Source organism: Pseudomonas ulcerans (assembly GCF_036324125.1).
Classification (GTDB): Bacteria; Pseudomonadota; Gammaproteobacteria; order Pseudomonadales; family Pseudomonadaceae; genus Aquipseudomonas; species Aquipseudomonas ulcerans.
This window is the reverse complement of sequence record NZ_JAZDQN010000018.1, coordinates 56,938-114,073: the sequence shown is the minus strand read 5'-3', so window position 1 is coordinate 114,073 and position 57,136 is coordinate 56,938. Positions and strand designations below refer to the sequence as shown.

51 protein-coding genes (2 of these 51 running past the window's edge) are annotated in these 57,136 nt (G+C 63.5%); 22 read left to right on the top strand and 29 right to left on the bottom strand.

The features are described 5' to 3' along the window. On the bottom strand, nt 1-696 hold the 5' portion of the coding sequence (gene lysA / locus V0R59_RS17520) for a diaminopimelate decarboxylase (protein ID WP_330074670.1). The gene continues 522 nt to the left of window position 1, outside the view; the window shows 696 of its 1,218 coding nt (coding positions 1-696); the start codon lies at nt 694-696; the stop codon falls past the left edge of the window. A gap of 129 nt (nt 697-825) precedes the next feature. On the opposite strand from lysA, the gene V0R59_RS17515 reads away from it, so the two are divergent. The 4 genes from V0R59_RS17515 to V0R59_RS17500 all read left to right on the top strand — a co-directional run bounded on the left by V0R59_RS17515 (nt 826) and on the right by V0R59_RS17500 (nt 5,430). Further along, nucleotides 826-1,740, top strand: coding sequence for a LysR family transcriptional regulator (locus tag V0R59_RS17515; RefSeq protein WP_330074669.1), 915 nt, complete (start codon nt 826-828; stop codon nt 1,738-1,740). 443 nt (nt 1,741-2,183) lie between these two features. Then, complete coding sequence (locus tag V0R59_RS17510) at nt 2,184-2,510, top strand: DUF485 domain-containing protein (protein ID WP_330074668.1); 327 nt, start codon at nt 2,184-2,186, stop codon at nt 2,508-2,510. Then, nucleotides 2,507-4,165, top strand: a complete 1,659-nt coding sequence (locus V0R59_RS17505) for a cation acetate symporter (protein WP_330074667.1) — start codon at nt 2,507-2,509, stop codon at nt 4,163-4,165. The genes V0R59_RS17510 and V0R59_RS17505 overlap by 4 nt, the downstream gene beginning before the upstream one ends. Nucleotides 4,166-4,185: 20 nt before the next feature. Continuing rightward, nucleotides 4,186-5,430: an OprD family porin gene (locus tag V0R59_RS17500; RefSeq protein WP_330074666.1), complete on the top strand. Its 1,245-nt coding sequence runs from the start codon at nt 4,186-4,188 to the stop codon at nt 5,428-5,430. Nucleotides 5,431-5,550: 120 nt separating this feature from the next. On the opposite strand, the gene dctA is transcribed toward V0R59_RS17500, so the two are convergent. After that, nucleotides 5,551-6,852: a C4-dicarboxylate transporter DctA gene (gene dctA, locus V0R59_RS17495; RefSeq protein ID WP_330074665.1), complete on the bottom strand. Its 1,302-nt coding sequence runs from the start codon at nt 6,850-6,852 to the stop codon at nt 5,551-5,553. Between the two features lie 78 nt (nt 6,853-6,930). Next, nucleotides 6,931-8,289 (bottom strand): class-II fumarase/aspartase family protein, encoded by a 1,359-nt coding sequence (locus V0R59_RS17490; RefSeq protein ID WP_330074728.1) that lies wholly within the window; start codon nt 8,287-8,289, stop codon nt 6,931-6,933. Nucleotides 8,290-8,403: 114 nt separating this feature from the next. Here V0R59_RS17490 and V0R59_RS17485 point away from each other — a divergent pair, with 114 nt between their 5' ends. Then, nucleotides 8,404-9,135, top strand: coding sequence for a GntR family transcriptional regulator (locus V0R59_RS17485; RefSeq protein ID WP_330074664.1), 732 nt, complete (start codon nt 8,404-8,406; stop codon nt 9,133-9,135). Nucleotides 9,136-9,246: 111 nt separating this feature from the next. Here the strand turns inward: V0R59_RS17485 and V0R59_RS17480 are convergent, their stop codons facing one another. Next, the gene (locus V0R59_RS17480) at nt 9,247-11,838 is read right to left on the bottom strand and encodes a sensor domain-containing protein (protein WP_330074663.1); all 2,592 of its coding nucleotides are present in this window, start codon (nt 11,836-11,838) and stop codon (nt 9,247-9,249) included. Between the two features lie 305 nt (nt 11,839-12,143). Here V0R59_RS17480 and V0R59_RS17475 point away from each other — a divergent pair, with 305 nt between their 5' ends. Beyond that, the gene (locus tag V0R59_RS17475) at nt 12,144-13,733 is read left to right on the top strand and encodes a sensor domain-containing diguanylate cyclase (protein ID WP_330074662.1); all 1,590 of its coding nucleotides are present in this window, start codon (nt 12,144-12,146) and stop codon (nt 13,731-13,733) included. Between the two features lie 16 nt (nt 13,734-13,749). Here the strand turns inward: V0R59_RS17475 and V0R59_RS17470 are convergent, their stop codons facing one another. After that, nucleotides 13,750-14,700 (bottom strand): DMT family transporter, encoded by a 951-nt coding sequence (locus tag V0R59_RS17470; RefSeq protein ID WP_330074661.1) that lies wholly within the window; start codon nt 14,698-14,700, stop codon nt 13,750-13,752. A 101-nt stretch (nt 14,701-14,801) separates the two neighbouring features. Here V0R59_RS17470 and V0R59_RS17465 point away from each other — a divergent pair, with 101 nt between their 5' ends. Beyond that, nucleotides 14,802-15,689: a LysR substrate-binding domain-containing protein gene (locus V0R59_RS17465; RefSeq protein ID WP_330074660.1), complete on the top strand. Its 888-nt coding sequence runs from the start codon at nt 14,802-14,804 to the stop codon at nt 15,687-15,689. A gap of 97 nt (nt 15,690-15,786) precedes the next feature. Here the strand turns inward: V0R59_RS17465 and V0R59_RS17460 are convergent, their stop codons facing one another. The 8 genes from V0R59_RS17460 to V0R59_RS17425 all read right to left on the bottom strand — a co-directional run bounded on the left by V0R59_RS17460 (nt 15,787) and on the right by V0R59_RS17425 (nt 23,795). Next, on the bottom strand, nt 15,787-16,788 hold the full coding sequence (locus V0R59_RS17460; protein ID WP_330074659.1) for a Fic family protein: 1,002 nt from the start codon (nt 16,786-16,788) through the stop codon (nt 15,787-15,789). A 93-nt stretch (nt 16,789-16,881) separates the two neighbouring features. Continuing rightward, entirely contained in the window at nt 16,882-18,276 is a 1,395-nt protein-coding gene (locus V0R59_RS17455; protein WP_330074658.1) for a TolC family outer membrane protein, read from the bottom strand. Nucleotides 18,277-18,285: 9 nt separating this feature from the next. Further along, on the bottom strand, nt 18,286-20,352 hold the full coding sequence (locus V0R59_RS17450) for a peptidase domain-containing ABC transporter (protein ID WP_330074657.1): 2,067 nt from the start codon (nt 20,350-20,352) through the stop codon (nt 18,286-18,288). A gap of 87 nt (nt 20,353-20,439) precedes the next feature. Continuing rightward, complete coding sequence (locus tag V0R59_RS17445) at nt 20,440-21,594, bottom strand: JmjC domain-containing protein (RefSeq protein WP_330074656.1); 1,155 nt, start codon at nt 21,592-21,594, stop codon at nt 20,440-20,442. Next, nucleotides 21,594-21,773 (bottom strand): hypothetical protein, encoded by a 180-nt coding sequence (locus tag V0R59_RS17440; protein ID WP_330074655.1) that lies wholly within the window; start codon nt 21,771-21,773, stop codon nt 21,594-21,596. Before V0R59_RS17440 ends, V0R59_RS17445 begins: the two co-directional genes overlap by 1 nt. Nucleotides 21,774-21,795: 22 nt before the next feature. Next, nucleotides 21,796-22,101, bottom strand: coding sequence for a hypothetical protein (locus V0R59_RS17435; RefSeq protein WP_330074654.1), 306 nt, complete (start codon nt 22,099-22,101; stop codon nt 21,796-21,798). A gap of 98 nt (nt 22,102-22,199) precedes the next feature. Next, nucleotides 22,200-22,418: a response regulator transcription factor gene (locus tag V0R59_RS17430; RefSeq protein WP_330074653.1), complete on the bottom strand. Its 219-nt coding sequence runs from the start codon at nt 22,416-22,418 to the stop codon at nt 22,200-22,202. Nucleotides 22,419-22,460: 42 nt separating this feature from the next. After that, a complete protein-coding gene (locus V0R59_RS17425) occupies nt 22,461-23,795 on the bottom strand; it encodes an HlyD family secretion protein (RefSeq protein ID WP_330074652.1) in 1,335 nt (444 codons plus the stop codon). A gap of 559 nt (nt 23,796-24,354) precedes the next feature. On the opposite strand from V0R59_RS17425, the gene dusA reads away from it, so the two are divergent. The 3 genes from dusA (at nt 24,355) to V0R59_RS17410 (ending at nt 28,372) form a co-directional block, all read left to right on the top strand. Continuing rightward, on the top strand, nt 24,355-25,353 hold the full coding sequence (gene dusA / locus V0R59_RS17420) for a tRNA dihydrouridine(20/20a) synthase DusA (RefSeq protein ID WP_330074651.1): 999 nt from the start codon (nt 24,355-24,357) through the stop codon (nt 25,351-25,353). A gap of 116 nt (nt 25,354-25,469) precedes the next feature. After that, on the top strand, nt 25,470-26,396 hold the full coding sequence (tal, locus tag V0R59_RS17415; RefSeq protein ID WP_330074650.1) for a transaldolase: 927 nt from the start codon (nt 25,470-25,472) through the stop codon (nt 26,394-26,396). Between the two features lie 83 nt (nt 26,397-26,479). After that, entirely contained in the window at nt 26,480-28,372 is a 1,893-nt protein-coding gene (locus tag V0R59_RS17410) for an alkaline phosphatase D family protein (RefSeq protein WP_330074649.1), read from the top strand. 39 nt (nt 28,373-28,411) lie between these two features. Here the strand turns inward: V0R59_RS17410 and rssC are convergent, their stop codons facing one another. Together rssC and rssB are read right to left on the bottom strand one after the other, a co-directional pair. Then, nucleotides 28,412-28,894, bottom strand: a complete 483-nt coding sequence (gene rssC, locus V0R59_RS17405; protein ID WP_330074648.1) for an anti-sigma factor antagonist RssC — start codon at nt 28,892-28,894, stop codon at nt 28,412-28,414. Further along, nucleotides 28,891-30,075, bottom strand: a complete 1,185-nt coding sequence (rssB, locus tag V0R59_RS17400) for a two-component system response regulator RssB (RefSeq protein ID WP_330074647.1) — start codon at nt 30,073-30,075, stop codon at nt 28,891-28,893. Before rssB ends, rssC begins: the two co-directional genes overlap by 4 nt. A gap of 273 nt (nt 30,076-30,348) precedes the next feature. Here rssB and V0R59_RS17395 point away from each other — a divergent pair, with 273 nt between their 5' ends. After that, nucleotides 30,349-30,648 carry a PilZ domain-containing protein gene (locus V0R59_RS17395; protein ID WP_330074646.1) on the top strand — a complete coding sequence of 100 codons (300 nt, stop codon included), beginning with the start codon at nt 30,349-30,351 and terminating at the stop codon, nt 30,646-30,648. Nucleotides 30,649-30,705: 57 nt separating this feature from the next. On the opposite strand, the gene V0R59_RS17390 is transcribed toward V0R59_RS17395, so the two are convergent. After that, nucleotides 30,706-31,410: an MlaA family lipoprotein gene (locus V0R59_RS17390; protein ID WP_330074645.1), complete on the bottom strand. Its 705-nt coding sequence runs from the start codon at nt 31,408-31,410 to the stop codon at nt 30,706-30,708. 176 nt (nt 31,411-31,586) lie between these two features. Between V0R59_RS17390 and V0R59_RS17385 the strand changes: the two genes are divergently transcribed. Together V0R59_RS17385 and V0R59_RS17380 are read left to right on the top strand one after the other, a co-directional pair. Then, the gene (locus tag V0R59_RS17385) at nt 31,587-32,177 is read left to right on the top strand and encodes a phosphonoacetaldehyde phosphonohydrolase-related protein (protein ID WP_330074644.1); all 591 of its coding nucleotides are present in this window, start codon (nt 31,587-31,589) and stop codon (nt 32,175-32,177) included. A 123-nt stretch (nt 32,178-32,300) separates the two neighbouring features. Then, nucleotides 32,301-32,564 carry a DUF4404 family protein gene (locus V0R59_RS17380; protein ID WP_330074643.1) on the top strand — a complete coding sequence of 88 codons (264 nt, stop codon included), beginning with the start codon at nt 32,301-32,303 and terminating at the stop codon, nt 32,562-32,564. 117 nt (nt 32,565-32,681) lie between these two features. Here the strand turns inward: V0R59_RS17380 and queF are convergent, their stop codons facing one another. Together queF and V0R59_RS17370 are read right to left on the bottom strand one after the other, a co-directional pair. Then, nucleotides 32,682-33,512 carry an NADPH-dependent 7-cyano-7-deazaguanine reductase QueF gene (queF, locus tag V0R59_RS17375; RefSeq protein WP_330074642.1) on the bottom strand — a complete coding sequence of 277 codons (831 nt, stop codon included), beginning with the start codon at nt 33,510-33,512 and terminating at the stop codon, nt 32,682-32,684. 57 nt (nt 33,513-33,569) lie between these two features. After that, entirely contained in the window at nt 33,570-34,067 is a 498-nt protein-coding gene (locus tag V0R59_RS17370) for a cupredoxin domain-containing protein (protein ID WP_330074641.1), read from the bottom strand. A 149-nt stretch (nt 34,068-34,216) separates the two neighbouring features. On the opposite strand from V0R59_RS17370, the gene V0R59_RS17365 reads away from it, so the two are divergent. Further along, complete coding sequence (locus V0R59_RS17365; RefSeq protein WP_330074640.1) at nt 34,217-34,897, top strand: heavy metal response regulator transcription factor; 681 nt, start codon at nt 34,217-34,219, stop codon at nt 34,895-34,897. Continuing rightward, the gene (locus tag V0R59_RS17360; RefSeq protein WP_330074727.1) at nt 34,894-36,249 is read left to right on the top strand and encodes a heavy metal sensor histidine kinase; all 1,356 of its coding nucleotides are present in this window, start codon (nt 34,894-34,896) and stop codon (nt 36,247-36,249) included. Before V0R59_RS17365 ends, V0R59_RS17360 begins: the two co-directional genes overlap by 4 nt. On the opposite strand, the gene V0R59_RS17355 is transcribed toward V0R59_RS17360, so the two are convergent. From V0R59_RS17355 to V0R59_RS17345, 3 genes are all read right to left on the bottom strand, one after another. Further along, complete coding sequence (locus V0R59_RS17355; RefSeq protein ID WP_330074639.1) at nt 36,240-37,484, bottom strand: lipoprotein-releasing ABC transporter permease subunit; 1,245 nt, start codon at nt 37,482-37,484, stop codon at nt 36,240-36,242. The genes V0R59_RS17360 and V0R59_RS17355 overlap by 10 nt on opposite strands. 66 nt (nt 37,485-37,550) lie before the next feature. Further along, entirely contained in the window at nt 37,551-38,234 is a 684-nt protein-coding gene (gene lolD, locus V0R59_RS17350; RefSeq protein WP_330074638.1) for a lipoprotein-releasing ABC transporter ATP-binding protein LolD, read from the bottom strand. Between the two features lie 7 nt (nt 38,235-38,241). After that, complete coding sequence (locus V0R59_RS17345) at nt 38,242-39,492, bottom strand: lipoprotein-releasing ABC transporter permease subunit (protein ID WP_330074637.1); 1,251 nt, start codon at nt 39,490-39,492, stop codon at nt 38,242-38,244. A 94-nt stretch (nt 39,493-39,586) separates the two neighbouring features. Here V0R59_RS17345 and V0R59_RS17340 point away from each other — a divergent pair, with 94 nt between their 5' ends. Both V0R59_RS17340 and V0R59_RS17335 read left to right on the top strand, forming a co-directional pair. Beyond that, a complete protein-coding gene (locus V0R59_RS17340) occupies nt 39,587-40,174 on the top strand; it encodes a PilZ domain-containing protein (RefSeq protein ID WP_330074636.1) in 588 nt (195 codons plus the stop codon). A gap of 34 nt (nt 40,175-40,208) precedes the next feature. Then, nucleotides 40,209-40,931, top strand: coding sequence for a glycerophosphodiester phosphodiesterase (locus V0R59_RS17335; RefSeq protein WP_330074635.1), 723 nt, complete (start codon nt 40,209-40,211; stop codon nt 40,929-40,931). Nucleotides 40,932-40,973: 42 nt separating this feature from the next. Here V0R59_RS17335 and sthA read toward each other — a convergent pair whose 3' ends face one another. The 3 genes from sthA to V0R59_RS17320 all read right to left on the bottom strand — a co-directional run bounded on the left by sthA (nt 40,974) and on the right by V0R59_RS17320 (nt 45,217). Further along, entirely contained in the window at nt 40,974-42,368 is a 1,395-nt protein-coding gene (sthA, locus tag V0R59_RS17330) for a Si-specific NAD(P)(+) transhydrogenase (protein WP_330074634.1), read from the bottom strand. Between the two features lie 169 nt (nt 42,369-42,537). Beyond that, nucleotides 42,538-43,557, bottom strand: a complete 1,020-nt coding sequence (locus V0R59_RS17325) for an FAD:protein FMN transferase (protein WP_330074633.1) — start codon at nt 43,555-43,557, stop codon at nt 42,538-42,540. 196 nt (nt 43,558-43,753) lie between these two features. Then, a complete protein-coding gene (locus tag V0R59_RS17320) occupies nt 43,754-45,217 on the bottom strand; it encodes a glyceraldehyde-3-phosphate dehydrogenase (protein ID WP_330074632.1) in 1,464 nt (487 codons plus the stop codon). 169 nt (nt 45,218-45,386) lie between these two features. Here V0R59_RS17320 and mfd point away from each other — a divergent pair, with 169 nt between their 5' ends. From mfd to V0R59_RS17305, 3 genes are read left to right on the top strand one after another with little or no spacing between them, the layout of a single operon-like run. Continuing rightward, a complete protein-coding gene (mfd, locus tag V0R59_RS17315; RefSeq protein WP_330074631.1) occupies nt 45,387-48,836 on the top strand; it encodes a transcription-repair coupling factor in 3,450 nt (1,149 codons plus the stop codon). 9 nt (nt 48,837-48,845) lie between these two features. After that, the gene (locus V0R59_RS17310; RefSeq protein ID WP_330074630.1) at nt 48,846-49,418 is read left to right on the top strand and encodes a CsiV family protein; all 573 of its coding nucleotides are present in this window, start codon (nt 48,846-48,848) and stop codon (nt 49,416-49,418) included. 2 nt (nt 49,419-49,420) lie between these two features. Next, complete coding sequence (locus tag V0R59_RS17305) at nt 49,421-52,714, top strand: DEAD/DEAH box helicase (protein WP_330074629.1); 3,294 nt, start codon at nt 49,421-49,423, stop codon at nt 52,712-52,714. A 60-nt stretch (nt 52,715-52,774) separates the two neighbouring features. On the opposite strand, the gene nagZ is transcribed toward V0R59_RS17305, so the two are convergent. Genes nagZ through V0R59_RS17290 form a run of 3 tightly spaced genes read right to left on the bottom strand, consistent with a single transcriptional unit; the run spans nt 52,775 to nt 55,079 of the window. Then, nucleotides 52,775-53,773 carry a beta-N-acetylhexosaminidase gene (gene nagZ, locus V0R59_RS17300; RefSeq protein ID WP_330074726.1) on the bottom strand — a complete coding sequence of 333 codons (999 nt, stop codon included), beginning with the start codon at nt 53,771-53,773 and terminating at the stop codon, nt 52,775-52,777. A gap of 22 nt (nt 53,774-53,795) precedes the next feature. Beyond that, nucleotides 53,796-54,320, bottom strand: coding sequence for a L,D-transpeptidase (locus V0R59_RS17295; RefSeq protein WP_330074628.1), 525 nt, complete (start codon nt 54,318-54,320; stop codon nt 53,796-53,798). A gap of 45 nt (nt 54,321-54,365) precedes the next feature. After that, nucleotides 54,366-55,079, bottom strand: a complete 714-nt coding sequence (locus V0R59_RS17290) for a TetR/AcrR family transcriptional regulator (RefSeq protein WP_330074627.1) — start codon at nt 55,077-55,079, stop codon at nt 54,366-54,368. A 197-nt stretch (nt 55,080-55,276) separates the two neighbouring features. On the opposite strand from V0R59_RS17290, the gene lexA reads away from it, so the two are divergent. Then, nucleotides 55,277-55,888, top strand: coding sequence for a transcriptional repressor LexA (gene lexA, locus V0R59_RS17285; RefSeq protein ID WP_330074626.1), 612 nt, complete (start codon nt 55,277-55,279; stop codon nt 55,886-55,888). Between the two features lie 12 nt (nt 55,889-55,900). Then, nucleotides 55,901-56,374: an SOS-induced cell division inhibitor SulA gene (gene sulA, locus V0R59_RS17280; protein WP_330074625.1), complete on the top strand. Its 474-nt coding sequence runs from the start codon at nt 55,901-55,903 to the stop codon at nt 56,372-56,374. A gap of 63 nt (nt 56,375-56,437) precedes the next feature. Here the strand turns inward: sulA and V0R59_RS17275 are convergent, their stop codons facing one another. Then, the gene (locus tag V0R59_RS17275) at nt 56,438-56,674 is read right to left on the bottom strand and encodes a hypothetical protein (RefSeq protein WP_330074624.1); all 237 of its coding nucleotides are present in this window, start codon (nt 56,672-56,674) and stop codon (nt 56,438-56,440) included. Nucleotides 56,675-56,725: 51 nt separating this feature from the next. After that, a protein-coding gene (locus V0R59_RS17270; protein ID WP_330074623.1) for a DUF6586 family protein crosses the window boundary here: on the bottom strand, nt 56,726-57,136 show its 3' portion. 111 nt of this gene lie beyond the right edge of the window; 411 of the gene's 522 nt are visible here — the last part of the coding sequence; its start codon lies off the right edge, out of view; it ends in the stop codon at nt 56,726-56,728.

Genomic DNA, 57,136 nt, shown 5'->3' with positions numbered 1-57,136 from the left:
CTGCACATCCACCGCCACGTCGCCCTCGCGGTATGGCGTGGACAGCCCGCCACCGATGGAGAAGGCTTCGATATCGTGGTCCAACGACTTGATGGTGGCGACCATCGCGCCGCCGACCTGGGCCAGGTGGCCGTAGTCCACGCCCGAACCGATGTGCATGTGGATGCCGACCAGGTGCAGGCCGTGCTGACGGATCACCGCCAGCGCATCACCCACTTCGTCATGCCAGATGCCGTGCTTGCTGTTCTCGCCGCCGGTGTTGGTCTTGCGGCTGTGGCCGTAGCCGAAGCCCGGGTTGATCCGCAGCCACACGCGATGGCCCGGCGAGGATTCGCCCAACTGGCGGAGCATGTCGATGGAACCGCAGTTGACCTCGACCTTGAGCTCCACCACGCGGCGCAGGGTCGGCTTGTCCAGCAGGTCGCAGGTCAGGACTACGCCGGCCGGATCGCCTTCCGGGCTGTAGCCGGCCAGCAGCGCGCGCTCCAGCTCGCCGAGGGAGACTGCGTCGACGCGCACGCCATGCTCGCGCATCAGGCGCAGGACATGCAGGTTGGAGCAGGCTTTCTGGGCGAAGCGCACCACGTCGAAGCAGGCCAGGCGCTGGATGCGCTCGCGGATGATGGCGGCGTCGTAGGTCCAGAACGGCGTCGGGAACTGCTGCGCGGCGGCGGCCAGGGCGGAAGGCGTGGTCATGGCGGGGAACGTCCTGCGGAAAAAGGGAAGAACGCCATGATGCCGAAGGGCGATCATTCAGAAAAATATCTATTCTTTGTCAGTCCATTCAGTTTTGATATGGGCCTTTTTCCAACCTGGTCTGCCGTCATGAGCCTCTCCGTCCGCCATATCGAAGTGTTCCGCGCCATCATGCTGGCCGGCAGCGTTACCGGCGCGGCACGCCTGCTGTTCACCTCGCAGCCGACCCTGAGCCGCGAGCTGGCGCGCCTGGAGAGCCTCACCGGGCTGAAGCTGTTCGATCGCCAGGGCGGCCGCCTGCTGCCCACCGCCCAGGCATTGATGCTGCTGGAGGAAGTCGAGCGCTCCTACGTCGGCCTGGAGCGGATCAACAGCCTGGTGGAGTCGATTCGCCGTTTCGAGCACGGCCAGCTCGACCTGACCTGCCTGCCGCTGTTCTCGCAGACCCTGCTGCCGCGGGTGTGCAAGCGTTTCCAGCACCAGCAGAGCGGCATCGGCCTGTGCATCAGCGCCCAGGAGTCGCCGTTGCTGGAGGAATCACTGAGTGCGCAGCGGCATGACCTGGGGCTGACCGAGGGCGAGCAGGTGCCCCGCGGCACCCGGGGCGAGTCGCTGTTCAGCGCCGACATGCTCTGCGTGCTGCCGGACGGGCATGCATTGCTAGCGCAGGAGCGCCTGGCGGTGGCGGATTTCCAGGGCGTGGCCTTCATCAACCTGGCCGGGCGCGATATCTATCGCCAGCGCCTCGACGAGCACTTCCGCGAGGCCGGAGTGGAACGGCACACGGTGATCGAGACCACCAATGCCGCGTCGGTCTGCGCCATGGTCCGCGAGGGGCTGGGGGTGGCGATCATCAATCCGCTGAGTGCCCTGCAGGAGAACGGGCGCGGGTTGCAGGTGCGGCGGCTGGAGGTGTCGATTCCGTATCGGGTGATGTTGATCCGGCCGGAGTTCCGGGCATCCTCGGTGTTCGTGGAGGCGTTCTGCGGTGCGTTGCATGAGGAGGCGCAGGCGTTGATGGAGCGATTGGCGCAAGTCGCCTGAATCGATCTGGTAACTAATCCATTAAGCAGCATGAAAATGACTATGAACGCTAAAAATCAACTGAATTAATATAGTAAAAATACTATACAAAACAGGTATTACTTCCATAGAAACTCAGGACTGTTATATAAAGCCCCCGGAGCCATCTGCGCCGCCTCCCCTCGACAAGGACGCGGCAAACATCAAGAGCTAACAATCAGCCGCCGGGTGCCAAACATGTCGATACCTGTCCTCACCGCCAGCAGTCCGTCCGCGCGACCGTCCAAGGCTCGCGCCCGCCTCCTCTTCCGAACACCGACCGCCGATCCGTCGCCGCCGCGCGACTGAACCACCGAGCATCCACCTTTTATCCGGTGACGGGCCCCGCCCGCCGCCACGGCGCCCTGCACGCCGAAATCCATGCCGGACCCGAAAACCACAAGAAAAACCAAGGAGCCCCACCCATGAGCGACACCGACCTGTCCCATGCCCAACGCTGCGCGCGAATCCGCGCCAATCCGAAATTCCACGACCTGGTGCGCAGCCGTTCGCGCCTGGCCTGGTCCCTCAGCGCCGCGGTGCTGGGCGCCTATTACCTGTTCATGGCAGTGGTGGCCTTCCAGCCGCACTGGCTGCACGCGCCCCTGGCCGAGGGTCGCCAGCTGACCCTGGGCATCCCGGTGGCGGCGGCGCTGATCGTGCTGTCGTGGCTGCTCACCGGCTGGTACGTCCGCAACGCCAACACCCGCTTCGATGCGCTGAGCGCCGACCTGCTGGAGGAACTGAAATGAGCCGCCGTCTCCCTGGCCTCGCCGCCCTGCTGCTGGCCCCCAGCCTGGCCCTCGCCGCGCCGATCGTGGCGGAAAAGCAACCGGTGAACCTGCATGCCATCGGCATGTTCCTGCTGTTCGTCCTGGCCACCCTGGCAATCACCTGGTGGGCGGCGCGGCAGACCCAGACCACCTCCGACTTCTACACCGCCGGCGGCGGCATCAGCGGGTTCCAGAACGGCCTGGCGATCGCCGGCGACTACATGTCCGCGGCGACCCTGCTGGGCCTGTCCAGCCTGGTCTTCGCCAAGGGCTACGACGGTTTCATCTACACCGTGGCCTTCTTCGTCGGCTGGCCGATCATCACCTTCCTGATGGCCGAGCGCCTGCGCAACCTCGGGCGCTTCACCTTCGCCGACATCGTCTCCTACCGCCTCGACCAGACCCGCATCCGCACCTTCGCCGCCTTCGGTTCGCTGAGCGTGGTGTGCTGTTACCTGGTGGTGCAGATGGTCGGCGCCGGCCAGTTGATCAAGCTGCTGTTCGGCCTCGACTACCGCACTGCGGTGATGGTGGTGGGCGTGTTGATGCTGGTCTACGTGATCTTCGGCGGGATGATCGCCACCACCTGGGTGCAGATCATCAAGGCCGTATTGTTGGAGGTGGGTGGCAGCACCCTGGCGCTGCTGGCCATGGCCGAGTTCGGCTTCAGCTTCGAGACCCTCGCCGCTCGCGCGGTGCAGGCCCATGCCAGCGGCTTCGACATCATGGGCCCCGGCGCCATGCTCGCCGATCCGATCAATGCCGCTTCGCTGTCCCTGGGCCTGGTGTTCGGCATCGCCGGCCTGCCGCATATCCTCATGCGCTTCTTCACCGTGCCGAACGCCAAGGAAGCGCGCAAATCGGTGTTCTACGCCACCGGTTTCATCGGCTTCTTCTTCCTCGTGGTGATGGTGCTGGGCTATGCGGCCATCGTCATCGTCGGCAGCGACCCGCAGTTCTTCGTCGGTGGCGATGTGAAGGCGGCACTCATTGGTGGCGGCAACATGGTCGCCATGCACCTGGCCAAGGCGGTGGGCGGCAACCTGTTCCTCGGTTTCCTCTCGGCGGTGGCCTTCGCCACGATTCTGGCGGTGGTCTCCGGCCTGGCCCTGGCCGGCGCCTCGGCGATCTCCCATGACCTGTACGCCACCGTGCTGAAGAAAGGCACCGCGACCCAGCAGCAGGAAATGCGCGTGACCCGCTTCGCCACCGTCGGCCTGGGCCTGGTGGCGATCTTCCTCGGCTTCCTGTTCGAGCACCAGAACATCGCCTTCCTCGTCGGCCTGACCTTCGGCATCGCCGCCTCGACCAACTTCCCGGTGCTGATCATGGCCATGTACTGGAAAGGCCTGACCACCCGCGGCGCCCTGGCCGGCGGTTTCGCCGGGCTGGTCAGCGCGCTGGTGCTGGTGATCCTGTCGCCGGCGGTGTGGGTGGCGGTGCTCGGCAATGCCAAGGCCCTCTACCCCTACGACCACCCGGCGCTGTTCTCCATGCCGCTGGCGTTCCTGGTCACGGTGGTGGTCTCGCTGCTCGACAACAGCGCCCGCGCCGCCCGTGAGCGCGAGGCCTTCGACGACCAGTTCGTCCGCGCCCAGACCGGCCTCGGCGCCGCTGCTGCCTCCAGTCACTGACAAGAACAAGAGAGTTCATCATGCATCGCACCCTTACCCCGCTTGCCCTCGCCCTGCTCTGCAGCCAGGCCCAGGCCGCCTTCCTCGACGACAGCAAGGCCAGCCTCGAATCGCGCAACTTCTACTTCAACCGCGACTTCCGCCAGGACGGCGCCGCGCAATCGAAGATCGACGAATGGGCGCAGGGCTTCCTGCTGCGCTACGAGTCCGGCTTCACCGAAGGCACCCTCGGCTTCGGCGTGGATGCCATCGGCCTGCTCGGCGTCAAGCTCGACTCCAGCCCCGACCGCGCTGGCAGCGGCCTGCTGCAGCGCGACCGCGAAGCGCCGAAACGCGCGCAGGACAGCTACGGCGACCTCGGCCTGACGGCCAAGGTGCGCGCGTCGAAAAGCGTGCTCAAGGTCGGCACGCTGATTCCCAAGCTGCCGGTACTGATGCCCAACGACTCGCGGCTGCTGCCCCAGGTGTTCGAGGGCGGCCAGTTGAACGTGCAGGAAATCACCAACCTGAGCCTCGACCTCGGCCAGTTGCGCCAGGTCAACCAGCGTGATTCCCAGGACTACGAGGACATCGGCCTGACCACCGGCGCGGCGAAGCAGATCGTCGTGCGCCAGGCCGGCAGCGACCGCTTCGACTTCGGCCACCTCAGCTACAAGTGGAACGACAGCCTGAGCACCAGCTACAGCTACGGTGGCCTGGAGCATTTCTACCGCCAGCACATGCTCGGCCTCGGCCACACCTGGGCACTGGGCGACGGGCAGACGCTGAAGAGCGACCTGCGCCTGGCCCGCTCGCTGGATGATGGCGGCAGCAATGTCGACAACAAGGCACTGGGGGCGATGTTCACCTACGGCATCAAGGGCCACGCCTTCGGCCTCGGCTACCAGCGCATGAGCGGCGACACCGGCTTCGCCTACATCAATGGTGCCGATGCCTGGCTGGTGAACTTCGTGCAGATCGGCGACTTCGCCAACAAGGACGAACGCTCGTGGCAGGCGCGCTACGACTTCAACTTCGCCAGCGTGGGCATCCCCGGGCTGACCTTCATGACCCGCTACCTGCGCGGCGACAACGTCGACCTCGGCGCCGGGCGGCCGGAAGGCAAGGAGTGGGAGCGGGACATGGACATCGGCTATGTGATCCAGGACGGACCGCTGAAGAACCTGGGGGTGAAGTGGCGCAATGCGACGGTGCGTTCGAGCCACTTCGGCAACGACCTGGACGAGAACCGGTTGATCGTGAGTTACACACTGGCTCTCTGGTAATCAACGCGACTTGTGGGAGCGGGTTTACCCGCGATTGCGGTGCTGAATTCACTATTGCAATCGCGGCGGTCCGGCGTCCCGGTGAACCCGCTCCCACAAGGTCCGGGATGTCCGGACTATCTAGAGTGCTGCGGCAGGCCTGCGCCCCAGCACCCGCTCATACTCCTCCTTTGCCGTCTGCTCCGAGAACTCCCCGGCCCACTTCGCCACCACCACGGTGGCGACGCTGTTGCCGATGGTGTTGCAGGTGGCAATCGCCATGGACATGAAGCGGTACACGCCGAACAGCAGCGCCAGGCCTTCCACCGGCAGCACGCCGATGGCGGTGACGGTGGCGGCGAACACCACGAAGCTGCCGCCGGACACCGCCGCCGCACCCTTCGATGTCACCAGCATGATCGCCACCATGCCCAGTTGCTGCTCCCAGGTCAGCGGCACGCCATAGGCGTTGGCGATGAACAACACGCACAGCGACATGTAGATCGAGGTGCCATCGAGGTTGAAGGCGTAGCCGGTAGGCAATACCAGACCGACGCTCTGCTTGGAGCAGCCGAGTTTTTCCAGCTTCAGCAGCAGGCGTGGCAGCGCGCTTTCCGACGAGGCGGTACCGAGAACGATGAAGATCTCGTCCTTGATGTACTTGAGGAAGCGCCACAGGCTGAAGCCCGACAGCCGGCACACCGCACCAAGGACGATGGCGATGAACAGCACCACCGCGACATAGAACATCAGCACCAGGTTGGCCAGCGACATCAGTACCGCAGTGCCGTTGCTGCCCACCGCGTAGGCCACCGAGCCGAAGGCGCCGAGCGGGGCCAACTTCATGATCAGGTTGATGAACTCGAAGAAGCATTCGGAGACGCGGTTCAGGCCGTCCTCGACCACTTCCCGGCGTTCCTGCTTCAGCGCCAGCAGAGCGAAGCCGAACAGCACCGAGATCACCAGCACCTGGAGCAACTGGCCACCGGCGAAGGCGCCGACGAAGTTGTCCGGGAAGATGCCGTAGATGAACTCCATGGTCGAACCTGGCGCATGCCCCTTGGCCAGTGCCGCGGCCGCCGCGCTGGCGGTGGCACTGTTGGGGTGGGCGTCATGCATGCCGGAGCCGATGTCCAGCAGGTTGCCCCAGACCAGGCCGATGGCCAGGGCGATGGTGGACACCACTTCGAAGTACACCAGGGCCCGCCAGCCGACCTTGCCGACGCGCTTGATGTCACCGGCCGAGGCGATGCCGTGGACCACGGTGAAGAACACCAGCGGGGCGACGGCGGTCTTGATCAGCTTGAGGAAGATGTCGCCGAGGATCTTGAAGCTGGCGGCGATCTCCGGGGCGATGAAGCCGAAGGCGATGCCCAGGAGCATGGCAGCCACGACCTGGAAGGTCAGGTCGCGGTACAGCGGTTTTTTCGTGGAAGCAGTCATGTTCGCGATCTCTTATTGTCTTTATCGGTGTGGCGAGACAGACAGGGAGCGCCGCTGCGGCGCCCCCTGCGAACGGGTTCAGCGCTTGACCGCGCCTTCGCGGGCCAGGGCCCGGTCGACCATCTGCGGGGCCAGGCCGAGGTAGTTGGCCGGATCGGTCAGGCGCTCCAGCTCGGCGCGTTCGAGGCGGTCGGTCACTTCAGGGCGGACCAGCAGCGCATCGAGCAGACTGATGCCGTCGTCATTGGCCACGCGGCAGGCGGCGTAGACCACGTCGTGGGCGACCTGGCGGCCGAGGGCCGGGGCCAGGCCCATCATCACCGCCTCGGCGACGATCAGGCCGCGGGTCATGTCGAGGTTCTGGCGCATGCGCTCGGTGCGCACCTCCAGGCCGGCGAGCATGAATTTCGCCTGGCCCAGGGAAGCCGCCGACAGGGCGAAGGCTTCCGGAATCGCCACCCACTCGGCCTGCCACGGACCGGTGGAGCGCTCGAAGTCCTGGATCATCGCGTCGAGCATCAGCCCGGCCTGCTGGCGCACCCCCTTGGCAGCGGCATACATCAGCTCGCAGGAAATCGGGTTGCGCTTCTGCGGCATGGTGCTGCTGGCGCCGCGGCCCTTGACGAAGGGCTCGTACACCTCGCCCAGCTCGCTGGTCATCATCATCATCATCACGTCGAGGGCGACCTTGCCCAGGGAGCCGGTGACCAGGCCGAGGAAGTTGAGGGTTTCCGCCAGGCCGTCACGGGCCACGTGCCAGGTGGCCTGCGGCACGCCCAGGCCGAGTTCGGCCATCAGCGCTTCCTGCACTTCCAGGCCCTTGTCGCCCAGCGACGCCAGGGTGCCGGCGGCACCGGCGAACTGGCCGATCTCGACCCGCGGACGCAGCTCGACCAGGCGCTCGGCGTGGCGGTCGAACATGCTCAGCCAGACCGCGACCTTGTAGCCGAAGGTGATCGGCAACGCGTGCTGCAGGTGGGTACGGCCGGCCATCGGCGTATCCCGGTACTGCGCCGCCAGGCCGGCGAGCAGGCTACGCACCGCCTGGATATCGCGCTCGACGATGGCCAGCGCGGCACGCACCTGGAGGACCACGGCGGTGTCCATGATGTCCTGGGTGGTGGCGCCCCAGTGCACGTAGCGGCCGGCTTCGCCGCACAGCGTCGACAGTTGCTCGACCAGCGGCAGGATCGGGTAGCCGACGATCTCGGTCTCGTGCTGCATGTGGGCCAGGTCGAGGGATTCGAAGCGCGCCAGCTCGGCGATCTGCACGGCAGCCTCGGCAGGGATCACGCCACAGCGTGCTTCGGCCTTGGCCAGGGCGATTTCGACTTCGATATAGCGCTCGATCAGGGCTTTATCGGAGAACACCGCACGCATCTCGGCGGTGCCGAACATATCGCGGAACAGGGCGGAGTCAAAGACAGTGGTAGATATGGCGTGATCCTGAATGGCTTATTATGTACGTACATATTAAAATGTACGGACATATGAATACGCCGAGACTGATACACTGTCAATCCATTCTGTATTTCGGGACTGACGGACGGCATGAACGAGGCTCGCTACGCGCTGGTAGCCAGGGATTTGAAAGACAAGATCGCCAGTGGCGGTTATCCGGTGGGCTCATTGCTGCCCACCGAGCTTGAGCTGTGCGACCTGTACGAGGTCAGCCGGCATACCGTGAGGGCGGCGATCACCCAGTTGCAGAACCTCGGGCTGGTGTCGCGGCGCAAGCGGGTCGGCACGCGGGTAGAAGCATCCACGCCCAGCGGCGGCTACCGCCATTCGCTGGCCTCGGTGGAAGACCTGGTGCACCTGGCGGAGACCCAGGAACGTGCGATCCAGGACGTCCGGCACTTCGTTGCCGATATCGCCGAGGCGGAGCGCCTGGGCCTGCAGCCGGGGGGACACTACTTCTGCATTTCCAGCATCCGCGTGGACGACGAACGCGGGCGGGCGCCGATGTGCTGGACCGATGTCTATGCCGACGAGGCCTATACCGACGTGATCGAGCTGGCCCGGGAGCACCCGGACGCGCTGGTGGCAGCGCTGATCGAACGGCATTTCGGCCGCCGTATCGAGGTGGTCGACCAGCAGGTGCGGGCGGTGCTGCTAAGTGCCGAACTGGCGGCCAGGCTGGACGCCCGCGCCGGTGAGCCGGGGCTGAAGATCATCCGCCACTACCGCGATGAGCAAGGACGGCTGGTGGTGGTATCGGAGACCGTGCACCCCGATGATCGCTTCACGTTGGTGATGCAGATGAAGCGGGAAAAAGGCTGAGAGTTGTACTGACTGTTCCGGCCTTATCGCCGGCAAGCCGGCTCCCACAGGGACCTGCGTGCACCGCCGAACCTTGTGGGAGCTGGCTTGCCAGCGCTGAGGCCATCAGCTTCAACCCGGAACCTCGGCCTCCGCCAGCGCTACCACCCTTTCCTCCAGCCACTGGGCCAGCGCCTCCGGCGCCAGCGGCGGCGAATACAGGTAGCCCTGGGCCACCGGATAGCCCTGCTGCTCCAGCCACACGCTCTGGTTCTCGGTCTCGATCCCCTCCGCCACCACCGTCAGGTGCAGGCTGCGGCCAATCCCCAGGATCGCGTTGCTCAAGGCACGCGCGGCCTCGTCGTGCTCGATGTCGGCGACGAAACTGCGGTCCAGTTTCAACTCCGAAACCGGCAAGCGACGCAGGTAACTCAGGCTTGAATAGCCGGTGCCGAAGTCGTCCATGGACAGGCGCACACCCTGGGCGTGCACTTCGTCGATGGTCTTCATGGTGCTGGGGTTGGTGTCCAGCAGGATATTCTCGGTCAGCTCCAGGGTCAGGTCGGCCGGCTCCAGGTGGTTGTGGCGCAGGGTGTCGGCGATCATCCGCGGCAGGTCGAGGTTGTGGAAACTGGTCGGCGACAGGTTCACCGCCACCGCAGGCACCACCAGGCCACGGGCACGCCATTCGGACAACTGCCGGCACGCCTCGCGCAAGGCCCAGCGACCCAGCTCGGCGATCAGCCCGCACTCCTCCGCCAGCGGAATGAAACGCGCCGGGGAGATCTCGCCCAGTACTGGATGAGTCCAGCGCGCCAGGGCCTCGACGCCGTACAGGCGGCCCGTGCTCATTTCCACCTGCGGCTGGTAGTGCAGCCGCAACTGCTCGTGTTGCAACGCCTCGCGCAGGGCGTTCTCCAGGGCCAGGCGTTCCTGGGCAAGCTTGTTCATCTCGCTGCTGAAGAAACTGAAGCAGCCGCGTCCACTGTTCTTGGCCTGGTACATGGCCATGTCGGCGCGGTGCAGCAGGGTTTCCACGTCGCAGCCGTCGGACGGGTACATGGCCACGCCGACACTGGCGGAAATGGCGAACTGGGTGCTGGCGATGGACATGGGCTCGCTGAGCAGGATCTGGATGCGCTCCACCGCGTCGGCGGCATGGTCGCCATCGCACTGCGGCAGGATCACCACGAACTCGTCGCCGGACAGGCGCCCGGCGATATCCGAAGCGCGCAACTCGCCACGCATCCGCGCCGCCACCTGGCGCAGCAACTCGTCGCCGGCCGGGTGCCCGAGGGAGTCGTTGACCTGCTTGAAGCGGTCGAGGTCGATGAACAGCACCGCCACCTGCTCGTTGTTGCGCGCCGCGCTGGCGATCGCCTGGTCGGCCTTGGCCTGCAGCAGGCTGCGGTTGGGCAGCCCGGTCAGGGCGTCGTAGTACGCCAGCTGGCGAATGCGCTGGCGGGAATTCTCCCGCTCCAGAGCCAGGGCGCAAAGGTGCGCGCAGGCGTCCACCAGGCGCTGGTGGAACAGCGCCGAGGCGACATTGCGTGCCTGGCGGAAATAGAAGGCGAAGGTACCGATGGCCGCGCCCTGGCTGTTGCGAATCGGCGTCGACCAGCAGCTGCGAAAGCCCAGCTGGCTGGCCAGGCCCTGGTAGTCGGCCCACAGCGGGTCGGTGCTGATGTCGTCCACCAGCACCGACTCGTTGCGCCAGGCCGAGGTGCCGCAGGAGCCCACCGTGGGGCCGATGCGCACGCCGTTGAGCTGGCGGCTGTATTCCACCGGCAGGCTCGGGGCGGCCAGCGAATGCAACTGGCCTTCATCGTCGACCCGCAGGATCGAGGCGGCCAGCTCCGGGGCGATACGCTCCACCTCCAGGCAGATCAGCTCCAGCACCTCGGTCAGCGGCTGCTCGCGAGCCATGGCTTCCAGCACACGGTGCTGCAAGGCCTCGTGCATCTTGGCCTGGGTGATGTCGGTGAACAGGGTCACGGTGTGCTGCAACTGGCCGGCGTCGTCGAACACCGGGTTGCTCACCACCTTGGCCCAGTAGCGCTGGCCCTGCTTGCCAGTGACGATGTCTTCCCGTTGCATCGAACCGGCGGCATACATCTGCGCGTAATGCTCGGCGATGCTCTGCTCGTCGGTGTCCGGCGCCAGCAGCGGGATGGGGCTGCGGCCGAGGATTTCCTCGGCGCTCCAGCCGAACATGCGGCTGAAGCCGGCGTTGGTGTAGGCGATGCGGCGCTGGCCGTCGCTGATCATCACCGCGGTGTCGCTGGCGTCGGCCACCAGCGAGAGCACGCGCAGGCGTTGCTGCTGGGCGCTCTCCTGGGCCAGGCGCGCGGTGATGTCGGTGGCGATCTTGAGGATCTGCGTCACCTCGCCCTGTTCGTCGTGCACGGCGGCGTAGGTCGCCTCCAGCCAGCGGCTGCTGCCGTCGCTGTGGATACGCTCGACGGTTCCGGAGCGGGCATTGCCGTCGCGCAGGCGCATCCAGAAGTCGCCGTAGTCGGGACTGTGCACGAAGGCTGCAGGACAGAGGATTCGGTGATGGCGGCCGCGCAGCTGATCCAGCGTGTAGCCCATCAGCACCAGGAAATTTTCGTTCGCCCGCAGCAGGGTGCCATCCGGGGCGAACTCGGCGATGGCCATCACCCGGTCGAGGGCGGCCAGTTGAGCCAGCGACAATTCGATGGAACGGTTGTCCTGAGACGTCATGTTCTACTCAAAAGATTCCGGCTGTGCACGGCCGGGTGGACCTGGAAGCCGGTGCCCCGACACTGCCCGGGATCACCGGACGGGGCCGCCTTGGCACGCGAAATAATGTCAGCGTGATATTAACGCGACCCTTCGAGCAGATCCATGGCCTGGCGAGGCTTGTGGCTATTCGATCAAAGTCTCATTACCCTTGGCGCGACAATGCCCGGCTGCAGGCGCAGTATGTCGGGCTTTCCACACTCGATGCATGGCTATTCACCATCCACGCTGTGCGCCAGTTCAAGATCGAGGCAAGGGGGCTTCGGGTGCCGTTCAAGACTTTCTTCCGCTGGGACCTGCGCAGCCTGATCCTGCTGCTGACCCTGGTCACCGCCCTGGTCACCCTGCTCAACAGCTTCCATGCCAGCTACCGCGTGCAATACCAGCTGCTGATCGACAACGCCCTGGAGGCCAATCACGCCTATGCCTCGAAGCTGGCCTCCAGTACCGAAACCTACCTCCAGGCCTCGCAGCAGCAACTGGCCTATGCGGCCAATCTGCTGGCCGACCGTTTCGACGATATCGACGGACTGCACAAGGAAGCCACGCGCCTGCGCCTGCAGACCAACACCTTCAATTCCATCGTCATCACCGATGCCCGCGGCAAGGTCCTGACCACCTCCCCCGACACCCTGCAGATCATCGGCAAGACCCTGGAATCGGAAGGCGCCCTGGCCGCCCTGCGCGAGCGCAAGCCGATGATCTCCAGCCCCTACATGTCGGCGGCGAACAACCTGATCATCTTCATTTCGCAACCGGTGTTCGACCGCGGCGGCAACTACCTCGGGCTGATTGGCGGGAGCATCTACCTCAAGCACAAGAGCATCCTCAACGAGCTGCTCGGCGAGCACTACTACAAGAACGGTTCCTACCTCTACGTGGTGGATGCCAACCGCCGCCTGCTCTATCACCCGAACGCCGACCGGGTCGGCACCATCGTCGGCGCCAACAGCCTGATCGACAATCTTCCCAGCCGGGACAACGGCACCCAGCGGGTGACCAACAGCGAAGGCCAGGACATGCTCGCCGGCTTCGCCACGGTGCCCTCGGCGCACTGGGGCATCGTTGCCCAGCGCTCCACCGGGTCGACCCTGGAAGGGCTCAACCAGTTGCTGCTCAACGTGATCTTCAAGACCATCCCGCTGGCCATCGCCAGCTTCATCCTGATCTGGTGGTTCTCGCGGATCATCGCCCAGCCGCTCAAGCAACTGGCGGCCGGCGCGCACAAGATCAGCGAGCCGGAAACCAGCGTGCAGATCGAGAAGGTGCGGTCCTGGTACTTCGAATCCTCGGAGCTCAAGCGCGCCTTGCTGATCGGCCTCAACCTGCTGCACGAGCGCCTGGGCAAGCTCAACCACGACATCCAGACCGACCCCCTCACCGGTCTGCGCAACCGCCGCGGCCTGGACCTGGCGGTGACCCTGTGGCAAGCGGAAAAGCGCGCGTTCGCGGTGGTGGCCATCGATATCGACCATTTCAAGCAGGTCAACGATACCCACGGGCATGCGGTCGGCGACGAGGTGCTGCAGGCGCTGGCCGAGCTGATGCGCAGCTGTTCGCGAGACAACGACGTGATCTGCCGGTCCGGCGGCGAGGAGTTCTTCATGCTCCTGCCGGGTGCCAGCCCGACCGCGGCGGCGCGGGTCGCGGAGCGCTTGCGCGCGGTGGTGGAGGACACCCGCTTCGAGACCGTCGGGCACCTGACCGTGTCCATGGGAGTGGCGGCCTGGCCGCTGCATTCGGAGAATGCAGCGAAGGTATTCGAAGTGGCGGATGAGCAGTTGTACCTGGCCAAGCAACAGGGACGGAACCGGGTGAGCGTGGCGCTGGAGGCCGTGACCGAAGCCGGGGCCTGACCAGCACCGGACAACCTCAAGCCGCCACATCCCTCCCCACCACCACCTTCGGCTTCCCCGGCTTGAGCCGGGAAACCCCGAACAGCACCAGCGCCAGGCCGGCAATCTGATACGCGGAAATCTCCTCGCTGAGCAGTGCCCACGAGCCCAGCACTGTCAATACCGGCCCGAGATTGCCCACCGCCGCCGTCTGCGTCGCCCCCAGGCGCTGGATCGCCAGCGACACCCACCAGATCGGCAGCACGGTGGAGAAGATCGCCATCAGCAGTGCATTCAGCCACACCGCCGGCGGCAGTTGTGCGAGCAGGGAAAAATCGCCGGTGAGCAGGTAGTGCCCGAGCACCATGACCGAAGACGCCGTCCCCGCCAGCCCGGCCAGGCGCATGGAACTCATGCTCTTGAGCATCACGCCGGTCCCGGAGTAGTACAGCGCATAGGTCACCGCGCTGGCGAACACCCACAGCGAACCGAGGATCACCTGGTTGCCCATGCCGGAAATGCTCACGTCATGCACGAAGGCGATGCCCAGGCCGAGGTAGCACAGGCCCATGGCCGCCAGCACCCGCGGGGTCGGCCGCTCGCGCAGGGCCACGGCCTGGAAGATCAGGACCAGGGTCGGGTAGGTGAACAGGATCAGCCGTTCCAGCCCGGCACTGATGTACTGCAGGCCATAGAAGTCGAACAGGCTCGCCAGGTAGTAGCCGAACAGCCCCAGCAACAGCACGCGCCCGGCGCTGTTCCAGGTCAGCGGCGCATTGTCGTGATGCCGGCTGGCCCACACCAGCCAGACGAACAGCGGCAGGGCAATGCCCATGCGCAGGGCGAGCAAGGTGATGGCGTCCACCGTGCCGGCGGCGTAGGCCAGCTTGACGAAGATCGCCTTGAAGCTGAAACCGAGGGCGGCAAGCACGGCGTACAGGCTGCCATTGTCGAGGGAGCGCTGGATCGGGGAAGGCAAGGTGATCATGGAGGTCTGCACCAGAATGTGACAGGCTTATTCTGAACAGAACGCCACCGCGCCAGAATCGCTTTTTTCCGAACAGGGCATTCTGAATTGGAGAACCCCTGATGCACTTCGACCTGCCCGACCTGCGCCTGATCGCCGCCATCGCCGAAAGCGGCAGCCTGAGCAAGGCGGCGGCGAGCTTTCCGGTGGCGGTGTCCGCTGCCAGTATGCGCCTGCGCCAGTTCGAGGAACGCAGCGGCCTGGTGCTGTTCACCCGCAAGGCCGACGGCATGCAACTGACCCCGGCCGGGCGCCTGGTGCTGGAGTCGGCACGCGGGGTGCTCGGCGAGGCACGCAAGCTGGACGACATGCTCAAGGAACTGGCCGGGCAGAAGCGCATCATCCTGCACCTGGCGGCCTCCACCGTGAGCAACAGCACCATCCTGCCCAGCGTGCTCGGGCCATTCCTGTTCGACTACCCGGAAATCGACCTGCACCTGGTGGAACACAAGAGCACGGATATCCTGCGCATGGTGCGTGGCGGCGAATGCGAGATTGGCGTGTACGACGGCAACCTGGTCAACGAAGGCGTGGTCTCGGTGCCGTTCCGCAGCGAACGCCTGGCCTTGCTGGTGCCGATCGATCATCCACTGGCGGAGCGCGGCCAGTTGCATCTGCACGACGCCCTCGCCTACCCCTTCGTCTGCCTGCCACCAGAACGAGCCATGCAGCGCTTCGTCGAGGAAAAGGCGATGAACCTGTCCATGCCCCTGAAGATCCGCGTCCGCGCGCCTGGCTTCGAAGCCATTGCGCAGTTGGTGGCGCAACGGGCCGGTATCGCCATGCTCCCCGAGACCACCGCACGGCGTCTGGAGCAGGAGTTGCCGGTGCGCTGCGTGGTCCTGGAGGAACGGTGGGCGGCGCTGGAGTTACGCATCTGCTTCAGGGAATGGGAGGCGTTGAGTTCACATGGGCGGGAGTTGGTGACGTTCCTTTCGGGACAGCGCTGAGAGGCGATAAAGCAATCGCCAGTTCAATGCGACGGAAAGCGCCAAGGGGCTCCCCAGGTACTGAACCTGTCGCCAACGGCGTTTTTCTGCAGAAGGGTCAGGTTCGCAATGGCCTGCGATAGCGTTGCAGCGGGCTACGCGGCGAAGCGGGATCGAGCATCTCGACCACCCCGGCGGCAAGGGCCGGCTTGAGGTAGTTCTTGCTGAAGGTCGGGCGGTGGCTCAAGCCTAATCGCTGCATCAGTTCGCCGGCTTTCAATGCCTCGCCCGATGCCAGCACTCGCAAAAGGCGCGCTACTTGATCGCTTACTTGCTCGTCTACTTGCTCGCTTACTTGTTCGGTGCCCGCACTTTCAATCAGCGCCTGACGTAACGCATTCAGCATGAACTCAACGAACGGCGTCGCTTCCGCAAGCTTGTCGGAAAGCGCCAACGCCTCGTAATACGCATCCTGCTGCTCGCGAATCACACTTTCCACCGGCAGGTACGCCAACACCCCTCGCCACTGACTGAGCAGCAGGGTTTGCCAGAGTCGCCCCATGCGCCCGTTGCCATCGGCGAAGGGATGGATGAATTCGAACTCGTAGTGGAAGACACAACTGGCGATCAGCGGGTGCAGTTCGCAACGTCCCAGCCATCCCAGCAGATCGTCCACCAGTTGCGGCACCCGACTGGCCGGGGGTGCCATGTGCAACAAGCGCTCACCACGGTAGATGCCGACGCCGCCACGCCGATAGTGACCGGCATCGTCGATCAGGCCGTGCATGAGCAATCCGTGAGCCGCCAGCAAATGGTCACGTCGGTCCGCTTGCCAGCCCGGCATGGCCTCATACGCCGCGAAGGCGTTACGCACCTCCTGTATCTCGCGAGGCAACCCCAGCACATGCTTGCCGTCCAGTACCGCCGTGACCTGCTCGACACTCAAGGTATTGTTTTCAATGGCCAGCGACGCCTGGATGGTACGGATGCGATTGCCACGCCGAAGCTGCGGCGTGGCCTGTTCCTGCCGGGCAGCCAGCAGCCCGACGCGCTCGCCGATTTCAGCCACCAGCGACAACATGCGCGGGGTCAGGGTCAGGGGTGGCTGGTACTGGCTCAAGCGTGCGCTCCTGCGGAAATGGCGTTCCATGATGGCAGAAACCGGAGCTTACTCAAACGCAGCCCATGGCGGCGCTGGAGTTGCGCATCTGCTTCAGGGAGTGGGAGGGGTTGAGCGCCCATGGGCGAGAGTTGGTGACATTCCTCTCGGGTCGGAGCTGACCGTCGCGTCAGAGAGCAGATCATCCAGCCAGACGACATCCTCATCGCTCAATCCGCCAACGGACGACTTCAATCGAATGTAGGACAACAGCGTTTCGTACCGGGCCTTGCTCAACTGGCCTCTTACATCGGCCAGATTGGTTTGCGCCTCCAGTACATCCATGCCGCTTCGTGCACCGAGCGTAAAACCAAGCATGTTCGACTTCACCGCGGAGCTGGCAGAACGCTCGGACGATTCCAGTGCTTTCACCAAGGCAGCACCATCGGTGACGCCCAGCCAATGCTCACGCACTTCAAGCGCAGCCGCCTGGCGATTGTCCTCCAGCTCATACTCTGATTGGGCGTGCAGCGCCTTCGCTTCGCGCACCGATGAGCTTGTCCGTCCGCCTGAAGAAATAGCCATCGACAATCGAAGCCCGATGGAAGAGGCGTCGCTTCGCTCCGTGGACGCGCTGGGGCTCTGCTGCATGCTGCGCGACATCACCAAGTCCACGACCGGCAAGCCCTCGGCGCGCCTGGACTGCACTTCACCCGCGGCAATACTCAGCAAGACCTCTTTTTGCTGAACCGTCAGATTGCCGACTTGAGCCATCTTGATCCAGTCACGGATGTCCCCCAGACGGTGCAGCTCAAGCTCGACAGGCCTGGCAGGCAGCCTGGCACCGTAGAGGGGCCTGCCGGTGATCTTCTCGATCCTGGCACGGGCGATATCCATCGTGCTTCTGGCCTTGATGAAGCTGGCATTGGCCTGGTCGAGCCCGGACTGCGCCTCCTGCACGTCAACGATGGAGGCGTCGCCAAGCTCGTATCCCCTCTTCGCGCTGGCCAGTTGCTGACGAGAGGACACTTTTAGCTCATCCAGTGCCCGCAGGGTTTCCATGGAGGTCAGGAAATCAAGGTAGGCCTCAACGACCCTGAGCCTGAGATCCTGGGAGGCGATGCTTACCTTGATCTCGGACAGGATCCGTTGCCTGTCACCCTGTTCATAGGCTATCCAGGACTGCCAGCGGAAGACAGGCTGGACAAGTTGTATACCGAAACTCTGGTTATTGCCCCTGCGATCGAGCTGTCCGCCTACGACCTTGTATTCGGTTTCCGTCCTGGCCAGCTGGGTATCCAGTGAAATCTCCGGCAAAAGCCTCGACCGTCCCTGGACATATCGCTCGCGCCCGACATCGGAATCCAGCTGCGCCGCCGCATACGCCGCATCGTGCGTCCTGGCCATCTCATAGGCGAACAACAGCGTGCCCTCGTCCCTCGCCGCAGACATGGCGGGCGCTGGAAGCACAGTGAACAACAGGGCGAAACACAGGAGCATCAGCGGCATGGGAGGCATTCACAGAGACTCATCAGCAACGATCTCGCCATTGGCTATCGTTACCACACGGTCGACGAAAGAGAGTGTTTCCTTGCGATGCGCGATGATGATCCGAGTCATGTTCATCTCTTTCAGCGCTTCGATAACGTGTTGCTCACTGTGCAGGTCCAGGTTGCTGGTGGCTTCATCCAGGGCGAGAATGTGCGGCTTTTTAAACAAGGCCCTTGCCAGCATCAATCGCTGCCGCTGCCCTCCGGAGAGCCCGCTGCCCATCTCCGAAACCATTGTCTGGTAACCCATCGGCATCCTGGAAATGGCCTTGTGAATATTGGCAAGCCGGGCGGAATGTTCTATTTGACTCAGTTCGGCCGTCGGGTCGAAGCAACAGATATTTTCCGCCAGCGACCCTGCCATCAATTGATCTTCCTGCATGACTGCGCCAACAAGATCCCTGACGACGCCAGGGCCCAATTGGGAGACAGGAACCCCGCCAATCAGAATTTCCCCTTCCGTGGGAGCGATCAAACCCAGAATCATCTTGAACAGGGTGCTCTTGCCACATCCCGACCGACCGACAATGGCAACGGACTGGCCTGGCGCAATGCTCAGGGAGAAATTCCTTATTACCCAAGGCTCCCCGTCAGCATATTTGTACGAGACACCGCGCAGCTCGATGGAAGACGGCAAGTGGGTGACATCATATTCATGACTGGCTTCGGGCTCTGGAGCCTCGAGTGCGATATCGGCTATGCGTTCGGCATGTAGCGACAACATGCGAATCTCCACGCCGAGATCGATCAACTTGCTGCAGCGGCTGGTGAACTGTGATTTATAGGCCAGGAAAGCCAGCAACATGCCGAGCGTCAAATCCCCGCTCAAGACGTCATGGCCGCCAAAGTACAAAAGCAGCATGCCTTCCAAGCCGAAAATAAGAGTATTCAGGCTGGCAAACAGCAACACGATCTTCTGGGTTTCCAGATCCCGATTCTGTACATCGACCAGCAGGTTCTGCCAGGTGGAAAGTCGTTGGGCACCGGAATTGAACAACTTCAAGGGCAGTGCTGCTCGCAGGGTCTCGAGAAAATAGGAATTTTCCCGTGCAGATAGAACGATGCGTTCTTCAGACGCTTTCCTGAGCGGAAAGTAGAAGCCGCCCCTGAGCCCGCCATACAGGGCCAGAGCCGACAATACGACTGCGGTGAGCGCCGGGTTGTACAGCAACATCATCGCGAGGGTTACCAATGCAACCAGCCCGTCCAATATTGCCGTGATCGCCCCGTTGGTCAGCGCCTGGCGTATGGCATTCAATGATTGAAACCTGGCGGTTATGTCGCCGAGGTGTCTTTTTTCGAAGAATGGCCAAGGGAGCCTCAACAGGTGACCGAATAAATGGGTCGTCCATTGCAACGTCAACTGTTGGTTGATCCTCAGTCCGATCCAGCCCCTTGCCATCCTTAGAAAGAAATCAATCAGCAATAGCAGCGCACCGCCCATCACCGCCAGGAGAAGCAGATCACTGTCGCCCGTCACCAATGCGCCATCCACCACCCATTGAGTCACCTGGGGGGATAGCAACGCGATTACTTCCAGCGCCAGTGCGAGCCCGAGAATATTTGTGATTGCACGCTTCAATCCGATCACGCGCCCGAGCAATTCTCTCAGGCTGATCCTGGCGGCCTTCCTGGCCGACTTGAAAGATGCGTTTTTGGTCAGCTCCAGCGCTACACCGGTAAAGTGGCTGGACACGTCGGAAAGATTGAGGATGCGCCGCCCAACAGCCGGATCGAGAATGACGACCCTCTTTCCTTTCATCCCTTCGAATACCACGAAGTGGTTCATGTCCCAATGCAGTATGCACGGCGCCTTCAGTTGGCCCAGCTCTTCCAGATCGACCCTCAACGCACGGTATGAAAAACCAATGGCTTGTGCGTATTGGGCCACCTGCCCAACCGTGACGCCTTTGAGTGAGGTGGAAAAACGCTGGCGCGCCTCCAGGAGACTGAGATGATGACCGTGATGGGTTGCGATCATGACGAGGCAGGCCAGGCCGCACTCCTGGCTTTCAGACTGCAGAACAACTTTCATATATTTATATTTTATGAATCAAGGCCCGCAGCATGCGGGCCTCTGGTATCGGAATAGATCACTGTGGAGTATCAGGAAGCGTTCAATCTAACGAACGTAGACTGCCTCATGCCTAACCAGCTCTCGCACGACACGGGACAGCTCGGAGCGTCCTGCCGGTGCGAGCAACTGGTAGATATCTTCCATCGAACGCGCCACGCCACTGGACAAGTAGCCCAGGACCACGCCCGGCGTCCCCGCCACCGACAGGGTGCAATCATTGATCGTGGCTGTCTCGGTGCGCGAGTTCACAACGAGACACGGCGAGACATCCAGCATCGCCAAGGGCGAAACAGGCTGGTCGTCATCCATCATCAAATCGAAACTCAAGCGGCCCTGCACGCCCCACTTGTGGTGATGGGACTTCATGAACTGTTCATAACTCGACGGACTCGCGGCCAGGTTACCCAGCGCTGCAGCGATGTCCTTGACTGTTTCTTTGTCAGCCTCCCAGTTATCGAGTGAACGACGCACACTCTCTACCTGGGGCAACAAAATCATCAGCCAGTTGACATAGTCCAGGCCGGTTGGCGGATAGGTGCCAACGGTCAGATGAAAGGTTTTCTCACCTACCGGGGATGGGTTGTGCCACCACCCGCGTGGCACGTAGAGCATGTCACCCGGTTCGAGCGTCACATCCATGTAGACATTGTCGGGCGGTGAAAAAACGGCCTCGAAGTCCTTGCTTTGCTGCATATACAAGGGGTCTCTGAACGTCGGCTCGTTGATTACCCAGCGTTTGCGTCCGGAAAACTGGAATACGAAGATATCGCGGGTATCCCAGTGACTCTTGAAAGAGTCCATCGAACGATAGGCAAGGTAGCCACTGGTCAAGGAACGATGGCCGGTCAGTTTCGAAATTTCCTGCTCCAGCCGGGCAACCTTGTCGCATCGCTCGATACGATTGACGATCACGGTGGCGCCTTTCGACAAGAAATCGTAGACCGCATGCTTTTTCAATCTGGAACGTTCGACGCCCAGGTGCACATAGCGCTCGACGTAGTCGGCCTTCTCGACGAGCCGCCCGCCAAAGGCCAGCTTGAAATCGTCATTCGAGCAATCGGCCTGGAGAAACAAGTCGTTCATTTCTGCAGGGCCAATGAGGGTCGAGTTCAAGGAACCCCGGAACACCGCTGGTTTTTTGCCATAGGTGTTCGCCAGGAAATCCCGGGCGTCCAGACCGCCAATGAAATCAGCACTCATCATGTCTCCTGGAACGCCCGCCAGGCTGCCGTGAGGACCCCGGTCAGCACGACGATAAGCGGCACGAGCAGAAGCGCGGAAAAAGGTGTGACACTTCGTTGAGTACGTGCCTTGTAGACACGAGCCAGGCAAATGACAACTATTGCACTGACGATGGTGAAACCGGCCCAATCCGTCATGGTTACCTCCTTGTATGATTTATCAGCGGCCGTAGTTGGTTCCGGCCTCGTCCTGATTGCTGATGGCGCCCGACAGAACACCCGCTGCAAAAGCAAAGTTCATGGCATGCAGCAACTCAGCAGTCACTACCGCCGCCACCTTACCGCCGACCATTGCCGGAGCGATTGCTCCCGACACTACCGCCAATCCCAATTCTCCCCAGGAAAACTCTTGTCCTCCTACTACAGCGCCCGCATAGCCGACGGCCCCGACGACCGCGCCGCCGACCATGACCGGCACGGTACCGCCACTGACAAGTGCCATTTCCCTGATATCCAGTTCCCGCATCCCTTCACCCCATTTCAGGCTTTTATTGAACTCAACAGTTGCAGTGCACGCTAACAGACCGCCAGAACAGTGTCTGTCCTACAAGCGTAGGGGTAACCTCAACAACTGGCCGCACGAAAAAACATTTTCCCGCTCTCGTTCGAAGCAACGGCCATCAAGACAAGTTGAGTGCGCGACCCGACATTTGCCTTGCGCATCAGCGAAGAAACATGATCGCGAACCGTATAGACGCTGATATTCAGATCACTTGCAATCTGCTTGTTGGTCTTGGCCTTGACCAACAGCTCCAGAACTTCCAGCTCCCGCTTTGTCATCATTCCTTTAAATCCTTGTGCCTATCACTCCAGTTCAAACTCCAATCACATTCGTCCACTGACGGAAAACAGCGGCTCAAGTACCCATTCGTATAATTTTCGCGTGTCCTGCATGATATCGGCCTCAAGCAGCATGCCGCTTTGAAGAAGCGTCTGTGCGCCATAGACGCTGACGTATTGAGTGTCCAGGGCAACGCTGACTTGATAGAAGAGCTGGGACGAATCAGTCGCGAGTGATTGCAGGGCACTTCCAACATGGGGAGGCAACTCCTGTATCGCATAGGGGCTTTTCGCGATCGTGACCACCGTTCCATGGCCCATTCCAAACTTCTGATACGGGTAAGCGGCATACCTGATCGATACTTTCTGGCCAACATCGATAAAGCCGGACTGTTTCGCCGAAACGTAGATGCTGGCAATCAGACTGGCGTCTTTCGGGACCAGGCTGGACAGCAGGTTGCCGGGCGACACCAACTGTCCGACTTGTGCATTCAACCCCGTTATCATTCCGGAAAATGGCGCAACCTCGATCTGCTCGGCCCTGACCTCACTCTCGGCCAGATCCTGATGTACGCTGCTCAGCGCACTCTCGGCTTCCGCAATCTCTGACTGGTATTGAAGCTCCACCTCGTGGCGCCTCGTATCCAATTCCAATTGTTCCTTGAGCAGCGCAGCCATCGCGTGACTGGTGGCTTGAAGCTGCCCCTGCAACGCCAGCACTTCCGCCTCGGCTTGCTGGGACTGCGCCAGCGAAACGAACTTTTCCTCGACCAATCTCCGTTGCCGCTCGAAATGAGCCTTGGCCAGGGAAATTCTACGCTCCAGTAGTCGAGCCTCCTCCGCATATCGTTTCTTTTCGGAAGCGATCCCTTTCAGGCGCTCATCTATCATCTTCTTCTGGGATGCGGCGCGAGCCTCCGATATTCCCAGGGATGCTACAAGAAGCCTTTTTCTATGATTCAGTTCCTGGGAGATTCTTGACTGCGTTTTTCCGTTACGTCCGAACCGCTCCCCAGAGAGAACAAATAGTTTCTGGCCTGTTTGCACGAACTCACCTTCCTTGACCAGCACATCCCTGATAACACCGCTGGCAGAAGAGCTTAATCGCAGCATTCCGTGCTCTGGCATCAAGATCCCATTGGCCGTGGACTTCTTCGTGAAGGTGCCAAAGAAGGCAATAGCCAGAATCAGGCAAACCAACATCACGCCTATTACAGCAACTACAAAGAAACTCAGTGGCTGCTGTATCAATACATCACCCAGATAAGATTTCTTCCGGAGTGGATTTACTTCACTTCTGAACAGGCTATTCCCTTGACCCACATCAATCACTCGGCAAGCACCCTTCCAGGGCGAATCGCTATAATTCAATGTTTTCAAACAGGTTGAGTCACCCTCAATTCTGTATCTTTATGTTTCAGAGTAAAAATGGATAAAAACCAATCAACCGTCGGTCGTTATTAGCCCGGTGAAACTATTGAAATGTACTGAATCGTAATAGGCGCACGACGCACAACATTCCATTACAAACGAGGAATTGAATTCTTGAAGCTCCAAGGATAGATTTTCAGGTTTTATTTTTCAGCACCACCCTGGGCGTGACGCCCAGGAATTTCTGGCAGGTAGAAATCCGGCCCACGCACGGACTTGAAACCTTCGAAACGCTACCAAGCACGAAATCAATTGGAAGAGAACCAAATAAAACACGCCCCAAACTTTCAAGGCCAAATCAAATTGAATATATCGATATCGCTTCAAGTCAGGCCGTTTACTTGGTGAACACCGGACGGCTTGCCTGATTCAGGCGCTCCATCAACTCACTGGACTCATGCCGCTACAGGCGAACACCCCGCCATCTGGTAAACTGCCCGCCTTTCCTTGATCTCCACGCCGTGTCCCGCCCAAAGTGTCCGACGCGCCGAAGCCACGTAGCCGACCCATGCTCACAGAATCCGCGACAACCCCCGCCACCCTGTCCCGCCGCTTCAGCGTGGCGCCGATGATGGACTGGACTGATAGGCGGTGCAGGTTCTTCCTGCGCCTGCTCTCCCGCCACGCCCTGCTCTACACCGAGATGGTCACCACCGGCGCCCTGCTGCATGGCGATGCCGCGCGGTTCCTCGGCCATGACGCCGCCGAGTACCCGCTGGCCCTGCAACTGGGCGGCAGCGTGCCAGCCGACCTGGCGGCCTGCGCGAAGCTGGCCGAGGTGGCGGGCTACAACGAGGTCAACCTGAACGTCGGCTGCCCCAGCGACCGGGTGCAGAACAACATGATCGGCGCCTGCCTGATGGGCCATCCGGCATTGGTGGCCGATTGCGTGAAGGCGATGATCGACGCGGTGCAGATTCCGGTGACGGTCAAGCATCGCATCGGCATCAACGGCCGCGACAGCTACGCCGAGCTGTGCGACTTCGTCGGCCAGGTGCGCGATGCCGGCTGCCGCAGCTTCACCGTGCATGCGCGGATCGCCATCCTCGAAGGCCTGTCACCGAAGGAAAACCGCGAGATCCCGCCGCTGCGCTACGACATCGCGGCGCAGTTGAAGCAGGATTTCCCCGACCTGGAAATCATCCTCAACGGCGGTATCAAGACCCTCGAAGAGTGCCATGAGCACCTGAAGACCTTCGACGGCGTGATGCTCGGCCGCGAGGCCTACCACAACCCGTACCTGCTGGCGCAGGTGGACCAGCAGCTGTTCGGCAGCGAAGCCCCGGTGATCAGCCGCAGCGAAGCCCTGGAGCAGTTGAAACCCTATATCGCCGCGCACCTGGCCGCCGGCGGCGCCATGCACCACGTGACCCGCCACGTGCTCGGCCTGGCCCAGGGCTTCAAGGGTGCACGGCGTTTCCGCCAGTTGCTCTCGGTGGACGTGCACAAGACCAACGACCCCCTTGGCCTGCTGGACCAGGCCGCCGAATTGCTAAAAGGCCACTAGGAACCAGCGCGCCCCGCGGCACTCGAAGACATACCGCCAAAACCCTGTCAGGCTGGCCTTGAGCCACCGACGGGGCTCGGGTAATGTCGTTGCACCGCACAGGACAGAGCACGCTCATGACTTCCAAGCTGGAACAACTCAAGCAGTTCACCACCGTCGTCGCCGACACCGGCGATATCGACGCGATCAGTCGCCTCAAGCCGGTCGATGCCACCACCAACCCTTCCCTGCTGCTCAAGGCCGCCGCCCTGCCCGGCTATGCCGACCTGCTGGCCCAGGCCATCGCCAGCAGCAAGGGCAATGTCGACCTGGCTTGCGATGCCTTCGCCGTATCGGTCGGCAGCGGCATTCTCAAGGCGATCCCGGGACGCATCTCCACCGAAGTCGATGCCCGCCTGTCCTTCGACGAACCGGCCCTGCTGGCCAAGGCCCGGCAACTGATCGAGCTGTACGACAAGGCCGGTGTCGGCCGCGATCGCGTGCTGATCAAGCTGGCCTCGACCTGGGAAGGCATCCGTGCCGCCGAGGTCCTGGAAAAGGAAGGCATCCAGACCAACCTGACCCTGCTGTTCTCCTTCGCCCAGGCCGCCGCCTGCGCCGATGCAGGGGTATTCCTCATCTCGCCGTTCGTCGGGCGCATCTACGACTGGTACAAGAAGTCCACCGGCAAGGAGTACGTCGGTGCCGAAGACCCGGGCGTGCAGTCGGTGACCCGGATCTACAACTACTACAAGGCCAATGGCTACGACACCGTCGTCATGGGCGCCAGCTTCCGCAACATCGGCCAGATCGAGCAACTGGCCGGCTGCGACCGCCTGACCATCAGCCCCGAACTGCTGCAACAACTGAGCGACGACCAGGGCAGCCTGGAACGCCAGCTCAAGCCGGGCGCCCAGGGCGAGCCGCGTGTAGACCTTAACGAAAGCCGCTTCCGCTGGGCCTTCAACGAAGACGCCATGGCCACCGAGAAACTGGCCGAGGGCATTCGCCTGTTCGCCCGCGACCAGGAAAAGCTCGAAGCCTTGCTTTCTGCAAAAGCTTGATACAAATATCGGTTTGCCAGTAGTCGCGACAGCGCGGAAAGTCCCGCGTCTTTCGCAACTACTGGCAAACGATCCCCGCCTTGATGTCCGATTCCCCTAGCTTGCCGCTGGTACTCGCCGGGCCGCTGCTGCGCCGGGTTGAAACCACGCGCCTCGTCTTCTGGCTGGTCGCCACGCGTCCCCTCGTGCCGGAACTGCACCTGCACTGCCCCGGTACCGAGCCGCTGGTTCTGCCCCTGGAAGGCCCGCGCTGCCGGATCCTGCCGGTGGGCCGGCATGCGTTCATGCACCTGATGGACATCCAGCTGGAGACCCTGCTGCCCTGCGACCAGCGCATCGGCTACGACCTGCTGCTGGACGGCGAAGGCATCGCGGGGTGGGCGCCGCACCTGCTGTACGACGGCGCGACGCGGCCGGACTTTGTCGTGCGCTCGCGCCTGGACCAGTTGCTCCACGGCTCCTGCCGCAAGCCGCACCATCCCGCCGCCGATGGCCTGCTCTGCGCCGACCGCCTGCTGGCCAGCCCGCATGAGGCCAGCGAACGACCGGCGCTGCTGATGATGAGCGGCGACCAGGTCTACGCCGACGACGTCGCCGGGCCGATGCTGCGCGCCATCCACCGCCTGATCCAGCGCCTCGGCCTGTTCGAGGAATGCCTGGAGGGTGCCGTGGTTCGCGACAGCGTCGAGCTCTACACGCACCCGGCCAGTTACTACCAGCGCGGCGAACTGCTGCCAGCGCTGAAAAGCAACGAGACCCTGCGCGAACGCTTCTTCGGCGGTGTGCGCAAGCCGATCTTCACCAGCAGCAGCGCCGACAACCACCTGGTGACCTTCGCCGAAACCCTGGCCATGTACCTGCTGGTCTGGTCGCCAGTGCCGTGGACCCTGATCGCCCCGGACATGCCGGCGCTGAGCGCCGCCCAGCAAGCCCGCTATCGCCAGGAACAGCAGTGCCTGGAAGGATTCATCGACGGACTCGGCGGTGTCGCACGCGCCTTGGCGCACCTGCCGACACTGATGATCTTCGACGACCATGACATCACCGATGACTGGAACCTCTCGGCGCAGTGGGAAAAGACCGCCTATGGCCATCCGTTCTCGCGGCGGATCATCGGCAATGCCCTGCTGGCCTACCTGCTGTGCCAGGCCTGGGGCAACAACCCCGATGCCTTCGGCGACCTGCTGGAAAAATGCCAGGCGCTGTTCGCCAGCGAAGGGCACCTGGACGGCGCCCGGCAGGATGCGCTGATCGACGACCTGCTGCGCTTCCAGAACTGGCACTACGTCCTGCCCACCACCCCCACCCTGCTGGTGCTGGACACCCGCACCCGGCGCTGGCGCAGCGAAAGCAACCTGGCCAGGCCGTCCGGCCTGCTCGACTGGGAAGCACTCTGCGAGCTGCAACAGGCACTGCTGGATCATCCCTCGGCGGTCATCGTCTCGCCGGCGCCGATCTTCGGCGTGAAGCTGATCGAGACGGTGCAGAAGGTCTTCAGTTGGTGCGGCTATCCGCTGCTGGTGGATGCGGAGAACTGGATGGCCCATCGCGGCGCGGCGCAGGTGATCCTGAACATCTTCCGCCATTCGCGCACGCCGGGGCATTACGTGGTGCTCTCCGGCGACGTGCATTACTCGTTCGTCTACGAAGTGCTGATCCGCCATCGCCAGCGCAGCCCGCACCTGTGGCAGGTGACCAGCAGCGGCATCAAGAACCAGTTTCCGGCGCGGCTGCTGGAGGTCTTCGACCGGCTCAACCGCTGGCTGTACTCGCCGCGTTCGCCGCTGAACTGGTTTACCCGGCGGCGCCTGATGGAAGTGGTACCAAGGGTGCCGAGCCGGGCCGAGTCCGGGGAACGGCTATGGAACAGCGCGGGGCTGGGGCAGGTGTTCTTCAATGACGAGGGGCAACCGGAGCGGGTGTTCCAGCTGAATGCGGACGGGTCGGAAAAGACCGAGTTCCTGCGCAAGGACTGAGGACCTCATCGCTGGCGACAAGGCCCCCGAAGGCAAGGGTCAGCTACGCTCCAGCGCGCTCACCAGGTCATGGAACGCTTCGCGGTTGGAGTCGTTCAGTCCCATGAGGATCTTGTGCGCCTCCAGCACCTTGGAGCGCACCACATCTTCATCCTGGTCCTGCGACGGCAGGTCGGTCAGGCACTCGGGGCACGGGATCGGCCGGTCAACGATGTTGAACACCTGGTCGAAGCCCATCGATTGCAACAGGCGGGTGATGTCGGCGTGGGTGGTGACCACGGTCGGCAACAGGCCGACCTTCTGCCGCGACAGGATCGACAGCTTGGCCAGCAGGCCCAGGGTGGTGCTGTCGATGCTCTGGGTTTCCGTCAGATCGATGACGATCGCCGAGAAATTCAGCGCGGTGAAGATCTTTTCAATAGTTGCATCCAGCGCCGAACACAGGGTCAGGCGCACTTCACCGACAAACTTCAGAACAAAGGTGCCGTTCTGTTCGGCGAACTGGATTCTACCGGTACTCATTGAAGGTTCCTGCTCAACACCAATAGGGCGATATCATCCGGCATCTCCCCAAGCGTAGCCAATTCGAATCGTTGCCGCAGGCCATCCAGGCTGCCGCCAGCGTCCCTGATGATCTCAGGCAGGGCCGCTTCCTTATCTTTGAGTGTCTCGCCCGGCAAAAGGTCAAGAATGCCGTCCGAGAGCAGGGTCAGGCTGAACTGTTGCGGCAGTTCCAGCACATGATCCTGGTAGGTCGCCTCGTCGAACAGGCCGACCGGCAGGCCACGGCCTTCCAGGTAGCGGCCCTGCCCCGGGGTGAACAGCACCGGCAGCGGCAGATGGCCGCCGATGGAGTAGGTCAGCAGGCCGGTGTCCTCGTCGATGACGCCACCGACCATGGTCACGTGCTTGCCCAGCTTGCAGTTGATCAGGCCGCGGTTGATGTGCCCGAGCACTTCCGATGGCTTGAAGTCCCGCAGCGAACCGGCGCGCTTGAATTCGAAGAGCAGCCGGGTGGTCATGAATTTCAGCAGCACCGTGACGAACGCAGACGAAGCACCGTGACCGGAGACGTCCGCCAGGTAGAAGGCAATGCGCCGCTCGTCGACCCGGAAGTAGTCGGCGAAGTCACCGGACAAGTAGAGCGACGGAATGATCTGGTGCTCGAAGGCGAACCCGCCGCAGTGCCACGGGCTTTCCGGGAGCATGTTCATCTGCACCTGGCGCCCGGCGGTCTGGTCTTCCTGCAACAGGTGCAGGCTGGCTTCCAGTTCGCGGTTGGCGGCTTCGAGCTTGTCCCGGTAGCGCTGGTTTTCCAGGACCAGGCGGGCACGATCGAGCGCACGGCGCACCGAGTGCTCGAGCACGGCGAGGTCTTCCAGGGGCTTGATCAGGTAGTCGGCGGCGCCCAGGCGCAAGGCTTCGACGGCGTCGTTCATCACACCGGCGCCGGAGACCACGATCACCGGCAGGTCGGGGGCACGCTCGGTCACCTGGCGAATCAGCTCCAGCCCGCCCATTTGCGGCATGCGCAAATCGCAGATCACAAGGTCGGGCCGATCCTGTTCGAACACTTCGAGACCCTGCTGGCCATTGTTCGCCTGCAGGACGCTGAAACCGCTGTCTTCCAGATAGGCCGCGAGGCTTTCGCGCACCACGTCGTCGTCATCGATTATCAGCAGCGTTGCACTGGTTTTCTGCATGTGGGCAAACGGCGCCAGAAATAGGTTGGCGTAGGCGGCTCGACAGGCTGGAGCACACGTACTGGATTCTCTTCTAGCCACTCTGTCTATCTGAGTTGTAGGTCAGAAACGTCCGACCGACAACCCGCAGAGGTGCCCTGTAAGGCGCAGACGGTACTCCCATCCGTCAGGCGTTTCAAGCATGCGGCGACGCTGTCGCGCCGCTCTTTACAGCGCAAATCACCGGGAGTTATAAAAACCCGGTTTGTGGCAACTCAATGTAAGGATCAAGGCATGAACCAGACGTTCGACGGCTACAGCGAGAAGCGTGATTTCATCCGGATGCGGGTCGACGCCGACGTCACCCTGATCCATGCAGAGCAGGTGGTCGCGGCGGTGTGCCTGGACCTGTCCAGCAGCGGCATGCAGATCCAGGCACCACGAACATTCAAGGTCGGCGACCAGTTGCTGGTCCGCATCGAGTCGGACCATCCGGCCCTCAAGGGCCTGGAAGCCACGACCCAGGTGGTGTGGATCGCGGATCAGCCGGACAACCTGCAGAAACTCGGCCTGCGCATCCTGAAGATGCACTGAGCGCAACGAAAAAGGCGACCCGAAGGTCGCCTTTCCTGCATTGCCCGTAGCGACGAATCAGAAGTCGTCCTCGACCTCGCCGTCCTTGACCTTGAACTCGCGGTTCTGCAGGTAGGCGTTGCGGATGAAGCTGTACTTGTCGCCGCGGATCATCTTCTCGGCCGACAGCAGGCTGGCCCGGGTGTCCACCACATCGACGGCGCGGATGGTGTTGCGGGTCGGCACGTGGTCGATGTACTGGTAGGGTTCGGTGTAGGTGTCCGGGTACTTGGCGATGGCGTCGCGCACGGTGCTCGGGCCGAGCAGCGGCAGCATCACGTACGGGCCGCTGCCGACGCCCCAGTAGCCGAGGGTCTGGCCGAAGTCTTCGTCGTTGCGTTGCAGGCCCATCTTGGTACCGACGTCGAAGAAGCCGCCGAGACCGAAGGTGGTGTTGACGATCAGCCGCGCGGTGTCGATACCCGCCGCCCGTGGCTTGAGCTGGAGGATGTTGTTGGCCAGGTTGGTCACGTCACCCAGGTTCTGGAAGACGTTGTGCACGCCATCCTGCAGGAACTGCGGGGTCACCCACTGGTAGCCCTGGGCGATGGGTTTCAGCGCGTAGGTATCGACCGTGTCGTTGAAACGGAAGATTGGCCGGTTGACGGCTTCCCAAGGGTCCTCCTCGGTGGCCGCCTGGGCAGCGAAAGGGGCCAGCAGCGCAGTCGCGCAGACACCGGCCCGGAACCAACGATCGAGCACTCCCGTACCGATCCCACGCATAGCTATTCTCCTGGATGCACACTGAACGGGGCGGCGAATGCCCCGCGCCAAATTGAGCGAGTATAAAGCTTCATGGCGTCCGCGTCGCAAATAGTTGACGCCGCTGTATTCACCAGGGCGTCACCAAAACGTCATGGATGCTCGGTAACGTCCCTGCTATTTCAGGGATGTTGTCCATGCCACACGCTCCCGCCTTCACTGCGCTGTTGTTCGGACTCCGTGGCTGCCTGGTCGATTTCGGCGGGCGCAGCCAGGAGGCTGCCAAGGATGTGCAGGTATTCCCCACCCCCGGCGCTCTCGATGTGCTCGACTGGCTGCGCCGCCACGACGTGCCCTGCGCCTGGCTGGACGATGTCGCCCCGGACCACGGCAAGCACCTGAGCAGCCCCCTGCCCGACTGGCTGCAGGCCATCCATCATGGCGATGCCAAGCCCTGGCCGGCACCGGACGCCTGCTGGAAAGCCCTGATGCATATCGACGCCGGGCAACTGGACGGCTGCGTGCTTATCAGCGGCGAGCCGCGCCTGCTCCAGGCCGGGCTGAATGCCGGCCTGTGGACCATCGGCCTGGCAGCCTGCGGCCCCTTGTGCGGGCTGTCGGAAACGGAATGGCAGGCGCTGGACGACAGGCAGCGCGAACACAAGCGTGGCAAGGCCACCTTGCAGCTGTTCGGCCTCGGCGTGCACTCGGTGATCGACCATCTGCAGGAACTGGCGGACTGCCTGACGGATATCAGCCAGCGTCGGCTGAAGGGTGAAAAACCCTGAAACATACGCTTGACGCGGATCATGCAAAGCGCAGCCGGGTGGATTACTCTGAAAAGCGTGCCAGGGACCTTTCGCCGTCGGCCGGGGTCAATGGCTGTGCCTATCGAGATAAGGGAGATCAGCATGCCTGCCCGCGAACTGCAAGAGCAACTCACCACCCTGCGCGAGCAACTGGAACAAGACCCGCCGCTGTCCCTGGAAGAGCGCGAGCACCTGCAAGAACTGATGCAGCAGATCGAAGCCCAGCTGCAACTGGAGGCGGCGACTCAGGACAACAACCTGGTGGACGGCGTGAACCTCGCGGTAGAACGCTTCGAAGTCGATCACCCGGGGCTGACCGCGACCCTGCGCAACATCGTCCAGAGCCTGCAGAGCATGGGGATCTGACATCCGAAAGAACACCGCGCCTCCTGTGGGAGCGGGTTCACCCGCGATTACGGTAGTGAATTCACCGATGCAATCGCGGGTGAACCCGCTCCCACAGGGTCCGTAGCGCTCTTCAGATTACTGCCTCACCAGACGACGGTTATCCACTTCGACCGGCTCCATGCTCCGATACGGATTGATATCCAGTCCACCCCGACGCACATAGCGCGCGTACACCGTCAAATGCTCCGGGTCCAGCAGGCGCTTGAGATCCAGGTAGATCCGCTCCACGCACTGTTCATGGAAATCCGCATGCTGGCGGAAGCTGATCAGGTAGGTCAGCAGGCTCGCCGCATCCAGCTCCGGCCCACGGTACTCCACCACCACACTACCCCAGTCCGGCTGGCCGGTCACCGGGCAGTTGGACTTGAGCAGGTGGCTGTGCAGCACCTGCTCAACTTGTTTGTCTTTATTGCAGCGCAGCAGCTCAGGCTGCGGCTGCTCGTAGTTGCTGATGCCGACATCGAGATCGTCGATGCACTGGCCCGGCAGGCTGACCACACCCTCGCCCGCCACTTCGCCCAGGCTGCGGATGCGCACGCCAACGGGTTTGCCAGCGGCGGCACTGAGGTCCTTCACCAGGCAGGCCTGGAGCGCCTCCGGTGAATCGAACACGGTCTGGTTCAGCGAATTGAGATACAGCTTGAACGACTTGGATTCGATGATGTTCGGCGAGTCGGCAGGAATGGCGAACTCGCCGATGGCCACCACCGGCTTGCCCGACGGCAGCAGCCAGGACAGCTCGAAGCAGTTCCAGAAGTCGACGCCCTGCCATGGCAGGTTGTCGCCACTGACCCCCAGCTCGGCCCATTTCGCCAGGCGCGGGATGGGGAACAGCAGGGACGGCGTGTAGGTGGAGACGTATTCGCTGGATTTACCCAGCGGGGAGTGTTCTGCAGCGGGGTGCATGGCTCAAACCTGAAGGACGAAATTGCCCTAGTCTATCGGGTTTGAGCCCTGCATGGCTCACTGGGCGATGTTCAGCGTGCCGACCATCCCGGCCTGGTAGTGCCCCGGCACGTTGCAGGCGAACTCGATCGGCGCCGACTTGCTGAAGGTCCAGGTCAGTTCGCCGCGCTGGCCGGGCTGGACCATGACCATGTTCGGATCGTCGTGCTGCATCCCGCCCATCGCCGAATGGTCCATGCCACCGTGGCCCATCTGCGAATGATCCATCTGCGCCATGGCGAGCATCTCCTTCTGGTGCGCGGCATGCATGGCCGTGTCGCCGAGGTTGAACTCACGGGCCACCTGGCCCTTGTTGATCACCACGAAGCGCACGGTTTCACCGGCCTTCACCTCAAGGCTGCGCGGCTGGAAATACATGTCGCCGAGGGTCACCTCGATGGTGCGGGTGGCCTTGGCGGCCGGCGCCGGCTGGCCGAAGGCGAAGCCGTGGTCCGGTGCGGCCAGCGCAGGCAGGCTGAACAGCGCGAGAACGGCGGCGGCAAGTGCGGATTTCATGGGGGTACCTCGTTGCGATCGATTCATGCCGGCATTGTGCGAGGCTGGCGCTGGCATCGACCTGACGAAAAGATTACAACTTTGTCAGCTTCCCCCGGCCATTGCGCCGGACGGGTATAACGTCACCGTCGCCATCCTCCGAGAGCTCCATGAAACTGCTGATCGTCGAAGACCAGGCCAAGACCGGCCAGTACCTGCGCCAGGGCCTCAGCGAAGCCGGGTTCAGCACCGAGCTGGCCAACGACGGCGAGACCGGCCAGTTCATGGCCCTGACGGGTGACTACGACCTGCTGATCCTTGATGTGATGCTACCCGGCCGCGATGGCTGGCAGATCCTCCAGGCGGTGCGCGACGCCGGGCACAACGTGCCGGTGCTGTTCCTCACTGCCCGTGATGCCGTCGAAGACCGGGTCCACGGCCTGGAACTGGGCGCCGACGATTATCTGGTGAAACCCTTCGCCTTCTCCGAACTGCTGGCCCGGGTCCGCACCCTGCTGCGCCGCGGCAGCGCGCCGCCCCAGGAAACCAGCCTGGGCGTCGCCGACCTGCGCCTGGACCTGATCCGCCGCCGCGTCGAACGCACCGGCCAGCGCATCGACCTCACCGCCAAGGAGTTCGCCCTGCTCGAACTGCTGCTGCGTCGCCAGGGCGAAGTGCTGCCCAAGTCGCTGATCGCCTCGCAGGTCTGGGACATGAATTTCGACAGCGATACCAACGTCATCGAAGTAGCGATCCGCCGCCTGCGCCTGAAGATCGACGACGCCCATGACAACAAGCTGATCCACACCGTGCGCGGCATGGGCTACGTCCTCGAAGAGCGCCCGAGCTGATGCCGCGCCTGTCCCTCGGCGCGCGCCTGGCCTTGCTGTTCGCCGCCTGCACGGCGGTGGTCTCGCTGCTGGCGGGAATCCTGTTCAGTCGTGCCAGCGAGGCGCACTTCATCGAACTGGACCAACAACTGCTCAACAGTCGCCTGCCGGTACTGCAACGCCTTGTCGAGGGCGTCGATAGCCCGGCGGCACTGGCGCCCCGGCTGCCGGAACTGAAGGAAGAACTGGCACACCAGACCGACCTGGCCCTGCGCCTGCGCGGCAACGACGGGCGGGTCTGGTTCGACAGCCGCGCCGACCTGCCGCAAGGCGCCAGCGCACCCGGCCTGGCTACCCTGCACGGCGAGCATGCCGCCTGGCGCGGGCTCAGCGTGCAACTGCCGGCGCTGCAACTGACCCTGTTCCTCGACATCACTCACCACCAGCACTTCCTCCAGCGCATGCAGCACTTGATCTGGCTGACCGTCGGTCTCAGCGCCCTGGCCACCGCCCTGCTCGGCATCTGGGCGGCGCGCAGCGGCTTGCGCCCGCTACGGCAAATGGGCGAGATCGCCGCCAGCGTCTCCGCGCGCTCGCTGACCACGCGCTTGCCGGAGGAGCAGATGCCGGTGGAACTGGCGGAGCTGGCGGCCACGGTCAACGCCATGCTGGAACGCCTGGACGACGCCTTCCAGCGCCTTTCAGCGTTTTCCGCCGACATCGCCCACGAACTGCGCACGCCGCTGTCCAACCTGCTGACCCACACCCAGGTCACCCTGACCCGCCCGCGCAGCCTCGACGAGTACCGCGAGGCGCTGCACGGCAATCTGGAAGAGCTGCAATGGATGGCGCAGATGGTCAACGACATGCTCTACCTGGCCAAGGCCGACCACGGCCTGCTGATGCCGGCACGCGAGCCATTGGCCCTGCACGGTGAAGTGGATGCCCTGCTGGAGTACTACGCGCCGCTTGCAGAGGACGCCGAGGTAAGCCTGCGGCGTAGCGGCCAGGCCGCTCTGGCCGGCGACCGCCACATGCTGCGCAGGGCGCTGTCCAATCTGCTGGACAACGCCCTGCGCTTCACCCCGGCGGGTGGCGAGATCACGGTGGATATCAGGGAAAGCAGCGGTGGAATCCGCCTGGAAGTGGCCAACCGCGGCGAACCGATCGACGCCGCGCAGCTACCGCGCCTGTTCGACCGCTTCTACCGCGCCGACCCGGCACGCCGGGCCGGCAGCAGCGAACACGCGGGCCTGGGTCTGGCCATCACCCGCTCCATCGTCCAGGCCCATGGCGGCAGCATCGGCGCGGAATCGACGGACGGCTGGACCCGGTTCGTCATCGACCTGCCCAGCCACACGCCTCACTCGTAACGCAGGGCCATTGCCGGCTCGACCTGCGAGGCACGCCAGGCCGGATAAAGGGTGGCGAGGAAGCTCATCACCAGGCCGGCGCTGCAGATCAGCGCCACGTCACCCCATTGCAGCTCCGACGGCAGCGAGCTGATGAAGTACACGTCGGAGGTGAAGATGTGCTGGCCGCTGACCCGCTCGATCCAGCCAACCACGGCGCTGACGTTGAGCGCCAGGGCCACGCCGAGGACACCGCCGATCAGGGTGCCGACCACGCCGATCAGGCTGCCCTGAACCATGAAGGTGCCCATGATCTGCCCCGGTGTGGCGCCGATGGTGCGCAGGATGGCGATGTCCGCACCCTTGTCGTTCACCACCATGATCAGGGTGGCGATGATATTGAACGCCGCCACCGCGATGATCATCAGCAGCAACAGGCCGATCATGGTCTTTTCCATCTTCATCGCGCTGAACAGGCTGCCCTGGGTGTGGGTCCAGTCATCGGCACGGTACTGGTCGCCCAGTCCGGACGCGATGGACGCCGACACCGCCGGTGCCGCGTACAGATCCTTGAGCTTGAGGCGCACGCTCTGCACCTGGTTCGGCGCCCAGCGCTGCATCTCCGCAGCATCGGCCACGTGGATCATGGCCATGGAACCGTCCAGCTCGGCGCCGACCTTGAAGATGCCGACCACGTTCAGGCGCTGCATGCGCGGGGTGATGCCGCCCGGCGCGCTGCTCACTTCGGGGACGATCAGGGTCAGCTTGTCGCCGACGTTGAGGCGGAAGCGCCGGGCGGTGATCTCGCCGATGACCACGCCGAACTCGCCTGGCTTGAGGTCTTCCAGGCGACCCTGGACGATGTGGTCGGCGACGATGGACACCTTGCCTTCCTGCGCCGGGTCGATGCCGCTGACCTGGATCGGCTGCATCGAGCCCTTGTAGGAGAGCATGCCTTCCATCTCGGTGAAGGGCACCGCGGCGATCACCTCGGGATTCTTCAGCGCGGCGGCGGCCACCGGCTGCCAGTCGTCCAGCGGGTTGACCCCGACGATCATGGCGTGGGGCACCATGCCAAGGATCCGCGAACTCATTTCGCGCTGGAAACCGTTCATCACCGACAACACCGTGATCATCGCCAGCACGCCAAGGGACAGGCCGATCATCGAGGTCATGGAGATGAACGAAATGAAATGGTTGCGGCGCTTGGCGCGGGTGTAGCGCGCGCCGATGAAGATTGACAGGGGTCTGAACATGAAGTGATGCACCCAGGCAAGGAAAACGACAGGGCACCCGGCGACGGCACGAGCGCCCGCCACGCGTCAGATCGGGACCAGGCGGCCCTCTTCCAGACGCAGCACGCGGTCCATCTGCCGCGCCAGGTTCAGATCATGGGTCACCACCAGGAAGGCGGTCTGCGACGAGGTGCTCAGCTCGCGCATCAAGTCCTGGATGCCCTGGGCGGTGTGCTGGTCGAGGTTGCCGGTGGGCTCGTCGAGCATCACCAGGCCGGGCCGGTTGACCAGCGCCCGGGCAATCGCCACGCGCTGGCGCTCGCCACCAGACAGCTCGGCCGGCTTGTGGCTGAGGCGATGACCGAGGCCGACGCGCTTGAGCAGCGCCTCGGCGCGCTCGCGGGCTTCCGGGATCGGCGTGCGACCGATCAGCAGCGGCATGCACACGTTCTCCAGGGCGGTGAACTCCGGCAGCAGGTGGTGGAACTGGTAGACGAAGCCCAGCGCGCGGTTGCGCAACAGGCCGCGGGCGCGCTCGCCGAGCGCCGACAGCTCCTCGCCGGCCAGCCATACGCTGCCCTCGCTCGGGGTGTCGAGGCCGCCCAGCAGGTTGAGCAAGGTACTCTTGCCCGAACCCGAGCTGCCGACGATGGCCACACGCTCGCCGGCGAACAGTTCCAGTTGCAGGTTGGAAAGCACCTGCACCTTCTCCGGGCCTTCCTCATAGGACTTGCCCAGGCTGCGGCAACTCAATACGGCTTTATCACTCATGCCCAACTCACTCATAACGTAGCGCCTCCGCAGGCTGGGTGCGTGCCGCACGCCAGGCCGGATACAGGGTGGCGAGGAAACTCAGGACCAGCGCCGCGCCGCAGACCATCCACACGTCCTCGGCCATGATCCGGGACGGCAGGTAGTCGATGAAGTAGACGTCGGCGTTGAGGAACTTGTGGCCGATCAGGCGCTCCAGACCGGCGATGGCGGCGCTGACATTGAGCGCGGCAAGAATGCCCACCGCAGCGCCGATGGCGGTGCCAACCACCCCGATCACCGTGCCCTGGACCATGAAGATGCGCATGATCTGGCCCGGCGTCGAACCGAGGGTACGCAGGATGGCGATGTCGCCGCGCTTGTCGTTGACCACCATGACCAGGGTGGAAATGATGTTGAACGCCGCCACCGCGACGATCAGCAGCAGGAGCAGGCCGATCATCGCCTTCTCCATGCGGATCGCCTGGTACAGGTTGCCGTAGCTGCGGGTCCAGTCGCGGGCGTAGTACTCGTGCTCGCCCAGCTGGCGCGCGATGTTGTAGGCGTTGCGCGGGGCCTGGAACAGATCGTCGAACTTCAGGCGCAGGCCCTGGACCTGGTCGGCCTTCCAGCGATGCAGGCGGGACAGGTCGGAAAGGTTGGTCAAGCCGAGGTAGCCGTCGATCTCACCGGCGCCGACGTGGAAAGTGCCGACCACGGTGAAGCGCTTCATGCGCGGGAACATCCCGGCCGGGGTCACGGTGACCTCGGGGGCGACGAAGGTCAGCTTGTCGCCGATGCCCACGCCCAGCTTGGCCGCGGCCTTGTCGCCGATGAGGATGCCGAAGCTCCCCGGCGCCAGGTCTTCCAGGCGGCCCTGCCGGATGAAGTCGCCGATGATCGAAACCTTGCGCTCCTGCGCCGGGTCAATACCGTTGAGCAGGACCTTCTGTACCTTGCCGTCATGGGTCAGCAGGCCTTGCATCTGGGTGAAGGGTGCGACATCCAGCACCGAGGGATTCTGCTTTACTTTGTCGGCAAGGGCCGGCCAGTCGTTCAGCGGCTGCCCGGTCTCCAGGGTGGCATGAGGGACCATGCCGAGGACGCGGGTCCGCATCTCGTGGTCGAAGCCGTTCATGACCGAGAGCACCACGATCATCACCACCACGCCCAGGGCGAGGCCGATCATCGAGGTCAGGGAAATGAACGAGACGAAGTGGTTGCGGCGCTTGGCACGGGTGTAGCGCGTGCCGATGAAGACGAAAAGAGGTCTGAACATGTCGGGGCTTGTTCGGATGAAAGAGGAACGTCCTTGTGGCGGGGGCAGGACAGCGGATTTACACTCAGACCACCGCCGTAACCATGGGTTCGCCATGTCGACATTAGATGAAGAAGATCGCCGCGAATACTATCGTATCGAGGACCGGATCGCACTGGAAATTAGCCCGCTGAGCGCGGCGGATGCCCTTGGCCCGGACTTGTTGCAAGATGATTCGCCGCTCTTCAACCTGCTCAGCGAACTGCACCTGAGCGAGTTCGAATCGCAGCATCTGCTGCGCCAGCTGAGCGAGAAGGATCGCACCCTGGCCGCCTTCCTCAAGGCCCAGAACAAACGCATCGACCTGCTCAGCGCGGTGCTCGCGCAAACCCTCATCGGACAGATCGGCGCGCCGCAGGCGGTGACCCTGTCCGAGGGCGGTGTCGAGTTCAAGCACCCCGCAGCCTTCGACCCCGGCGCCCGCGTGGCATTGAAGATGGTCCTGATGCCACGCGCCTCCGGCCTGCTGCTGCGCGCCCGGATCACCCACTGCGACAAGCTGGCCGACGGCCAATACGACATCGGCACCGAGTTCATCGATATCAGCGATGCCCAGCGCCAGCTGCTGGCCCGCTACATCCTGCAACGCCAGCAACAGCAACGCCGCCAGGCCCTGGAACAGAACGACCCGCCAGCTTCCTGAGTTTCAGTTCTCAGCCTTACTTGAAGGAACAAACGTGACGCAGATTTACGGCCATCGTGGCGCCAAGGGCGAAGCCCCGGAAAATACCCTGACCAGCTTCCTGCAATGCCTGAAACATGGCGTGCGACGCTGTGAACTCGACCTGCACCTGTCCGCCGACAACGAGCTGATGGTGATCCATGATCCGAGCCTGAAGCGCACCACCGGCCGCCGCGGCAAGGTGGTGGAGCACACGGCGGCGGAGCTGGTGACCTACGACGCGCGCAACGGTGGCCCGGGCTGGGTGCAGCCCTGCCCCATCCCGCGTCTTGAAGAGCTGTTCGAGAAATGCCCGTTCGAGCACTGGCAACTGGAGGTCAAGAGCGCCTCGCGTACCCGCGCCGCAACCACGGTGCTGGCGATCCGTGAAATGGCCCAGCGCTTCGGCCTGCTGGACAAGGTGACCATCACCTCCAGCTCGCGGGAAGTGCTCGGCGCGGCCCAGGAGCTGGTGCCGGACGTTTCGCGAGGACTGGTGGCGGAATACACCTGGCTCGACCCGCTGAAGGTCGCGCAGAACTACGGCTGCGAATTGCTCGCGCTGAACTGGACGCACTGCAGCCCCGAGCGCCTGGCCAAGGCCCAGCGCCTGGGGCTGCATGTGTCGGTGTGGACGGTCAACGAACCGGCGCTGATGCGCCGGCTCGCCGACTTCGGCGTGGACAGCCTGATTACAGACTTTCCCGGTTTGGCCACTGCCACCCTCGAGAATCGCTGAAATCGATCTCCCCGGCCGGCTCAGGCCACCGGCCGGAGCCGCTCAAAAAAGCCGGTTGAGGCCGTCGTAGGCGGCTACCCGATAGGCTTCGGCCATGGTCGGGTAGTTGAAGGTGGTGTTGACGAAGTACTTCAGGGTATTGCGCTCACCCGGCTGGTCCATGATGGCCTGGCCGATGTGGACGATCTCCGACGCCTGGTAGCCGAAGCAATGCACGCCGAGGATTTCCAGGGTCTCGCGATGGAACAGGATCTTCAGCATGCCTTGCGGCTCGCCGGCGATCTGCGCCCGCGCCATGCTCTTGAAGAAGGCCTTGCCCACTTCGTAGGGCACCTTGGCCTGGGTCAGCTCCTGCTCGTTCTTGCCGATCGAGCTGATCTCCGGAATGGTGTAGATCCCGGTCGGCACGTCGTTGACGAAGCGCCAACTGCCGTTGTCGACGATGCTGCCGGCGGCCGAGCGACCCTGGTCGTGGGCGGCGCTGGCCAGGCTCGGCCAGCCGATCACGTCACCGGCGCCGTAGATGTTCGGCACCTGGGTGCGGTAGGCCTCGTCGACCTCGATCTGGCCACGGCTGTTGACCTTGATGCCGATGTTCTCCAGGCCCAGCTTGTCGGTGTTGCCGGTCCGGCCGTTGCACCACAGCAAGGCGTCGGCCTTGATCTTCTTGCCCGACTTCAGGTGCAGGATCACCCCGTTGTCCAGGCCTTCGACGCGCTCGTACTCTTCGTTGTGGCGCACGGTGATGTTGTTGTTGCTGAAGTGGTAGCTCAGGGCCTGGGAGATTTCCGAGTCGAGGAAGCTCAGCAGTTGCCCGCGGTTGTCCACCAGCTCCACCAGCACGCCGAGACCGCTGAAGATCGACGCGTATTCGCAACCGATCACCCCGGCACCGTAGACGATCAGCTTGCGCGGGGTATGACCCAGGCTGAGGATGGTGTCGCTGTCGTAGATGCGCGGGTGGTGGAAATCGATATCGGCCGGACGGTACGGACGCGAACCGGTGGCGATGATGATGTGCTTGGCCACCAGCTTCTCGACCACGCCGTTGGCGCAGACCACTTCGACGGTCTGCTCGTCGGCGAAGCTGCCGGTGCCGACGAACACGTCGACGCGGTTGCGGGCGTAGTAGCCGGTGCGCGAGGCGACCTGCTTGGAGATGACCTTCTCGGCGCTCTTCAGTACATCGGGGAAGGAGAACCAGCGCGGCTCGCCGATGGCCCGGAACATCGGGTTGGTGTTGAACTGCATGATCTGGCGGACCGAGTGACGCAGGGCCTTGGACGGGATGGTGCCCAGATGGGTGCAGTTGCCGCCAACCTGCCGACGGCTATCGACCATCGCCACCTTGCGTCCTGCTTTGGCGGCGTTCATTGCCGCTCCTTCTCCTGCTGGGCCGGAACCCAGCACCACTACGTCGTAGTTGTAGACAGCCATGCGTACTCCTTCAGAACAGGCCCGGGCACCACGCCGGCGACCGGGGCATCATGGCGCACGGTAGACGCCATGAAAAAATTCGGGTGCAGTCTAATCAAGCTTGAACGGCGCGCACATTAACCCTTGGTCGCGTCGTAGGCTATTTTTCTCTGCACTACATGCAAGACATTCATTCTTCGTTTTTACCTGCGCCAGTACCGACGATCCGTTCGAACGCCGGGGTCACACGGGCGATAAAACCGCTATCGGCACGCATGACGAAAACCGCAGGCAGATTCTGCGCCACCGCGAACTCCCAGCCCTGCTCCGGCCCGAGGACCAGCAACAGGGTGGAATAACCGTCGGCCACCAGCGCCGAGGCATCGAACACCGTCACCGCCGCCAGCGAATGGGCTATCGGCCGGCCGAGGCGGGCATCGAAGGTGTGGGAAAAGCGCTGGCCATTTTCCTCGAAATAGTTGCGGTAGTCACCCGACGTCGACACGCCGAGGCCATCGACGCTGACGATCTGCTCGGCGATCTGGCGATCTTCCCGGGGCAGCTCCAGGGCCACGCGCCAGGGAGTGCCGTCGGGCTTGCGGCCAAGCGTCTTGAGTTCGCCGGTGATCTCCACCAACTGGTTGTGGATGCCCAAGGCACTTAGCCGGGCGCTGACCAGGTCGACGGCATGGCCGGCAACGAGGCTGTCGAAGTCCAGTTCCAGGGCAACATCCTTGCACAGCAGGTCGCCATCGATGCGCAGGTGCCCCTGGCCCACGCGCTGGCGGACCTCGACCAGGCGTTGCGGGTCGGGAACCTTCTGTTCGCGGGACTGCGGACCGAAGCCCCAGAGGTTCATCAGAGGTTCGACGCTCAGATCGAAGGCGCCGCCGCTTTCGCGCCACAGGGTTTCACCGAAGCGGACCAGCTTGAGTACGTCTTCCGGCATGGCCTGGCAACTGCCGGCGGGCAGCTGGTTGAAGGTGCTGACCAGAGAATCGCCGCGGTAGGTGGAGAAATGCTGGTCGAGGGTGGCGAGGATGGTTTCGATCTCCTGCTTTACCTGGACGGCATCAGGGCCGTTGGCGGGCGGGACGTATTGCACGGTGTAGGTGCTGCCCATGGTGGGGCCGCTGACGCGCTCGACCGGGTCCGGCTTGCTGCAGCCAACCAGGGCCAGGGCGCAGAGGATACTCAGGACTGCCTTCAAACTGCTCCTCCTTTAGCGCTCTTCAGGGCCTCATCGCTGGCAAGCCAGCTCCCACAGAAATCGCGTGCACCGCTGAGCCTGTGGGAACTGGCTTGTCGGATCGCCGCACCGCAGCGATGAGGCCCGAAAGAACAAAGCAAAACTCAAAAAAAACGGGAACCCGAAGGTTCCCGTTCTTTTCAACACACCAGCAAGCTTAGCGTGGGAACGCAGGCGGGTTCACACCAGCCATTTCTTCCATCACGCGCACGACCTGGCAGCTGTAACCGAACTCGTTGTCGTACCAGACGTACAGAACAACACGGTTGTCGTTGCAGATGGTGGCTTCGGCGTCGACCACACCGGCGTGGCGCGAACCGACGAAGTCGGTCGATACCACTTCCTGGCTGCTCACGTAGTCGATCTGCTTGTGCAGCTCGGAATGCATGGCGGTCTGGCGCAGGTACTCGTTCAGCTCTTCGCGAGTAGTGGCCTTTTCCAGGTTCAGGTTGAGGATCGCCATGGAGACGTTCGGCGTCGGAACGCGGATGGCGTTGCCGGTCAGCTTGCCCTTCAGCACTGGCAGTGCCTTGGCGGCTGCGGTGGCGGCGCCGGTCTCGGTGATGACCATGTTCAGCGGCGCGGCGCGACCGCGACGGCTGCCCTTGTGGAAGTTGTCGATCAGGTTCTGGTCGTTGGTGAACGAGTGAACGGTCTCGACGTGGCCGTTGGCGATGCCGTACTGGTCATTCAGCGCCTTCAGCACCGGCACGATGGCGTTGGTGGTGCAGGAGGCGGCGGAGATGATCTTGTCGTCGGCAGTGATGTCGCCGTGGTTGATGCCGTGCACGATGTTCTTCAGCGCGCCCTTGCCAGGTGCGGTGAGGATCACGCGGGCAGCGCCCGGGCAGGCCAGGTGCTGACCCAGGCCGTCGGCATCACGCCATACGCCGGTGTTGTCGACGACCAGTGCGTTCTGGATACCGTACTGGGTGTAGTCGACTTCACTCGGGCTCTTGGCGTAGATCACCTGGATCAGGTTGCCATTGGCGGTGATGGTGTTGTTGGCTTCGTCGATGGTGATGGTGCCATCGAACGGGCCGTGAACCGAGTCACGGCGCAGCAGGCTGGCGCGCTTGACCAGGTCATTCTCGGCGCCCTTGCGCACGACGATGGCGCGCAGGCGCAGGCCGTCGCCGCCACCGGTCTTCTCGATCAGGATGCGTGCCAGCAGGCGGCCGATGCGGCCGAAGCCGTACAGGACGACATCGGTACCCTTGCGCGCGGAAGCGTTCTGCTGACCGACCACTTCGGCCAGTTCTTCACGAACGAACTGCTCGGCAGTACGGCCGTTGCCTTCCAGCTTGAACTTGTTGGCCAGCTTGCCCAGGTCGACCGAGGCGGCGCCCAGTTTCAGCTCGCTCATGGCCTTGAGCAGGGGGAATGTCTCGTGGACGGACAGTTCGGTTTCGTCGGTCTGGCGATGGCGGGCAAAGCGGTGGGCTTTGAGGATCGAGATCACCGAACGGTTGATCAGGCTGCGGCCATAGATCGAGCTCACCACGTTGTTATTGCGGTAGAGCTGACCGATAAGCGGGATCATCGCTTCTGCAAGTGCTTCACGATCGATCCACTCACCAAGACACTGGTCGGGCTTCTGAGTCACGGGAACCTTCCACATGTAGGGACAGAAAAAAGGGGCTACATTATGACGCCGCGTCACGCTTCGAGCAATGAGCGCCTGTCGCCCCCGCCCCATCGCGGCAATTTGCCCGCCACAAGCCTTACGGCACGGGCCCCGGCCCGGTACAATCGATCTCTTTGTCGCAACGCTTGGAGCTCGACCTCCCGTGCCTGTTCTGCGTCTACCGCACCTGCCGGCCACTGCCGGCAAACAAACCTGGGGCAACCTGCCCGGCGCCGCCCTGAGCCTGGCCATCGCCGAGGCCGCCAGCGCCGCCAAACGCTTCACCCTGCTGCTCACCGCCGACAGCCAGAGCGCCGACCGGCTGGAACAGGAGCTGCGCTTCTTCGCGCCGGAGCTGGCAGTGCTGCCGTTCCCGGACTGGGAAACCCTGCCCTACGACCTGTTCTCGCCGCACCAGGACATTATCTCGCAGCGGATCGCCAGCCTGTACCGCCTGCCGGAACTGGACCACGGCATCCTCGTGGTACCGATCACCACCGCCCTGCACCGCCTGGCGCCCACCAGTTTCCTGCTGGGCAGCAGCCTGGTCCTCGACGTCGGCCAGAAGCTCGATGTCGAGCAGATGCGCACGCGCCTGGAAGCCAGCGGCTACCGCTGCGTCGACACGGTCTACGAACACGGCGAGTTCGCCGTGCGCGGCGCGCTGATCGACCTGTTCCCCATGGGCAGCAAGCTGCCCTACCGCATCGATCTGTTCGATGACGAGATCGAGACGCTACGCACCTTCGACCCGGAAACCCAGCGCTCCATCGACAAGGTCGACTCGGTGCGCCTGCTGCCGGCGCGGGAATTCCCCCTGCAGAAGGAGGCGGTGACCCGCTTCAAGGCACGCTTCCGCGAGCGTTTCGACGTCGATTTCCGCCGCAGCCCGATCTTCCAGGACCTCACCAGCGGCATCATCCCCGCGGGCATCGAGTACTACCTGCCGCTGTTCTTCGAGGACACCTCGACCCTCTTCGACTACCTGCCGCAGGACACCCAGGTGTTCTCCCTGCCGGGCGTTGAGCAGGCCGCCGAGCACTTCTGGAACGATGTGCGCGGACGTTTCGAAGAGCGCCGCATCGACCCGAACCGGCCGCTGCTGCCGCCAGCCGAGCTGTTCCTGCCGGTGGAAGACTGCTTCGCCCGCCTCAAGGGCTGGCCACGCATCGTGGTCAGCAGCGACGACCTCGACGCAGGCGTCGGCCGCGAGCGCTTCCCGGCGCAGAAGCTGCCGAACCTGGCGATCGAGGCCAAGGCCAGCCAGCCGCTGGCGGCCCTCTCCGCATTCCTCGACCAGTTCCCCGGCCGCGTGCTGTTCACCGCCGAATCGGCGGGCCGCCGCGAAGTCCTCCTGGAACTGCTGGAGCGCTTGAAGCTGCGCCCCCAGACGGTTGAAAGCTGGCTCGACTTCGTCACCGGCAAGGACCGCCTGGCGATCACCATCGCCCCGCTGGACGATGGCCTGGTGCTGGAAGACCCGACCCTGGCCCTGGTCGCCGAAAGCCCGCTGTTCGGCCAGCGGGTGATGCAGCGCCGGCGCCGTGAAAAACGCAGCGACGCCAGTAACGACGCAGTCATCAAGAACCTTACCGAACTGCGCGAAGGCGCCCCGGTGGTGCACATCGACCACGGCGTCGGTCGCTACCTGGGCCTGGCGACCCTGGAAATCGACAACCAGGCCGCCGAGTTCCTCACCCTCGAATACGCCGAGGGCGCCAAGCTCTACGTGCCGGTGGCCAACCTGCACCTGATCGCCCGCTACACCGGCAGCGACGACGCCCTGGCTCCGTTGCACCGGCTCGGCTCCGAGGCCTGGCAGAAGGCCAAGCGCAAGGCCGCCGAGCAGGTCCGCGACGTCGCCGCCGAGTTGCTGGACATCTACGCCCGCCGCGCCGCGCGCAAGGGCTACGCCTTCGCCGACCCGGCCGCCGACTACGCCGCCTTCAGCGCCGGCTTCCCGTTCGAGGAAACCCCGGACCAGCAGAACGCCATCGAAGCGGTGCGCGAGGACATGCTCGCGGCCAAGCCGATGGACCGCCTGGTCTGCGGCGACGTCGGCTTCGGCAAGACCGAGGTGGCCATGCGCGCCGCCTTCATCGCCGTGCACAGCGGTCGCCAGGTGGCGATCCTGGTGCCCACCACCCTGCTCGCCCAGCAGCACTACAACAGCTTCCGCGACCGCTTCGCCGACTGGCCGGTGAGCGTGGAGGTGATGAGCCGCTTCAAGTCGGCCAAGGAAGTCAGCACGGCCATGGCGGACCTGGCCGAGGGCAAGATCGACATCGTCATCGGCACCCACAAGCTTTTGCAGGACGACGTAAAGTTCAAGGACCTGGGCCTGGTCATCATCGACGAGGAGCACCGTTTCGGCGTGCGCCAGAAGGAGCAGCTCAAGGCCCTGCGCAGCGAGGTGGACATCCTCACCCTGACCGCCACGCCGATCCCGCGCACCTTGAACATGGCGGTTTCGGGCATGCGCGACCTGTCGATCATCGCCACCCCGCCGGCGCGACGCCTGTCGGTGCGCACCTTCGTCATGGAGCAGAACAAGAGCACCATCAAGGAAGCATTGCTGCGCGAGCTGCTGCGCGGCGGCCAGGTCTACTACCTGCACAACGACGTGAAGAGCATCGAGAAGTGCGCCGCCGACCTCGCCGAACTGGTACCCGAGGCGCGTATCGGCATCGGCCACGGGCAGATGCGCGAGCGCGAGCTGGAACAGGTGATGAGCGACTTCTACCACAAGCGCTTCAACGTGCTGATCGCCTCGACCATCATCGAGACCGGCATCGACGTGCCGAGCGCGAACACCATCATCATCGAGCGCGCCGACAAGTTCGGCCTGGCCCAGTTGCACCAGTTGCGCGGCCGGGTCGGACGCAGCCACCACCAGGCCTACGCCTACCTGCTGACGCCGCCGCGCCAGCAGATCACCGCCGATGCCGAGAAGCGCCTGGAGGCCATCGCCAATACCCAGGACCTCGGCGCCGGCTTCGTCCTCGCCACCAACGACCTGGAGATCCGCGGTGCCGGCGAACTGCTCGGCGAAGGCCAGAGCGGACAGATCCAGGCGGTGGGTTTCACCCTGTACATGGAAATGCTGGAGCGCGCGGTCAAGGCCATCCGCAAGGGTACCCAGCCGAACCTCGACCAGCCGCTGGGCGGTGGCCCGGAGATCAACCTGCGCCTGCCGGCGCTGATCCCCGAGGACTACCTGCCGGACGTGCATGCGCGGCTGATCCTGTACAAGCGCATTGCCTCGGCCGTGGACGAGGATGGCCTCAACGACCTGCAGGTGGAGATGATCGACCGCTTCGGCCTGCTGCCCGAGCCGACCAAGAACCTGATCCGCCTGACCCTGCTCAAGCTGCAGGCGGAGAAACTCGGGATCAAGAAGGTCGACGCCGGCCCGCAAGGCGGCAAGATCGAGTTCGAAAGCGAAACGCCGGTCGATCCGCTGGTACTGATCAAGCTGATCCAGGGCCAGCCCAAGCGCTACAAGTTCGAAGGCGCCACCCAATTCAGGTTCATGGTGCCCATGGAGCGCGCCGATGAACGTTTCTCGACCCTGGAAGCGCTGTTCGAGCGCCTGACACCGAAATCCGCTTAAGGAAGACCCATGCGTGCCATTCGCAACCTGACCCTGCTGCTGGCGCTGATCGCGCCGGCGGCCTTCGCCGACAGCCAGTACCTGGTGGAAATGATCCTGGTGCGGCAGAACGCGGTGCCGGCCATCACCAGCCAGTTCGCCCCGGAGAACTGGAGCGATGGCGCCGCGCCCATCGCCCAGTACGACGTGCACAAGCCCATCCTGGATAGCGAGGTCGAACGCTTGAACACCAACAGCCAGTACACTGTGCTGCTGCACAAGGCCTGGCAGCAGAGCGTCGGCAGCGGCGTGTCGAAGGTCGCTATCAGCGACGGCCAGGAACAGTTCGGGCATTTCCCCATCGAGGGCAACCTGAGCCTGAGCGAAGCACGCTTCATCAATGTCGAGGCCAGTTTCTGGGTCAACCAGTTCGACGGCAATGGCGCGGTGGTGCAGAGCGAGCAGTTCCGACAGGGCAACAGCAACGTGAAGAATGCCGAGCTGACCTACCTGGATGGCGGACACCTGGCGCTGCTGCTGAAGATTCGCAAGGCTGGAGCGTCGGCGAGCACCGCGCCTGATCCTGCGCTGATGGAGCAGTAAGGATGTCCGACCCGCTCGACTCGTTGCTTGCCACTGATGCATGGAAGGAGGGTTTCAGCCACAACGCCCTGGCTCGCGGCCAGGTCTATGCACAGGACGGACGCGTCAGTATCACGAGTCACGACGGCAGTGTCATCCAGGCTGTCTGCGCGGGCTCAGGCGGCAATCGCTACAAGCAGACCCTGTCCTGCTTCAAACGATCGGGACGCTTCTGGCTCAACTGTCATTGCACCTGCCCGGTCGTTCATAACTGCAAGCACTGCGCCGCCGTGGTGTTTCATATCCACGCCGAAACCACCCGGCAGCCGGAAAAGATGCCAGCCGACCTGCAGACCTGGCTGGACGGCCTGGAGAAACCCGACCTTGCCACCGAGCCAGCCAGGCCGGACCGCCAGGGACGCGGCGTGTATTACTTCGTTCATTTCGATGAAGACATCTTCTGCCTCAAGCTGAGGAAAGGCACACGACAACCCAACGGACACATTCAGTTCTCCAAGCTGAATTCTCTCGCCGAGTTGCTCTACGAGCCGCCAAAGTACGTCACGCCCGAAGATCGCGAGATCCTGTTGCGCCTCAACCGCAAACAGCACACCTGGCTGATGACTTTCCCGCTGGACGAAAAGCACGACAGCGAAATTTTCCAACAGGCGCTGGACACGGGCCGCCTGATGATTGACGAGGCCATGCGGCCGGTTCAACCCGGCCCCTCCCGTCCTGGCGAATTCCGCTGGGTCCGCCGCGACAATGGCAATTATCGCGGCGACTGGTATGACGGCGACGAGCCGCTGGGGCGCGTGCTAGCCCTGCAACCGCTGTATTACTTCAACGGCGATACCTGGCAAGCCGGCCTGGTCCAGCATGGCCTCGACCCTCACGTTGCCCAGCAACTGACCCTCGCCCCGGATGTGCCGGAGCCACTGGTCGCGCAACTCAGCCACCGCCTCCATGCGCTGGACAAACAGGTCCCCACTCCGACCCGCCTCCAGGAAGAAACCCTCGATCACCTGCGCCCGACGGCCCACCTGATCCTCGCCAGCCATGAGTTCAGCGCCTACGCGCCGAAGACCGGACGCATGCAGCGCCAGTTGCAACACCGCGCCGCCCTATCCTTCGACTACGACGGCCTGCGCACCCACGGCACCGACGGCAAGCCGCTGGCCCGACTCGCCGGCAGCACCCGCCAGATCATCCAGCGCGACAAGGCGGCGGAGCAGGCGTTGCGCAAGACCCTGCAACGCTGGGGCTTCAAGGTCGCCACCCGGCAAAGCAAGGCCCTGCCGGAAAGCGCAGGCGAACTGCTCCTGCTGGACACCGACCAGCAATGGCTGGAATTCGCCCGCGAAGGTCTTCCCGCACTGCGCGCAGCCGGCTGGGAAATCGAGGTGCATGCGGACTTCGCCTTCAACCTTCAGGAGGTGGACGACTGGTACGCCGATATCGAGGAAAACGCCGGCCATCAGTGGTTCGACCTGGAACTGGGTATCGTGGTCAACGGCGAGCGCCACAGCCTGCTGCCGATCCTCCTGCATCTGCTACGCAGCAACCCGGAACTGCTGCGCGCCAGCGAACTGGCACGGCGCGGTGATGACGAACACCTGTTGATCGATCTGAACCGCCATCGCCATGGCGCCACCGCCGCGCGGGTGGCCCTGCCCTACGGGCGCATCAAGCCGTTGATGGCAACCCTCGGCGAGCTATACCTGAGCGAGAACGACGGCCGCAGCCTGCGCCTGTCCGCGCCGGACGCCGCACGCCTGAGCAACCTCGAGGGTATTTCCCTGACCTGGCAGGGCGGCGAGCGCCTGCGGAGTTTCGCCAGCCGCCTGAAAAGCGCCCCCTACACCGAAGTGCAAGCACCGCGAGGACTGAACGCAACGCTGCGCCCCTATCAACTCGAAGGCCTGAGCTGGCTGCAGACCCTGCGCGACCTGGAGGTCGGCGGTCTGCTCGGCGACGACATGGGCCTGGGCAAGACCCTGCAGACCCTCAGCCACGTGCTCGCGGAAAAGAATGCCGGTCGCCTGAAAAGCCCGGCACTGGTAGTCATGCCTACCAGCCTGATTCCCAACTGGCTGGACGAGGCCGAGCACTTCACCCCGCAGCTCAAGGTGGTCGCCCTGCATGGCGCCGCACGCACCCGGCACTTTGCCGAACTGCGCGACTACGATCTGGTCTTGACCACTTACGCCCTGCTGCCACGGGACCTGGAACACTTCACCGCGATCGACTGGCACCTGCTGATTCTCGACGAAGCGCAGAACATCAAGAACGCCACCAGCAAGGCCGCCCAGGCCGCCCGCGAGCTCAAGGCCAACCAGCGCCTGTGCCTGACCGGCACGCCAATGGAAAACAACCTCGGCGAACTCTGGTCGATCTTCCACTTCCTCATGCCCGGTTGGCTGGGCGACAGCAAGAGCTTCGCCCGCGACTACCGAACGCCGATCGAGAAACACGGCGACAGCGAGCGCATGAGCCACCTGGCCGCGCGCATCCGTCCGTTCCTGCTGCGCCGGACCAAAGAGCAGGTAGCCACCGAACTGCCGGCCAAGAGCGAGATCGTCCACTGGGTCGACCTCAGCGACGCCCAGCGCGACACCTACGAAACCGTGCGGGTAGCCCTGGACAGCAAGGTCCGCGCCGAGATCACCCGCAACGGTGCGGCGCGCAGCCAGATCATCGTCCTCGATGCCCTGCTCAAACTGCGCCAGGTCTGCTGCGACCTGCGCCTGGTGGCCAATGCCACGGTGAAGGGCTCGCAATCCGACAAGGGCAAGCTGGGCAGCCTGATGGACATGCTCGACGACCTGCTCAGCGAAGGGCGCAAAGTCCTCCTGTTCTCCCAGTTCACCTCGATGCTCGCGCTGATCGAGGAAGAGCTGGAGAAACGCAAGATCCGCTACAGCCTGCTGACCGGCGACACCAAGGACCGGCGCACGCCGGTGCAACAGTTCCAGAATGGCGAGACCCCGCTGTTCCTCATCAGCCTGAAGGCCGGCGGCACCGGCCTGAACCTGACGGCGGCGGACACGGTCATCCACTACGACCCATGGTGGAACCCGGCGACCGAGAACCAGGCCACCGACCGCGCCTACCGCATCGGCCAGGACAAACCGGTGTTCGTCTACAAGTTGATCACCCGGGGCACGGTGGAAGAAAAGATCCAGCAACTGCAGAAGGACAAGGCGGCGCTGGCGGCCGGGTTGCTGGAAGGGAAGGAAGCCGGACAGTGGAAGCTGGCGGCGGATGATATCGAGGCGCTGTTCTCTCCTTTGCCGGAGCAGCAGAAAGCCCGTTGAGCTGTAACGACAAGGGCCCCATCGCCGGCAAGCCAGCGATGGGGCCCTTGATCCAGCCAGTCAGTCGACCAGCTGTGCCTGCTTCAATGCCCCCAGCGCCTCCAGCCAGCGCGGCTGGTCACGATAATCAGTCCGCGCAAAGCCACGTCCACGCATCGCCGCGATCCGTGGTGAAGGCGTGACCTTCATCCGCTGCGCCGCGCTGAGCGCCAGCTCTGCCGCCGCCCGGTCGTTGCACACCAGGCCCATGTCGCAGCCTGCGCTCAGCGCCGCCTCGATCCGGCTGGCCGCATCACCCACCACGTGCGCACCGGCCATGGACAAGTCATCGCTGAAGATCACCCCGTCGAAACCCAGTTCGCCGCGCAGGATGTCCTGCAGCCAACGGCGAGAGAAACCGGCAGGCTGACTATCGACCTGTGGATAGATCACATGGGCCGGCATCACGGCGGCCAATTGCCCGCCAAGACGAGTGAACGGCACCAGGTCGGCCGCACGGATTTGCTCCAGGCTGCGCTCGTCGGTGGGGATGGCGACATGGGAGTCGGCCTCGGCCCAGCCATGGCCGGGGAAGTGTTTGCCGCAAGCGGCCATGCCTGCGGCGTTCATGCCGCGGATAAAGGCGCCAGCCAGGGCGGTGGCGCACTGCGGATCACCTTCGAAGGCACGGCTGCCGACCACGGCGCTGCGCTGATGATCGAGGTCGAGCACCGGGGCGAAACTCAGGTCCAGACCCACCGCCAGCACTTCGGTCGCCATGAGCCAGCCGCACTGCTCGGCGAGGTACTCGGCGTTCTCGTTGTCGGCGATGGCGCGCATCGCCGGCAGGCGCACGAAGCCCTGGCGCAGGCGCTGCACGCGCCCGCCTTCCTGGTCGACGGCGAGGATCAGGTCCGGTCGGATGGCACGTATCGACGCGGTCAGCTCGCGCACCTGCCGCGGGCTGTCGATGTTGCGGGCAAAGATGATCAGGCCGGCCACTTCGGGCTGGCGCAGGAAGTGACGGTCTTCGGCGGTCAGCCAGTGACCGGCGATATCCACCATCAGGGAGCCTTGCAGGCTGGCACTCATAATTGATCCTTCAGTTGACGGGGGCGCTGGCCCACTGCGGGCAGGCCGCTTCTTCGATGCGTACCGGGCAATGGGGCGGAACCTGATCGAACAGGCTCAGCAGGTCGGCATTGCGCAGGCGGATGCAGCCATGGGACAACGGCACGCCCATGGGTTCCGTGTCCGGCGTGCCGTGCAGGTAGATGTAGCGACGGAAGGTGTCCACCGGCCCCAGGCGATTGCGGCCGGGCTCGCAGCCACTGAGCCAGAGGATGCGGGTCAGGATCCAGTCGCGGCCGGGGAATTGCGCGTGCAGCTCGGGCGTCCAGGTTTCGCTGGTCCAGCGCCGTCCGCGCAGGACGGCCCCTTGCGGCAGGCCGGCGCCGATCTTCGCCCGCACCTGGTGCAAGCCGCGTGGCGTGCAGCCGGAGCCGTTGCGTTCACCGGGACCATTGAGCGCCGTGGAGACCGGCAGGCGCACGACCAGACGGCCCTGGGAAAACCCGTAGAGGCATTGGTCGGCAAGGGAAATGTGCAGCAGATCGAGAGTAGACATGGGGCGCTAGCTTAGCCGAAGCCAGGCGTCGCGCCCAGTCGCCGATCAGGCCTTGGCGGGCGCCGGCGCGCTGCCCGACTTGCTGCGCGGACGCAGTTGCGCGGCGGCCATGGCCTCGTCGGTAACGCCAGTATCGGCGCGCATGCCGGCGGCTAGGAACGGCACCATCAGGCGCATCACCTGCTCGATCGAGGTATCGACACCGAAGTCGGTCTCGGCGATCGCCCGCAGCGCCTTGATCCCGGACATGCTGAACGCCGCGGCGCCGAGCATGAAGTGCACGCGCCAGAACAGCTCGATCGGCGGAATGCGCGGGGCGGCTTCGTTGACCAGCAACATGTAGCGGCGGAACACCTTGCCGTACATGTCTTCCAGGTAACGGCGCAGGTGACCCTGACTCTGGCTGAAGGCCAGACCCAGCAGGCGCATGAAGATGGACAGGTCGTTGCCGCTGCGTGGCTGCACCACCAGCGCCTGCTCCACCAGCATCTCGAGGAGCTCCTCAAGGTTCGGCTTGTGCTCCGGGCGTGCCTGGCGACGGTCCAGTTCGCGTTCGAGGCTCTGGCAGAACGGCCCGAGGAAACGCGAGAAGACCGCCTGGATCAGGGCCTTCTTCGAGCCGAAGTGATAGTTGACCGCAGCCAGGTTGACCTCGGCCTTGCTGGTGATCAGTCGCAGCGAGGTCTCTGCGAAACCTTTTTCCGCGAACAATTGCTCGGCAGCATCGAGAATGCGTTCGACGGTTTCCGATTGGGCCATGGAAATAATCTACCTGACAAACAGTTGTTTGAAACATACGTTTCATGCGCGTGACTGTCAAGTCAGGCGCGCCATTAGATCACAGCTGCCTGCTCCCGGCTGCGGGGCTTTTTGGCGCCGCCCGGAGCTTGGCGCTTGCAGCTCGCCATCTACTGTATATAATTCCAGTCACTGTATAAAAAGACAGAGACCTCGACATGCTCAAACTGACGCCCCGCCAAGCTGAGATTCTGGCTTTTATCAAGCGCTGCCTTGAAGACAACGGCTTCCCTCCGACCCGGGCCGAAATCGCCCAGGAACTGGGCTTCAAGTCACCCAATGCCGCCGAGGAACATCTCAAGGCGCTGGCGCGCAAGGGCGCGATCGAGATGACGCCGGGCGCCTCCCGCGGCATCCGCATCCCCGGCTTCGAAGCCAAGGCCCAGGACGACAGCTCGCTGCCGATCATCGGTCGCGTCGCTGCCGGTGCGCCGATCCTCGCCGAACAGCACATCGAGGAATCCTGCGCCATCAACCCGGCCTTCTTCCATCCTCGCGCCGACTACCTGTTGCGCGTGCACGGCATGAGCATGAAGGACGTCGGCATCTTCGACGGTGACCTGCTCGCCGTACACACCTGCCGCGAAGCACGCAATGGGCAGATCGTCGTAGCCCGAATCGGTGACGAGGTAACGGTCAAGCGCTTCAAACGTGAAGGCAGCAAGGTCTGGCTGATTGCGGAAAACCCCGAATTCGCACCCATCGAGGTCAACCTGAAAGACCAGGATCTGGTGATCGAGGGTTTGAGCGTCGGCGTCATTCGCCGGTAACCAGGAGGCGTCATGCAGTATTCCCACGCACCACAGCAAGCACAGTTACCCCTGTTCGAGGCATTCCTGGCCCAGCCGGTCCTGCCCAAACTGAAAGCCGAGAAGCCCGCGCGCTCCACCAACGAGCCCCAGGCGTTCAGCGAATTGTCTTTCCGTGGTGCGCTGGAGCACTGCCACAACCTGCTGGCGCCGGTACTGCGTGAACTGAGCGAGGAACAGGACGCCCGCTGGCTGACCCTGATCGCCCCACCCGCGACCCTGACCCAGGCCTGGCTGCGGGATGCCGGCCTGAACCGCGAACGCATCCTGATCCTGCAGCCACGGGGCAACCAGAGCGCCCTGCAACTGGCCTGCGATGCCCTGCGCCTGGGCCGTAGCCATACCGTGGTGAGCTGGCTGAGCCCGGTCAGCAGCGCCGCGCGGCAACAGTTGACCCGCGCCGCGCACGCTGGCAGCGCGCAAAGCCTGAATATTCGTCTGGGCTGACACTTCAGAAATGCGATGACGCCGGGATTCCGGCTTCCTCATTGCGAGGAAGCCCGGCCATCATCAATGCAGGACCCGCGGCCCTTCCTCTTCCCGCTCGATCTCGCCTTCCACCAGGCGACCCGCCATCTGCACGCCCACGCTGAGCATGGCCTTGGCTACCTCGACATGCTGGCCCTGCAGGAACGCCTTGGCGTCCTCGGAGAAGTTCAGGGTCACCAGGGAACCCTCGTCCTCGGCACGGCGCAGTTCGATGCGACCGTCTGGCAATTCGACAATTTCTAGAAAGGACGTGGGCATATCAGGGCTGTTCTCCAGGAAAGGCGGGCATTGTACCAGCGACAAAGGCGATCAGCACTCACTCAAGCCTTCGCGGAAACGAACGGTCAGCTTCTTCAGGTTCTGCCGCCACTCTTCCAGTTCTTCCCGGGACAGAGGGGCTGCCTCGGGTGCGTCGAGGCTGACGGCATGGATCAGCGGTTGGGTGACGTCGCCTTTTGGCGCCTTGGTGGCGACCGGCGGTTTGAACAAATCGGAATAAGCTCTCAACAAAAGAGCCAGCCAGGTTTCCGATTGCTGGGCCAACTCGACCAGCTCGGCCATTTCCGGGATGGCGATGCTTTCCAGTACTTCGGGGGTCAGCAGCGACTCCGCACGTGGCGCGGCGGCCTGTGGCAGACGGTAGAAGCCGGCGATCTCATGGCACAACCCGAGTAACGCGCCATACAGGTGGAACAGTGCCGACTCGCGCTCGGCCTGGAC

Excerpts from the sequence above, each read along its gene's own strand:
- V0R59_RS17275 (WP_330074624.1), bottom strand. The coding sequence starts at position 56,674 with ATGCCCACGTCCTTTCTAGAAATTGTCGAATTGCCAGACGGTCGCATC.
- V0R59_RS17380 (WP_330074643.1), top strand. The coding sequence starts at position 32,301 with ATGCCTGCCCGCGAACTGCAAGAGCAACTCACCACCCTGCGCGAGCAA.
- dctA (WP_330074665.1), bottom strand. The coding sequence starts at position 6,852 with ATGACTGCTTCCACGAAAAAACCGCTGTACCGCGACCTGACCTTCCAG.
- V0R59_RS17455 (WP_330074658.1), bottom strand. The coding sequence starts at position 18,276 with ATGCCGCTGATGCTCCTGTGTTTCGCCCTGTTGTTCACTGTGCTTCCA.
- lexA (WP_330074626.1), top strand. The coding sequence starts at position 55,277 with ATGCTCAAACTGACGCCCCGCCAAGCTGAGATTCTGGCTTTTATCAAG.
- V0R59_RS17465 (WP_330074660.1), top strand. The coding sequence starts at position 14,802 with ATGCACTTCGACCTGCCCGACCTGCGCCTGATCGCCGCCATCGCCGAA.
- V0R59_RS17450 (WP_330074657.1), bottom strand. The coding sequence starts at position 20,352 with ATGAAAGTTGTTCTGCAGTCTGAAAGCCAGGAGTGCGGCCTGGCCTGC.
- tal (WP_330074650.1), top strand. The coding sequence starts at position 25,470 with ATGACTTCCAAGCTGGAACAACTCAAGCAGTTCACCACCGTCGTCGCC.
- V0R59_RS17290 (WP_330074627.1), bottom strand. The coding sequence starts at position 55,079 with ATGGCCCAATCGGAAACCGTCGAACGCATTCTCGATGCTGCCGAGCAA.
- V0R59_RS17390 (WP_330074645.1), bottom strand. The coding sequence starts at position 31,410 with ATGCGTGGGATCGGTACGGGAGTGCTCGATCGTTGGTTCCGGGCCGGT.
- queF (WP_330074642.1), bottom strand. The coding sequence starts at position 33,512 with ATGCACCCCGCTGCAGAACACTCCCCGCTGGGTAAATCCAGCGAATAC.
- V0R59_RS17310 (WP_330074630.1), top strand. The coding sequence starts at position 48,846 with ATGCGTGCCATTCGCAACCTGACCCTGCTGCTGGCGCTGATCGCGCCG.
- V0R59_RS17485 (WP_330074664.1), top strand. The coding sequence starts at position 8,404 with ATGAACGAGGCTCGCTACGCGCTGGTAGCCAGGGATTTGAAAGACAAG.
- V0R59_RS17470 (WP_330074661.1), bottom strand. The coding sequence starts at position 14,700 with ATGATCACCTTGCCTTCCCCGATCCAGCGCTCCCTCGACAATGGCAGC.
- sthA (WP_330074634.1), bottom strand. The coding sequence starts at position 42,368 with ATGGCTGTCTACAACTACGACGTAGTGGTGCTGGGTTCCGGCCCAGCA.
- V0R59_RS17445 (WP_330074656.1), bottom strand. The coding sequence starts at position 21,594 with ATGAGTGCTGATTTCATTGGCGGTCTGGACGCCCGGGATTTCCTGGCG.
- V0R59_RS17305 (WP_330074629.1), top strand. The coding sequence starts at position 49,421 with ATGTCCGACCCGCTCGACTCGTTGCTTGCCACTGATGCATGGAAGGAG.
- V0R59_RS17500 (WP_330074666.1), top strand. The coding sequence starts at position 4,186 with ATGCATCGCACCCTTACCCCGCTTGCCCTCGCCCTGCTCTGCAGCCAG.
- rssC (WP_330074648.1), bottom strand. The coding sequence starts at position 28,894 with ATGAGTACCGGTAGAATCCAGTTCGCCGAACAGAACGGCACCTTTGTT.
- V0R59_RS17435 (WP_330074654.1), bottom strand. The coding sequence starts at position 22,101 with ATGCGGGAACTGGATATCAGGGAAATGGCACTTGTCAGTGGCGGTACC.
- V0R59_RS17385 (WP_330074644.1), top strand. The coding sequence starts at position 31,587 with ATGCCACACGCTCCCGCCTTCACTGCGCTGTTGTTCGGACTCCGTGGC.
- lolD (WP_330074638.1), bottom strand. The coding sequence starts at position 38,234 with ATGAGTGATAAAGCCGTATTGAGTTGCCGCAGCCTGGGCAAGTCCTAT.
- V0R59_RS17320 (WP_330074632.1), bottom strand. The coding sequence starts at position 45,217 with ATGTGGAAGGTTCCCGTGACTCAGAAGCCCGACCAGTGTCTTGGTGAG.
- V0R59_RS17295 (WP_330074628.1), bottom strand. The coding sequence starts at position 54,320 with ATGTCTACTCTCGATCTGCTGCACATTTCCCTTGCCGACCAATGCCTC.
- V0R59_RS17505 (WP_330074667.1), top strand. The coding sequence starts at position 2,507 with ATGAGCCGCCGTCTCCCTGGCCTCGCCGCCCTGCTGCTGGCCCCCAGC.
- V0R59_RS17345 (WP_330074637.1), bottom strand. The coding sequence starts at position 39,492 with ATGTTCAGACCTCTTTTCGTCTTCATCGGCACGCGCTACACCCGTGCC.
- sulA (WP_330074625.1), top strand. The coding sequence starts at position 55,901 with ATGCAGTATTCCCACGCACCACAGCAAGCACAGTTACCCCTGTTCGAG.
- V0R59_RS17480 (WP_330074663.1), bottom strand. The coding sequence starts at position 11,838 with ATGACGTCTCAGGACAACCGTTCCATCGAATTGTCGCTGGCTCAACTG.
- rssB (WP_330074647.1), bottom strand. The coding sequence starts at position 30,075 with ATGCAGAAAACCAGTGCAACGCTGCTGATAATCGATGACGACGACGTG.
- V0R59_RS17510 (WP_330074668.1), top strand. The coding sequence starts at position 2,184 with ATGAGCGACACCGACCTGTCCCATGCCCAACGCTGCGCGCGAATCCGC.
- V0R59_RS17395 (WP_330074646.1), top strand. The coding sequence starts at position 30,349 with ATGAACCAGACGTTCGACGGCTACAGCGAGAAGCGTGATTTCATCCGG.
- V0R59_RS17355 (WP_330074639.1), bottom strand. The coding sequence starts at position 37,484 with ATGTTCAGACCCCTGTCAATCTTCATCGGCGCGCGCTACACCCGCGCC.
- V0R59_RS17440 (WP_330074655.1), bottom strand. The coding sequence starts at position 21,773 with ATGACGGATTGGGCCGGTTTCACCATCGTCAGTGCAATAGTTGTCATT.
- V0R59_RS17430 (WP_330074653.1), bottom strand. The coding sequence starts at position 22,418 with ATGATGACAAAGCGGGAGCTGGAAGTTCTGGAGCTGTTGGTCAAGGCC.
- dusA (WP_330074651.1), top strand. The coding sequence starts at position 24,355 with ATGCTCACAGAATCCGCGACAACCCCCGCCACCCTGTCCCGCCGCTTC.
- V0R59_RS17410 (WP_330074649.1), top strand. The coding sequence starts at position 26,480 with ATGTCCGATTCCCCTAGCTTGCCGCTGGTACTCGCCGGGCCGCTGCTG.
- V0R59_RS17365 (WP_330074640.1), top strand. The coding sequence starts at position 34,217 with ATGAAACTGCTGATCGTCGAAGACCAGGCCAAGACCGGCCAGTACCTG.
- V0R59_RS17515 (WP_330074669.1), top strand. The coding sequence starts at position 826 with ATGAGCCTCTCCGTCCGCCATATCGAAGTGTTCCGCGCCATCATGCTG.
- V0R59_RS17340 (WP_330074636.1), top strand. The coding sequence starts at position 39,587 with ATGTCGACATTAGATGAAGAAGATCGCCGCGAATACTATCGTATCGAG.
- V0R59_RS17370 (WP_330074641.1), bottom strand. The coding sequence starts at position 34,067 with ATGAAATCCGCACTTGCCGCCGCCGTTCTCGCGCTGTTCAGCCTGCCT.